Origin of the sequence: Bradyrhizobium sp. BRP56, from assembly GCF_020194035.1 — a bacterium.
In the GTDB taxonomy this organism is placed as follows: domain Bacteria; phylum Pseudomonadota; class Alphaproteobacteria; order Rhizobiales; family Xanthobacteraceae; genus Bradyrhizobium; species Bradyrhizobium australafricanum.
The window spans coordinates 1-57671 of the sequence record NZ_JADYVV010000015.1; the positions used below are offsets into that span (position 1 = coordinate 1).

At 64.3% G+C, this 57671-nt stretch carries 50 protein-coding genes (1 of these 50 running past the window's edge); 20 read left to right on the top strand and 30 right to left on the bottom strand.

What is annotated here, in order from left to right; translation table 11 throughout:
- The first annotated feature begins 323 nt into the window (after positions 1-323).
- The gene (locus tag I6F38_RS13030) at positions 324-1520 is read left to right on the top strand and encodes an acetyl-CoA C-acyltransferase (RefSeq protein WP_038384123.1); all 1197 of its coding nucleotides are present in this window, start codon (positions 324-326) and stop codon (positions 1518-1520) included.
- 220 nt (positions 1521-1740) lie between these two features.
- Positions 1741-3045: an MFS transporter gene (locus I6F38_RS13035; protein ID WP_225160613.1), complete on the top strand. Its 1305-nt coding sequence runs from the start codon at positions 1741-1743 to the stop codon at positions 3043-3045.
- A 27-nt stretch (positions 3046-3072) separates the two neighbouring features.
- Here the strand turns inward: I6F38_RS13035 and I6F38_RS13040 are convergent, their stop codons facing one another.
- The 3 genes from I6F38_RS13040 to I6F38_RS13050 all read right to left on the bottom strand — a co-directional run bounded on the left by I6F38_RS13040 (position 3073) and on the right by I6F38_RS13050 (position 6385).
- Positions 3073-4389 (bottom strand): carbohydrate porin, encoded by a 1317-nt coding sequence (locus tag I6F38_RS13040; RefSeq protein ID WP_225160696.1) that lies wholly within the window; start codon positions 4387-4389, stop codon positions 3073-3075.
- Between the two features lie 48 nt (positions 4390-4437).
- Complete coding sequence (locus I6F38_RS13045; RefSeq protein ID WP_225160614.1) at positions 4438-5457, bottom strand: transporter; 1020 nt, start codon at positions 5455-5457, stop codon at positions 4438-4440.
- A gap of 142 nt (positions 5458-5599) precedes the next feature.
- On the bottom strand, positions 5600-6385 hold the full coding sequence (locus I6F38_RS13050; RefSeq protein WP_225160615.1) for an acetoacetate decarboxylase: 786 nt from the start codon (positions 6383-6385) through the stop codon (positions 5600-5602).
- A 241-nt stretch (positions 6386-6626) separates the two neighbouring features.
- On the opposite strand from I6F38_RS13050, the gene I6F38_RS13055 reads away from it, so the two are divergent.
- Positions 6627-7790, top strand: coding sequence for a patatin-like phospholipase family protein (locus I6F38_RS13055; RefSeq protein ID WP_225160616.1), 1164 nt, complete (start codon positions 6627-6629; stop codon positions 7788-7790).
- 105 nt (positions 7791-7895) lie between these two features.
- Here I6F38_RS13055 and I6F38_RS13060 read toward each other — a convergent pair whose 3' ends face one another.
- A complete protein-coding gene (locus tag I6F38_RS13060) occupies positions 7896-9455 on the bottom strand; it encodes a carboxyl transferase domain-containing protein (protein WP_225160617.1) in 1560 nt (519 codons plus the stop codon).
- Positions 9385-10359, bottom strand: a complete 975-nt coding sequence (locus I6F38_RS13065) for an IclR family transcriptional regulator (RefSeq protein ID WP_225160618.1) — start codon at positions 10357-10359, stop codon at positions 9385-9387. Before I6F38_RS13065 ends, I6F38_RS13060 begins: the two co-directional genes overlap by 71 nt.
- Before the next feature lie 129 nt (positions 10360-10488).
- On the opposite strand from I6F38_RS13065, the gene I6F38_RS13070 reads away from it, so the two are divergent.
- From I6F38_RS13070 to glsA, 4 genes are all read left to right on the top strand, one after another.
- Positions 10489-10710: an acetyl-CoA carboxylase biotin carboxyl carrier protein subunit gene (locus I6F38_RS13070; protein WP_076826552.1), complete on the top strand. Its 222-nt coding sequence runs from the start codon at positions 10489-10491 to the stop codon at positions 10708-10710.
- A gap of 153 nt (positions 10711-10863) precedes the next feature.
- Positions 10864-12027, top strand: a complete 1164-nt coding sequence (locus tag I6F38_RS13075; protein ID WP_050386348.1) for a TAXI family TRAP transporter solute-binding subunit — start codon at positions 10864-10866, stop codon at positions 12025-12027.
- 143 nt (positions 12028-12170) lie between these two features.
- Positions 12171-14234 (top strand): TRAP transporter permease, encoded by a 2064-nt coding sequence (locus I6F38_RS13080; RefSeq protein WP_038384113.1) that lies wholly within the window; start codon positions 12171-12173, stop codon positions 14232-14234.
- Positions 14235-14256: 22 nt separating this feature from the next.
- The gene (gene glsA, locus I6F38_RS13085) at positions 14257-16116 is read left to right on the top strand and encodes a glutaminase A (protein ID WP_225160619.1); all 1860 of its coding nucleotides are present in this window, start codon (positions 14257-14259) and stop codon (positions 16114-16116) included.
- Positions 16117-16305: 189 nt separating this feature from the next.
- Here the strand turns inward: glsA and I6F38_RS13090 are convergent, their stop codons facing one another.
- The 15 genes from I6F38_RS13090 to ugpC form a co-directional block, all read right to left on the bottom strand.
- A complete protein-coding gene (locus tag I6F38_RS13090; RefSeq protein WP_225160620.1) occupies positions 16306-16833 on the bottom strand; it encodes a carboxymuconolactone decarboxylase family protein in 528 nt (175 codons plus the stop codon).
- Positions 16834-17413: 580 nt separating this feature from the next.
- Positions 17414-17773, bottom strand: coding sequence for an OB-fold domain-containing protein (locus tag I6F38_RS13095; RefSeq protein WP_225160621.1), 360 nt, complete (start codon positions 17771-17773; stop codon positions 17414-17416).
- Positions 17770-18906: a thiolase family protein gene (locus tag I6F38_RS13100; RefSeq protein ID WP_225160622.1), complete on the bottom strand. Its 1137-nt coding sequence runs from the start codon at positions 18904-18906 to the stop codon at positions 17770-17772. The genes I6F38_RS13095 and I6F38_RS13100 overlap by 4 nt, the downstream gene beginning before the upstream one ends.
- Before the next feature lie 125 nt (positions 18907-19031).
- Entirely contained in the window at positions 19032-20198 is a 1167-nt protein-coding gene (locus tag I6F38_RS13105; RefSeq protein WP_016847185.1) for an acyl-CoA dehydrogenase family protein, read from the bottom strand.
- Positions 20199-20209: 11 nt separating this feature from the next.
- Complete coding sequence (locus I6F38_RS13110) at positions 20210-21409, bottom strand: CoA transferase (protein WP_225160623.1); 1200 nt, start codon at positions 21407-21409, stop codon at positions 20210-20212.
- Between the two features lie 163 nt (positions 21410-21572).
- Positions 21573-21782 (bottom strand): hypothetical protein, encoded by a 210-nt coding sequence (locus tag I6F38_RS13115; RefSeq protein ID WP_057019739.1) that lies wholly within the window; start codon positions 21780-21782, stop codon positions 21573-21575.
- A 143-nt stretch (positions 21783-21925) separates the two neighbouring features.
- Positions 21926-23464, bottom strand: coding sequence for an AMP-binding protein (locus I6F38_RS13120; RefSeq protein ID WP_225160624.1), 1539 nt, complete (start codon positions 23462-23464; stop codon positions 21926-21928).
- Position 23465: 1 nt separating this feature from the next.
- Entirely contained in the window at positions 23466-24635 is a 1170-nt protein-coding gene (locus I6F38_RS13125) for an acetyl-CoA acetyltransferase (protein WP_028344634.1), read from the bottom strand.
- Between the two features lie 45 nt (positions 24636-24680).
- Positions 24681-25331: a bifunctional 4-hydroxy-2-oxoglutarate aldolase/2-dehydro-3-deoxy-phosphogluconate aldolase gene (gene eda / locus I6F38_RS13130; protein ID WP_225160625.1), complete on the bottom strand. Its 651-nt coding sequence runs from the start codon at positions 25329-25331 to the stop codon at positions 24681-24683.
- Positions 25328-26284, bottom strand: coding sequence for a sugar kinase (locus I6F38_RS13135; protein WP_225160626.1), 957 nt, complete (start codon positions 26282-26284; stop codon positions 25328-25330). Before I6F38_RS13135 ends, eda begins: the two co-directional genes overlap by 4 nt.
- A 129-nt stretch (positions 26285-26413) precedes the next feature.
- Positions 26414-27400 carry a D-erythronate dehydrogenase gene (denD, locus tag I6F38_RS13140; protein ID WP_225160627.1) on the bottom strand — a complete coding sequence of 329 codons (987 nt, stop codon included), beginning with the start codon at positions 27398-27400 and terminating at the stop codon, positions 26414-26416.
- A gap of 52 nt (positions 27401-27452) precedes the next feature.
- Positions 27453-28376 carry a carbohydrate ABC transporter permease gene (locus I6F38_RS13145; RefSeq protein WP_225160628.1) on the bottom strand — a complete coding sequence of 308 codons (924 nt, stop codon included), beginning with the start codon at positions 28374-28376 and terminating at the stop codon, positions 27453-27455.
- Complete coding sequence (locus I6F38_RS13150; RefSeq protein ID WP_225160629.1) at positions 28369-29328, bottom strand: sugar ABC transporter permease; 960 nt, start codon at positions 29326-29328, stop codon at positions 28369-28371. The genes I6F38_RS13145 and I6F38_RS13150 overlap by 8 nt, the downstream gene beginning before the upstream one ends.
- A 110-nt stretch (positions 29329-29438) precedes the next feature.
- Positions 29439-30758 carry an ABC transporter substrate-binding protein gene (locus I6F38_RS13155; RefSeq protein WP_057019733.1) on the bottom strand — a complete coding sequence of 440 codons (1320 nt, stop codon included), beginning with the start codon at positions 30756-30758 and terminating at the stop codon, positions 29439-29441.
- Positions 30759-30834: 76 nt separating this feature from the next.
- The gene (gene ugpC / locus I6F38_RS13160) at positions 30835-31902 is read right to left on the bottom strand and encodes a sn-glycerol-3-phosphate ABC transporter ATP-binding protein UgpC (protein ID WP_028334988.1); all 1068 of its coding nucleotides are present in this window, start codon (positions 31900-31902) and stop codon (positions 30835-30837) included.
- 208 nt (positions 31903-32110) lie between these two features.
- Here ugpC and I6F38_RS13165 point away from each other — a divergent pair, with 208 nt between their 5' ends.
- From I6F38_RS13165 to I6F38_RS13180, 4 genes are all read left to right on the top strand, one after another.
- A complete protein-coding gene (locus tag I6F38_RS13165; RefSeq protein ID WP_225160630.1) occupies positions 32111-33139 on the top strand; it encodes a LacI family DNA-binding transcriptional regulator in 1029 nt (342 codons plus the stop codon).
- Positions 33140-33351: 212 nt separating this feature from the next.
- Entirely contained in the window at positions 33352-35190 is a 1839-nt protein-coding gene (locus tag I6F38_RS13170) for an IlvD/Edd family dehydratase (protein ID WP_225160631.1), read from the top strand.
- 112 nt (positions 35191-35302) lie between these two features.
- The gene (locus I6F38_RS13175; RefSeq protein WP_225160632.1) at positions 35303-36037 is read left to right on the top strand and encodes an SDR family oxidoreductase; all 735 of its coding nucleotides are present in this window, start codon (positions 35303-35305) and stop codon (positions 36035-36037) included.
- 12 nt (positions 36038-36049) lie between these two features.
- Positions 36050-36796, top strand: coding sequence for an SDR family NAD(P)-dependent oxidoreductase (locus tag I6F38_RS13180; protein WP_057019729.1), 747 nt, complete (start codon positions 36050-36052; stop codon positions 36794-36796).
- Here I6F38_RS13180 and I6F38_RS13185 read toward each other — a convergent pair.
- Positions 36793-37665, bottom strand: coding sequence for a LysR substrate-binding domain-containing protein (locus I6F38_RS13185; protein ID WP_225160633.1), 873 nt, complete (start codon positions 37663-37665; stop codon positions 36793-36795). The two genes, I6F38_RS13180 and I6F38_RS13185, sit on opposite strands and share 4 nt — an antisense overlap.
- A gap of 92 nt (positions 37666-37757) precedes the next feature.
- Between I6F38_RS13185 and I6F38_RS13190 the strand changes: the two genes are divergently transcribed.
- The 4 genes from I6F38_RS13190 to I6F38_RS13205 all read left to right on the top strand — a co-directional run bounded on the left by I6F38_RS13190 (position 37758) and on the right by I6F38_RS13205 (position 41368).
- Positions 37758-38660, top strand: a complete 903-nt coding sequence (locus tag I6F38_RS13190; protein ID WP_225160634.1) for a DMT family transporter — start codon at positions 37758-37760, stop codon at positions 38658-38660.
- 84 nt (positions 38661-38744) lie between these two features.
- Positions 38745-39425 carry a site-2 protease family protein gene (locus I6F38_RS13195; protein ID WP_225160635.1) on the top strand — a complete coding sequence of 227 codons (681 nt, stop codon included), beginning with the start codon at positions 38745-38747 and terminating at the stop codon, positions 39423-39425.
- 103 nt (positions 39426-39528) lie between these two features.
- Positions 39529-39936 carry a hypothetical protein gene (locus I6F38_RS13200; protein WP_026192644.1) on the top strand — a complete coding sequence of 136 codons (408 nt, stop codon included), beginning with the start codon at positions 39529-39531 and terminating at the stop codon, positions 39934-39936.
- Between the two features lie 196 nt (positions 39937-40132).
- Positions 40133-41368 carry an ABC transporter substrate-binding protein gene (locus I6F38_RS13205; protein ID WP_225160636.1) on the top strand — a complete coding sequence of 412 codons (1236 nt, stop codon included), beginning with the start codon at positions 40133-40135 and terminating at the stop codon, positions 41366-41368.
- Between the two features lie 140 nt (positions 41369-41508).
- On the opposite strand, the gene I6F38_RS13210 is transcribed toward I6F38_RS13205, so the two are convergent.
- The 7 genes from I6F38_RS13210 to I6F38_RS13240 all read right to left on the bottom strand — a co-directional run bounded on the left by I6F38_RS13210 (position 41509) and on the right by I6F38_RS13240 (position 48198).
- The gene (locus tag I6F38_RS13210) at positions 41509-42303 is read right to left on the bottom strand and encodes a TonB family protein (RefSeq protein ID WP_225160637.1); all 795 of its coding nucleotides are present in this window, start codon (positions 42301-42303) and stop codon (positions 41509-41511) included.
- A gap of 11 nt (positions 42304-42314) precedes the next feature.
- The gene (gene exbD, locus I6F38_RS13215) at positions 42315-42779 is read right to left on the bottom strand and encodes a TonB system transport protein ExbD (RefSeq protein WP_076826519.1); all 465 of its coding nucleotides are present in this window, start codon (positions 42777-42779) and stop codon (positions 42315-42317) included.
- A 3-nt stretch (positions 42780-42782) separates the two neighbouring features.
- Complete coding sequence (gene exbB / locus I6F38_RS13220; RefSeq protein WP_225160638.1) at positions 42783-43829, bottom strand: tonB-system energizer ExbB; 1047 nt, start codon at positions 43827-43829, stop codon at positions 42783-42785.
- 3 nt (positions 43830-43832) lie between these two features.
- Entirely contained in the window at positions 43833-44522 is a 690-nt protein-coding gene (locus I6F38_RS13225; protein WP_225160639.1) for a Fe2+-dependent dioxygenase, read from the bottom strand.
- Between the two features lie 20 nt (positions 44523-44542).
- Positions 44543-47110, bottom strand: coding sequence for a TonB-dependent receptor (locus tag I6F38_RS13230; RefSeq protein WP_225160640.1), 2568 nt, complete (start codon positions 47108-47110; stop codon positions 44543-44545).
- 259 nt (positions 47111-47369) lie between these two features.
- Entirely contained in the window at positions 47370-47609 is a 240-nt protein-coding gene (locus tag I6F38_RS13235) for a hypothetical protein (protein ID WP_028344615.1), read from the bottom strand.
- Between the two features lie 127 nt (positions 47610-47736).
- Positions 47737-48198, bottom strand: coding sequence for a MarR family transcriptional regulator (locus I6F38_RS13240; RefSeq protein ID WP_016841339.1), 462 nt, complete (start codon positions 48196-48198; stop codon positions 47737-47739).
- 182 nt (positions 48199-48380) lie between these two features.
- On the opposite strand from I6F38_RS13240, the gene I6F38_RS13245 reads away from it, so the two are divergent.
- The 3 genes from I6F38_RS13245 (at position 48381) to I6F38_RS13255 (ending at position 53311) form a co-directional block, all read left to right on the top strand.
- Positions 48381-49550, top strand: coding sequence for an efflux RND transporter periplasmic adaptor subunit (locus I6F38_RS13245; protein WP_225160641.1), 1170 nt, complete (start codon positions 48381-48383; stop codon positions 49548-49550).
- On the top strand, positions 49547-52699 hold the full coding sequence (locus tag I6F38_RS13250) for an efflux RND transporter permease subunit (RefSeq protein ID WP_225160642.1): 3153 nt from the start codon (positions 49547-49549) through the stop codon (positions 52697-52699). The genes I6F38_RS13245 and I6F38_RS13250 overlap by 4 nt, the downstream gene beginning before the upstream one ends.
- Before the next feature lie 105 nt (positions 52700-52804).
- Positions 52805-53311 (top strand): invasion associated locus B family protein, encoded by a 507-nt coding sequence (locus I6F38_RS13255; protein WP_225160697.1) that lies wholly within the window; start codon positions 52805-52807, stop codon positions 53309-53311.
- Positions 53312-53333: 22 nt separating this feature from the next.
- Here I6F38_RS13255 and I6F38_RS13260 read toward each other — a convergent pair whose 3' ends face one another.
- Positions 53334-53741, bottom strand: a complete 408-nt coding sequence (locus I6F38_RS13260; protein WP_018271115.1) for a GNAT family N-acetyltransferase — start codon at positions 53739-53741, stop codon at positions 53334-53336.
- Between the two features lie 279 nt (positions 53742-54020).
- Here I6F38_RS13260 and I6F38_RS13265 point away from each other — a divergent pair, with 279 nt between their 5' ends.
- Positions 54021-55427 (top strand): tyrosine-type recombinase/integrase, encoded by a 1407-nt coding sequence (locus I6F38_RS13265; RefSeq protein WP_225160643.1) that lies wholly within the window; start codon positions 54021-54023, stop codon positions 55425-55427.
- 27 nt (positions 55428-55454) lie between these two features.
- Entirely contained in the window at positions 55455-56108 is a 654-nt protein-coding gene (locus I6F38_RS13270; protein ID WP_225160644.1) for a hypothetical protein, read from the top strand.
- A 518-nt stretch (positions 56109-56626) separates the two neighbouring features.
- Here the strand turns inward: I6F38_RS13270 and I6F38_RS13275 are convergent.
- On the bottom strand, positions 56627-57671 hold the 3' portion of the coding sequence (locus I6F38_RS13275; RefSeq protein WP_225160645.1) for a hypothetical protein. It continues 257 nt past the right edge of the window; 1045 of the gene's 1302 nt are visible here — the last part of the coding sequence; the start codon falls outside the window, past its right edge — the gene reads right to left on this strand; it ends in the stop codon at positions 56627-56629.

Sequence of the window (57671 nt, forward strand, 5' to 3'; positions counted from 1 at the left end):
CCCATCGGCCGCCAACAGGCCGCGTGGTTGTTTGGAACTCGCATCGCGCAAACCATCTTGGCCAGCGATCCATTCGATCGCACCCAACAGGCCGGACATATGGATGCAAGCGATCCGATCTCACCAACAGCTCTTGTGCCACGGGGGCCGTCCACATATGGGTCCTGGCTTTCGCCAGGACGACACTGGTGATTGTGGAGTATCCCATCCCCGACTCATGCGAACACGACATTTTGTCATGAGAGCCGCAGTTGCATTTTTTGCATTGCATCATATGATGACAATAATTCAATCAAATCCCCGGCATTGAAGGGACTCCTGCCATGGCAACCAGCACCGATCCCGTCGTCATCCTCTCCGCCGCCCGCACCCCGCTCGGCCGCTTCATGGGCGAGCTCGCGCCGCTGCCGGCGCACAAGCTCGGCTCGCATGTGATCGGGGCGGCGCTCGAACGCGCGAAACTCGCGCCCGAGCGCATCGACGAGGTGTTCATGGGCAACGTGCTGCCCGCCGGTCAGGGGCAGGCCCCTGCCCGCCAAGCCGCGCGCGGCGCCAAACTGCCGGATGCCACCGGCGCCACCACCGTCAACAAGGTCTGCGGCTCCGGCATGAAGGCGACCATGCTGGCCCACGACATCATCAAGGCCGGCTCGGCCGAGATCGTGCTGTCCGGCGGCATGGAGAGCATGAGTAATGCGCCGTATCTGTTGCAGAAGGCGCGCGGCGGCTATCGCGCCGGCCACGACCGCATCATCGATCACATGATGATGGACGGGCTCGAGGACGCCTACGAGACCGGTCGCTCGATGGGCGATTTCGGCGAGGCGACCGCGGAGGCCTATCAATTCACCCGCGCCGACCAGGACGCGTTCGCGATGGAGACGCTGAGCCGTGCCCGCAAGGCGGTCGAGGGCGGCGCCTTCAAGGCCGAGATCGCGCCGATCACGCTCGCCGAGAAGGCCGGCCCGCGCATCGTTGCCAATGACGAGCACCCGCTGAAGGTCGATCCGGCAAAAATCCCCGGCCTGAAGCCGGCATTCCGAGCGGGCGGCACCATCACGCCGGCCGCCTCCTCGGCCAATGCCGACGGCGCCGCAGCGCTGATCCTCAGCCGGCGCTCGCTCGCCGATCGCGATGGACTGCCTGTGCTGGCCGAGATCAAGGGCCACGCCACCCACAGCCAGGAGCCGCAGTGGTTCACGACAGCGCCGATCCCGGCGATCAGAAAACTGCTCGACAAGGTCGGCTGGAGCGTCGGCGATGTCGACCTGTTCGAGATCAACGAGGCGTTTGCGGTGGTCGCGATGGCGGCGCAGCGCGACCTCGGCATTCCCAGGGACCGGCTGAACATCAACGGCGGCGCCTGCGCGCTCGGGCATCCGATCGGCGCCACCGGCGCGCGGCTGATCGTGACGCTGCTGCACGCGCTGGAGGCGCAGAACCTGAAGCGCGGCGTAGCCGCGCTGTGCATCGGCGGCGGCGAAGCCACCGCGATCGCCGTCGAGCGGGTCGCGCACTGATCCGGTATTGCGAGCGAAGCGAAGCAATCCATCTCTTTTCACAAACCGAACGATGGATTGCTTCGTCGCTTCGCTCCCCGCTATGAAAGGCGTCCATGAGGCAGTACGACGGCCTGGCGTCTGAGTCCGAAAACGAGGGAACTATGGCATTTTAGCCATAGCTCCCTCGTGCCATATTGCGCATCACGCAAAGCTTTCACCGCAATCGATCCGGAACACAATGATCTCGAACTGGCTTGCTTCCGCCCTCGCCCGCCGCAACATCCACTACGGCTGGGTGATGGTCGCCGTGACCTTCCTTGCCGCGCTGATCTCCGCCGGCACCGTCGGCGCGCCCGGCGTGTTCATCGTGCCGCTGCAGAAGGAGTTCGGCTGGTCCACCGCCGAGATTTCCTCCGCGCTGTCGATCCGCTTCATCCTGTTCGGGCTGATGGCGCCGTTCGCCGCCGCGCTAATGAACCGCTACGGCCTGCGCAACGTGACGCTGGCGGCGCAGCTGATCGTGGTCTCCGGTCTATTGGCCTCGCTCGCCATGACCCAGGTCTGGCAGCTCATCCTGCTGTGGGGCGTCGTGATCGGGATCGGCACCGGGATGACCGCGCTGGTGCTCGGCGCGACCATCGCGGCGCGCTGGTTCGTGGCGCGGCGCGGCCTCGTGGTCGGCATCCTCACCGCAAGCGTCGCGACGGGGCAACTCGCCTTCCTGCCGCTGCTTGCGACACTGACCGAGCGCTACGGCTGGCGTATCGCGCTTGGGCTGGTCTGCGTCATGCTCGGCGTCGCCGCCTTTGCCGTGCTGATGGTGATGCGCGACCGGCCGAGCGACGTCGGCCTGCGTCCGTTCGGCGACGAAGGCACCGCGCCGCTTCCCGCGCCGCCGCCGGCCAATGCGCCGATCGTGGCCGCCGCGCTCGGCACGCTGCGCGACTCCGCGAAATCCTCGGTGTTCTGGATCCTGTTCGCGACCTTCTTCGTCTGCGGCGCCTCGACCAACGGCCTGGTCCAGGTTCATTTGATCCCGATGTGCCTCGACTACGGCATCCCGCAGGTGCAGGCGGCGAGCCTGCTCGCCGCGATGGGGATCTTCGATTTCTTCGGCACCATCGTCTCGGGCTGGCTGTCGGACCGCTACGACAACCGCTATCTGCTGTTCTGGTATTACGGCCTGCGCGGGCTGTCACTGCTGTTCCTGCCGTTCTCCGACTTCACGTTCCACGGACTGTCGCTGTTCGCGATGTTCTATGGCCTCGACTGGATCGCGACGGTGCCGCCGACGGTGCGCCTCACCGCGCAGCGCTTCGGCGCCGAGCGCGCCAATCTGGTGTTCGGATGGATCTTCGCCGGCCACCAGCTCGGCGCAGGCGCCGCCGCGTTCGGCGCCGGACTGTCGCGCACGATCTATCAGAGCTACCTGCCGGCGTTCTTCATTGCCGGTGCGCTGTGCATCTTTGCCGCGCTGATCGCGCTGGCGATCGCGCGGCCGCAGCCGAAATCGGTGCCGGAGCCGAAGCCGGTCGCGGCCTGAGACCGCTGCCTGCGCGACCTGCGCCGGTCAGTACGACAGGATGGTGCGCATCCCGAACACCACGCTGTCCTTGATCCGATGCGTTTGCGTCGGATCGTTGGGATCGACGGCGCCGCCGCCGGGATGGGCGATGTATTGAAACATCGGCTGCATGGTGAAATTCGGGTTCACCACGTGCTGATAGGTGATCTCGAGGATCGCCTCGTAGTCGCGGATCGGATACGGCGTGCCCGTGAAGATCTGGGTGTCGCGGTCGAGCGCGCGCGCGGCGTCCGAAATCCTGGCATAGATCGCGGCGATGCCGAACCGATCGTCCGGATACGTCTCGCTGAAGCCGGTGAACTGGAAGCCGCCGTCGACATAGGTGCTGATCAGGTTGCGGTCCGACGGGCTGACCGAGGCGCGCATGAAGAACGCGACGCCCTTGTCAGCGTCCGGCCTGGCGCGCGCAAGCAGCTGCTCGTAGACCATGAAGATGCCGTTGTCCCGCCGCAGCCAGCGCGTGTCGCCGGAGCTGTCGGGATCGGCGAGCGACAGCCCGTCGGCCGAGAAGCGCTGGTCGGCAAACGAGCCCATGTGATACCAGGCGCCGCCGGTGACGGTCGCCGGCAGCCGGCTCTCGCCGATCTCGAACTTGTATTTGAGCTGGCCGATCCACCACGGCGGATCGTTGACCCGGAAATTCAGCCCGTGGGCGTTCAATATCTGCGGATCGTCGGTCCCCTGCGGCGGCGAAGCCGAGCCGTCGAACAGTGCCAGATAGGCGGTGATGCGGTCGGACAGATTGGCCTTGAACCGGATGCCGGGCACGGCAAGTGGCGGCGACGGTCCGCCGGCCGGCAGAATGGTGCCGACAATGCCGGGCCAGCCGAGCGCCGAATTGATGAAGATGTCGTCGTACTGGCTGTCGATGAACTCGACGTCCGAGCCCTGCTGGCCGACGCGCACCGAGAGTTTGCCGCCGAGCAGCTTCTGTTCGATCCAGAATTCATAGAGCCGCGTCGCCGGCAGCGACTCGACGCCGGACACCAGGAACAGGTTGCCGACATAGCTCCGCGACAGCCCGTCGCCGTGGATCTGGTACATGTTGGCGTGGAAGGTCGCGCCGGTCCAGCCCATCGCCTTCTCGAGGTCGATGGTGGTGCCGAGATCGAGACGGCCGGTATAGGCCGCGCCGTTGCTGACGCCGCCGGAGACGTTGGAAAACCCCTCACCGATATAGGTCAGGCTGAACTGGTAGCCGGCCTGCTCGAGCGCAGCCCGCGTATCCGCAATCCGGTCGGCGACGAGCTTGTCCTCCGCATGCGCCGGCGCGCCGAGCGCGAGGGCCGCGGCCACCAACATCGCGCCGGAAAGAACTCTGCACATCGGGAATACCGCGGTGCGCTCGCGCTATTTGACGATGCCGAGCCGCCGCATCAGCAGATAAGCCAGCAGCGCCGACCCGATCAGAAGGCCGGCCGCGACCAGGAACCCGCTGTCGACGTCGGTCAACGGCAATCCCTTGGTGTTCATGCCGAAGATGCCGGTGACGAGCGTCGGCGGCAGCAGCATCATGGTGACGACGGACAAGGCATGGAGGTGCTTGTTGCTCTCCTCCTCGAGCTTGAAGCGCAGCTCCTCCTCGAGCAGGCGGCTGCGCTCGTGCAGTTCGACGATGTCGTGGTCGAGACCGTCGAGCCGCTGCGCGAGCTTGCCGGCCTGCAGCCGCAGCGCCGGGCTGAGATTGTCGGTGTTCTTCTGCTCGAGCCGGTGAAACAGCACGCGCAGGCCGGCGAGCTGGCGATGCAGTCGCACGCAGGTGCGGCGCATCCGGCTCAGATTCTTGCGCAGCTCCGATCCGGTATCCTCGGCGAGCACCCGCTCCTCGATCGCGTCGATATCGGTGCCGATCTTGTCCGCCATGCGGTCCATGGTGTCGGCGATCTCGTCGACGATCTTCTCCAGCAGTGCCGCGACGCTGCCGACGCGATGGCCGCCCTCGAGCACGCGGCGCGTCGCATCGGCGGAGCACAGCGCCTGATGGCGGCCGCTGACCAGGAGGCGTTCGGTCATCGCAAAGCGGAGAAAGCCGGTCTCCCGGGTCGCGGCGTCGATATCCCGCACCAGATCGGAAAACACGCCGTAGACGCAATTGTCGACGACGTGGATCTGCTGGAAATTGTCATTCGACAGCAAGAGGTCCCGCGCCAGCTGCGGGATGTGCATGTTGGCAAGCCATGGCCGGGTGCGGACGTCGGTCAGGTTGAAGTGCAGCCACAACCTTCCGTCGTGGCTCGGCTCGATCGGCGCATCGATCGGAAGCGCCTCGGCACGGCCGTCGTGATGCAGGCGGAACGCCCAGACCAGACCGGGGACCGCCTCGCGGGTCAGCAGCGACCCGACCGGAGCGGGAGGTGGATCAGCCAGCATGGCCCGCCCCCAAGGCAATCGATAACGCAACCGCGCGAAATGACATGTTCAAGACCTCGCCCACGCGTAACGCTGAGCAAGCGCGTCCCTTCGACGCAACATAGGAGGACGCGCCTGTTACAGTTTTATGTCAGCGACCGCCCTACTCCGCCGCAAGACCGGTCGGCGCCGCCGCTTCCGTGGCCTCCTTGTTGTAGTCGTGCACGACGCGGCCGAACGGCAGCGTCAGGTCGGCGAGGAAGTGATGCGCACCGACGACACGCTTGACCGGGAAATCGGCGACCGGTGCATTGACATGCGGCACCAAATGCAGCCGGCCGGGTCCGATCCAGGAGCCCTTGACCACGATGTCGGTCAGGTTGATCGCGACCAGCTGGCAGACCTCGAGATGGCCGTCGACGCCGGGGATCATCTTCAGATTAACTTGCGTCTTCGACAGCGTCGCGCGGGTGACGTCGCCATTGCCCGCCATGCTCTCGTGCTTGTAGCCCATCGTGCCCATCGCAACGAGCTGGCCGGCATATTCCAGCGTGCCGGTCAGCGTGTCCTTGACGATCTCGAGCTTGGGATGAGCGTACTTCTTCGGAAAGCCCCAGATCTCGCGGCCGGCCGCGATCGGCGGATCATCGTCGAGATACATCTGGCAGACGAAGTTGACCTCTTCGCCATGCAGACGCGCGGGGATCACGAGGCCGGACTCGGTGTAGCTGCCGAAGCCGGAGCTGTCGGGCATCTTGATCCATTCGTAATGCACGATCGCCTGCTCGATCGGCTCCAGCGGCTCGGGCAGGCCGGCGCGGATCAACTCCGGATCGGTCTCATAGGTGATGACGAGGAATTCGCGATCGATGAAGCGATACGGACCGGCGGGATAGCTCGGACCGGCGGCCGGCATCGACGGAAGCTTGAGCAGATCTTCCCTGCGCATCGCAATAACCCCCTGTTTGAAAAGTTTGCGCGGAAGCTAGCGGCCGAGATTGACAGCGATGTGAGGAATTTCCGTCAGGCGCATGACCGCGGTTGCGCTTGCGTGACCCGCGTCGCGCTGCTGGGGCCAATGCTAACCATGCAGGCAGCCATGCCGGATGCGCCTTGCGCGTCCGCCGCAATTGTCATCACGGCGTCATCGGCGCGCTGAATTCTCGCCGCGAATTTTTGGAGTGTCTGATATGGACGCGCGAACCCCGCATTTCGACGATATCGATCACGCGACGCCGGGCTGGCGTCCGGAAGGCTGCGATCGCGTCGCCCTGGTCCTGCAGGGCTGCGGCGCACTCGGCGCCTATCAGGCCGGCGTCTATCAGGCGCTGCATGAATCCAACATCGAGCCCGACTGGGTGTGCGGCGTCTCGATCGGCGCGATCAACTCGGCGATCATCGCCGGCAATCCGCCCGACAAGCGGCTGGAACGGCTGCACACGTTCTGGGATCGCATCACCAGCCGCAAGATCTGGCACTACACCCCGGACGGCGACATCTTCCGCAAGGCGCGCAATTTCACCAGCTCATTGCTGACGACGACGCTCGGACAACCCGGCTTCTTCACCCCGCACCAGGCTAATCCGTGGTTCAGCCCGGCCGGCGCGCGCACCGCCACCAGCTACTACGACACCACGCCTTTACGTGAATCGCTGCTCGAGCTGGTCGATTTCGACCGCATCAACTCCAAGAAGATGCGCTTTGCGGTCGGCGCCGTGAACGTGCTCTCCGGCAACTTCATCTATTTCGACAATGCCCATGACGAGATCATTCCCGAGCACATCATGGCGAGCGGCGCGCTGCCGCCGGCGCTGCCGATGGTGAAGGTCGGCACCGATCATTTCTGGGACGGCGGCATCGTGTCCAACACGCCGCTGCAGCATCTGCTCGACCAGGAAGACAACATGAATTCGCTGGTGTTCCAGGTCGACCTGTTCTCGGCGCGCGGTGCGCTGCCGCGCGACATCCAGGACGTGATGGCCCGGCACAAGGACATCATGTATTCGTCGCGTACCCGCTACAACACCGACGTCTATCGCAAGACCTACAATCTGCGCACCGCCCTGCACAATGCGCTGGGAAAAATCCCCGACGATCAGCTCTCGGACGAGGAGCGCCAGCTCAAGAAGGCAAACGCCCGGCTGCCGGGCATCACGCTGTTGCAGCTGATCTATCAGCAGAAGGCCTATGAGGGCGACGCCAAGGACCACGAATTTTCCGGCACCTCGATGCGCGAGCACTGGGTGAGCGGGCACGAGGACACCAAGCGCTCGCTGAAGCGGCGCGAATGGATCAAGATGCCCGAGAACGGCATGGGCATCGTGATCCACGACGTGCATCGCGAGGCGGAGTAAATACGTGTCGTCATTGCGAGGAGCGCAGCGACGAAGCAATCCATACCTCAGCACATGGTGATATGGATTGCTTCGCTACGCTCGCAATGACGATTGAGGAGCCGCTTACGGCCGCGTCGACATGTTGCTCGGCGGCCCGGCCTTGCGGATCGGTTCGGCGAGGCGCGCGAACTCGCAGAGCAGCGAGCGCGTCTTGCGCGGATCGATCACCTCCTCGACCCAGAACTTCTCGGCCGAGCGGAACGGCGAGCGCAGCTTGTTGAGGCGGTCCTCGATCTCGCGCAGCTTGGCGGCGGGATCGGCGGCCGCATCGATCTCGGCGCGATAGGCCGCCTCGATGCCGCCCTCCAGCGGCAGCGAGCCCCAATAGGCCGACGGCCACGCATAGCGCATCGAGAAGCGGTTGGCCGGCTGATGCACCACGCCGGCCACGCCGAAGGCGTTGCGGATGATGATGGTGCACCAGGGCACCGTGCTCTGGTTGACCGCCGCCATCGCCCGCACGCCGTGGCGGATGGTCGCCGTCTTCTCCGCCTCAAGCCCGATCATGAAGCCCGGGCAGTCCATCAGGTAGACCACCGGCAGATGGAAGGTCTCGGCGAAGTCGACCCAGCGCACCACCTTCTGGCAGGCGTCCGCGGTCCACGAGCCGCCATAGTGGAAGGGATCGCTGGCGAGCAGCAGCACCGCCCTGCCCTCGATCCGCGCCAATCCGGTGATCACCGGCCGGCCGAAATTGGTGCCGACCTCGAAGAACGAGCCCTTGTCGACGACGGCATCGATGATCGGTCGCATCTTGTAGACCTGCCGGCGGTTGCGCGGCACGGCCTTCAGCAGCGACTCCTCGGCGCGTTCCGGATCGTCGGTGCAGGGAATGGTCGGCGGCAGGTCGTAGACCGACGACGGCAGATAGGACAGGAAACGCCGCGCATAGTCGAACGCCTCCTCTTCGGTCTCGACGGCCTGGTCGATCGCGCCGGCGCGAGTCTGGATGTCGGCGCCGCCGAGCTCCTGCTTGGTCAGATCCTGCCCCAGGCGCTTCACCACCGGCGGGCCGGCGACGAACATCGCGGAGCTCTTGGTCATGACCGAGTAATGCGTGGCGGCAAGCCGCGCGGCACCGAGGCCCGCGACCGAGCCGAGCCCGAGACCGACCACCGGCACGCGGGCCAAATTGGCGGTCGTGTACCAGTACCAGCGCGTGCCGCCGACGCCGCCGGGCAGATTGGCCGCGCCCCTGGTCTCGATCGTCTTCACCGAGCCGCCGCCGCCCGAGCCCTCGATCACGCGAACGATCGGCAGGCGAAAGTCGTGCGCCATCTCCTCCGCCATCAACGGCTTGGCGGAAATCGATGCATCCGCCGAGCCGCCGCGCACGGTGAAGTCGTCGCCGACCACGACGACGGTGCGGCCGTCGACCCTGGCGCGGCCGAACACGCAGTTCGCCGGCGTCAGATGCTTGAGTTCGTTGCTCTCGTCATATTCGGCGATGCCGGAGATGGCACCGACCTCGTGGAAGCTGTTCTGGTCGACGAGCTTGTCGATACGCTCACGAACCGTGAGCCGGCCCTGGTCGCGTTGCCGCTTGACCTTGTCAACGCCTCCCATCTCCCGCGCGAACGCTTCGCGGCGGGCGAGGTCGTCGAGTTCCGGCTTCCAGTTCATTCACTGCTCCCGTCTTGATGATTTTGTTGTTGTTATGGGCGGTCACCGGAAGCGACTTGCGCTCGATCCGATTGCTGAAGATGTCGCCGTCGGCGCCTTCGAGCAGGCTGCCGAGTGCGGCGGCGAGTTCGACCATTTGCGGTGCGACCTCGCGATGCAGCCGCGCCTCGTCATACATCGCCGAGAGCAAGCCGATCGTGGTGACCACATAGGTCTGATACTGCGGCGACCACAGCGGCACCGCGACGCCGTTGATGTGCGGGCTCCACAGGCCGCAGGCGACGACGTAGCCGTGCTCCTGCAAATGGCGGCGGTTGGCCTCGATGCGCGGCGTCAGCATCTTGGCGCTGTCGGGCAACTCGCCTTCCATCTCGGCGATCAGCGCGTCGCCGATCGCGGGATCGAGCGCAGCCGTATAGGCGTGACCGGCCGCGGTGGTCGCCATCGAGATCCGGCTGCCGGTGGCCTCATGCAGGCCGAGCGCGTTGGCCGCGCGGGCGAACTCCAGATAGACCAGGTGAAAGCGGTCAGGGATGACGAAGCCCACCGTGCCGGGCAACTGATCGGCGACATCCTGCAGGCGCAGCCGGATCAGATTGCGCAGCTGCAGCCCCTTCATCATCGTGGTGCTCATCGCGACCGCGCTCGGGCCGATGCGATATTTCTGGTCGCGCGGCAGATAGACGAGCTGTCCCATCCGCGTCAGCGTGTGTGTCAGTCGCGACACCGTCGAACGCGGCAGGCCGCAGCGGTTCGAGATCTCGAGATTGCCGAGCCGGGCCTCGTGCCCCTCGAAGCACCGCAACACATCGAAGGCGCGCGACACCACCTGGATGACATCGCCATCGCCTGTCTCGCTGGCGAGCATTCCCTGCCTGCTAAGCCGTTCCGAGCGCCTTCCCATCTGTTTGGCTCCATTCCGTCCTGCGGAATAAAATTCCACTTGCAGAAGAAGCTACCTCAGGCAATCTGCCGCCACAACAAAAAGCCGTTCGCCGGATGAAATTTCCGCAAGACGGTATCGGAGAGTGGAATGCCAGAGATCAAGGTTGTGACCGAAGTTGCCGGGCGCGTTTGCGCGCTTCCTGTCGAGACCGGCAGCAGCATCGGCAATGGCGACGAGATTGCGTTCGTCGAAGCGATGAAGATGGAAATACCGGTCACGTCGACGACAGCAGGCAAAATCAAGTCGATTCTGGTCAAGATCGACGATGTCATCGCCGAAGGCCAGGCGGTTGCGATCGTCGAGACCTGAGATCCCACCCCTGCCATCCGGCCGCGACAATCTGTCCGGTGATGCAGCGGCCGAAATCGCCGGCTTGCGCCGGAGGTAGCGTTGCCATCGCCGGATCACGATGCAATCATCCCGCCCGGAAAAGTTTCGCACAGCGAAACAAAGGGAGGAATTATGATCCATCGGCTGATGGCGCTCGCGCCTGCCGCTCTTGCCGGCATTTCGATCTTCGCTGCCCTGCCCGCCTCGGCCGAGGACATCAAGCTGCCGCCGACCATGGCAGTGACCGCCTACGACACCGGCACCGCCGGCTTTAACATCGCGGTCGGCGTCGGCAAGATGATGAAGGACAAATACGGCACCGACGTCCGCGTGCTGCCGGCCGGCAACGACGTCGCACGGCTCGCGCCGCTGCGCGCCAAGCGCGCGGTCTCCTCGGCGATGGGATCGGGGACCTATTTCGCGCAGGAAGGCGTGTTCGAGTTCGGCGCCAAGGAATGGGGCCCGCAGCCGCTGCAGCTCATGCTGTCGTCGGTCGACTGCAATTGCGGCGCGCTTGGCGTGGCAGCCGATGCCGGCGTCAAGGAAATGAAGGACCTTCGCGGCAAGCGCGTCGGCTTCGTGGTCGGCTCGCCGGCGCTGAACCAGAACTCGCTCGCGATGCTCGCGTTCGGCGGCCTCACCCAGAAGGACGTCAAGATCGTCGAGTTCGCAAGCTACGGCGCGATGTGGAAAGGCCTGATCAACAACGACACCGACGCCGCCTTCGGCACCACGATCACCGGCCCGGCCAAGGAAGCCGAGACCTCGCCGCGCGGCCTGATGTGGCCGCCGCTGCCCGCCGACGACAAGGAAGGCTGGGCACGGGTGAAAAAGGTCGGCTCGTTCTTCTTCCCGCAAACCGCAACCTGCGGCGCCGGCATCTCGCCGGACAAGCCGATCCAGCTCGGCAATTACCCTTACCCGATCTTCGTCGCCTATGCCGCGCAGCCGGTCGACCAGATCTATGCGATCACCAAGGCGATGATCGTCAACTACGACGCCTACAAGGATTCGGCGCCCGGCGCCGCCGGGCTCGGTGCCGACCGGCAGACCAAGAACTGGGTCGTCCCCGTGCATCCCGGCGCGGTGAAGGCGCTCAAGGAAACCGGCCACTGGAGCGACGAGCAGGAGGCGCATAACAACGCGCTTTACAAACGCCAGGAGGTGCTGGCCGCCGCCTGGACGGATTACGGCAAGTCGAACCCGCCGTCGGACGACAAGGCCTTCCTCGATGGCTGGATGAAGGCGCGCGCGGCCGCGCTTGCGAAAGCCAATATGCCCAATGGCTTTGAGTGAGACCCGCCAACGCGCGATGAGATCGGGTTAATCGTCATCGCGCTTCAGCCCGCCTGAGCATGGTGCTTCCGGAAAACCGCTTCGCACTTTTCCGGATCATGCTCTAGGCTACGGGCAAAACGGACAACATTGGGGGATGCGTAATGCCCGAGAACGCCGCGGCTGCGCCTGCGAAAAGAATCGAGTTTGAAGATCCGCATGCCGGTCTCGACAATCTGCAGGAGGCCGAGGTCACGCGCGTGCGCACCCTGCGCGGGGTGTGGCGCTGGGCGCTGGTGGTCGCAACCGCCGCAACCATCCTGCTCTGCATCAACCAGCAATTCTCGTTGCGCTTCTTCATCGACTACACCCAGCTCAACACCGAATATTTCTATCTCTTGATCGCGCTGATGCTGCCCTTCACGTTCCTGATCTTCCCCGGATCGGAGCGCGCGCCGCTGAACCGCATCCCCTGGTACGATCTCGCGCTTGCCGTGGCGACCTTCGCCGCCTCGATCTGGCTGATGCTGAACGTGCGCAAGGCGGCGCAATATGGCTGGGAGTCCGACGGCGCCCCGAGGAACGTCATCATCGCCGGCCTCGTGATGTGGGTGATGCTGATGGAGGCGCTGCGCCGGACCGGCGGCTGGAGCCTCCTGCTCAGCGTGCTGCCCTTCACCGTCTATCCGCTGTTCGCCGAGGCCAGCTGGCTCGGCCCGTTCCGCGGCTCGCAGCTCACGCTCGACCAGACCACCGCCTATCACGTGCTGTCCGGCGAGAGCCTGCTCGGCATTCCGATCCAGGCCTTCGCCGACACCGTGATCGGCTTTTTGGTGTTCGGCACCGCGCTGATGATGACCGGTGCCGGAAAATTCTTCATCAACCTCGCCTTCGCGCTGTGCGGCACGTTCCGCGGCGGTGCCGCCAAGGTCTGCATCTTCGCGTCCGGCCTGCTCGGCATGATGTCGGGCTCGATCGTCTCCAACGTGCTGACCGCCGGCACGATGACGATCCCGGTCATGAAGAAGAGCGGCTTCCGCGCCTCCTATGCCGGCGCGATCGAGGCCTGCGCCTCCACCGGCGCCGTGCTGGCGCCGCCGGTGATGGGCGCCACCGCGTTCGTGATCGCGCAGTTCCTCAACATCAGCTACGCGGAGGTCGCGGTGGCCGCGATCATTCCTGCGGCGCTCTACTATGTCGGCCTGTTCATGCAGGTCGACTCCTACGCCGCGCGCCACGGGCTGAAGGGCATTCCGCGCGCCGAGCTGCCGCGCGTGATGGATACGATCAAGAACGGCTGGTACTACGTCTTCGTCATCGCGCTATTGATCGTGATGCTGCTGTATTTCAAGCGCGAAAGCCACGCGCCGTTCTACGCCACCGCGCTGCTGCTGGTGCTCAACCAGATCTTCTCCAAGGAGAGCCGCTGGACGCTCGGGACGATCGGAAAATTCCTCGAGGTCAATGGCCGCACCTTCGTCGAGCTGGTCGGCATCCTCGCCGGTTGCGGTCTGCTGATCGGGGCGTTCTCGATGACCGGCGTGGTCTCGAGCCTCGCCAACGATCTTTTGACGCTTGCGGGCGACAACGCGTTCCTGCTGCTCGTGATGTGCGCCTTCACCAGCCTGATCCTCGGCCTCGGGCTGACCACCACCGCCTGCTACATCTTCCTCGCCATCCTGGTCGCGCCCGCGCTGGAGAAGCTCGGGCTGAACCGGATGGCGGTGCACATGTTCATCTTCTATTGGGGCATGCTGTCGTCGATCACGCCGCCGGTGGCGATCGCCTCCTTCGCTGCGGCCGGTATCGCCGGCTCGCCCGCGATGAAGACCGGATGGGAATCGATGTGGGTCGGCAGCATCATCTATTTCATCCCGTTCTTCTTCGTGCTGAACCCGGCGCTGGTGATGCAGGGACCGAGCCCCTATCTCGCCGGCCTCGGCCTGATGGCGCTCGCGGCGTGCGGCACCCTGTTCATCTGCGGCGGCATCCAGGGCTATCAGGCGTTCGTCGGCGACCTTCGCGGCGCCGGTGCCCTGGAATGGCCGCTCCGGGTGCTGCTGGTGATCGGCGGCTTCGTGCTCGCGACGCCCGGCGGCGGCATCAACCCGCTGTCGCAGCTGCAGGTGTCGCTGCTGGGGCTCGCGATCCTCGCCCCGACGGTGCTGATCGCCTTGCTGCTGGTCCGCCGTCAGGCGCTGGTTCCGAACCAGTTGCGCGCGCCTTGATTGCGTTGCACAACAGGAGGCGATGAAACGATCGCCTCCTCCCGTCACCGCCACCACCACGGCCTGGTCCAGCTCCAAGCCGCCGCTGCTGCGGTTTCTGCACACGTGTTACGCAGACTTCCTGCCGGAGGCCGCCGGCACGGTGGCCGACTACATCCCCGAGCTCGGCAAGGCCGACCCTGCCCATTTCGGCATCAGCCTGGCGACGCTCGACGGCCACGTCTACGAGGTCGGCGACACCAGGGTGCCGTTCACCATCCAGTCGATGTCGAAGCCGTTCGTGTTCGCGCTGGCGCTGGACACGCTGGGCGCCGAGCGGGTGGAAAGCGTGATCGGCGTCGAGCCGTCCGGCGACCCCTTCAACTCGATCCGGCTCAATGCCGAGAACCATCCGTTCAATGCGATGGTGAATGCCGGCGCGATCGCCTGCTCCGGTCTGCTCCACGCCGACAAGGGCGACGGCGCGTTCGACTACATCCGCCAGGCGCTCGGCCGCTTCGCCGGCCGAGAGCTCGATGTCGACGAGGCGGTCTACGCCTCCGAGAGCGCCACCGGCGACCGCAACCGGGCGATCGGTTATTTGCTGCGCACCAACAGCGTGATCACCGAGAACGTGCCTGCGGTGCTCGACGTCTATTTCCGGCAATGCTCCATCCTGGTCACCGCGCGCGACACCGCCGTGATGGCGGCAACGCTCGCCAATCGCGGCATCAACCCGCTGACCGAGGAGCAGGTCGTGACGCCCTACGCCATCGCGCGCACGCTGTCGGTGATGACCTCGTCGGGCATGTACGACTACGCCGGCGAATGGATCTACCGCGTCGGCATCCCCGCCAAGAGCGGCGTCGGCGGCGGCATTCTGGCGGCGCTGCCGGCGCGGCTCGGGCTCGGCAGCTATTCGCCAAAACTCGACAAGCACGGCAACAGCGTGCGCGGCATCAAGGTGTGCGAGACGCTGTCGGCGCATTACGACCTGCATATACTGAACCGCAGCGACGACGCCCGCCACAGCATCATTGCCGACTACAATATCGGCAAGAACCCGTCGCGGCGGGTGCGCCGGCCGCAGGAGCAAGAGATCCTGGCAAGGCACTTCCAGGAGGTTCGTGTGATCGAGCTGGTCGGCACCCTGTCGCTCTCCAATGTCGACTATGTCTCGCGCCGCCTCGCCGGCAGCCCGCGGCCCGAATTCGTGATCTTCGATTTGCGCCGCGTCACCGCGACGACCCGTGCCGGCGCAAGGCTGGTGGCCGAAGCGTTCCAGGAGCTCGCCGAGCTCGGCGTCACCGTGATCCTCTCCGGCATCAAGCGGACCTCGCGCGAATGGGCCACGATCAGCGAGTGGACCAGGCGGCTCGGCAATATCAGGGATTTCTATCTGCTCGACACCGCGATCGAGTGGGCCGAGGACCAGATCGTCTACCGCTATGGCGGCTCGATCGACTTCCTCGAGACCACGGAGCTTTCCGAGCAGCCGCTGCTCGCCGGATTGAGCGAAGCCGAGATCGCCGATCTCACCTCGCTTTGCACGGTCCGGACCTACCAGCAGAATGAAAAGGTTATCGCCGCGGGCAGCGAGGCCACCTCGCTGTTCTTCCTCCGCAGCGGCGTGGTCCACGTCACCCTGCCGGACGGCATCCGGCTCGCAACGCTGACTGCCGGCATGGCGTTCGGCGAGATGGCGCTGCTGGAGCCGAAGCGGGTCGCGAACGTGGTCGCCGACATGTCGGCGACCACCTACGAAGTGACGATCGAGGATTTCGAGCGCTTCCGCGAGCGACATCCGCGCGCCGGCGAGCGGATCATGCGCAACCTCGCGCAGATCCTCGCCGATCGGCTGATCGTGGCGAATGCCAAGGTCGATCTGCTGACGTCGGGGTAGGTCTCTCTGTTCTCCCTCTCCCCGCCCTTCGCGGGGAGAGGGTCAGGGTGAGGGGCTGCATCCGCAAAATAACTTCGAGTTAGACTCGCGGAGATTCCCCCTCACCCGGACCGCATTCCGCTTCGCTGCATGCGCTCCGGCCTCTCCCCGCAGGCGGGGCGAGGCGAAGGACTCCGCGACGCGATCCGCTCAGCTCACCACTTCCGTCACCGGCTGCATGTCGATCTCGAACGTCTCGAGAAATTTCGACGTCATGATGTAGAACCCGACCGAGAGTTGCAGCTCGATCAGCGCGGCCGGCGTCAGCTTCACCGCGATCGCCCTGAAGGTCGCGTCGGTCGGCTTCTTCAGCTTGACGATCTCGTCGGTGAAGGCGAGCGCCGCGCGCTGCACCTCGTTGAAGCAGGTCGCGGACTGCCAGTCCTCAAGCGCGGCGTTCTGCTCGTCGGTGACGCCGACATTCTTGCCGATGCGCTTGTGCGCGACGATCTCGTAGGGCGCCTCGCAGAGAATGCCGGTGCGCGTGATCGCAAGCTCGCGGACGACGGGATCGAGCTCGCCCTTGTGGCGGATCGCGCCGCCGAGCCGGCAATACTGCTCAAAGTAACTTGGCGAATGCGCCATCATGCGAAAGATGTTGGCGTTGCGGTTTTTGTCGAGGATCTCGCGGGTCCGCGGGCTTGCCTTTGCGGGATCGAAGTAGTCGATACGGGCCATTTCCTAACCTTGATCTTGCTGTCGTTTTTGTCGGGTTCCGAAACACTAGAGCTTTTTCCGTTCCGATGAAATCGGAACGGAGCTCTAGATCCTTGTTTTGACGCGTTTTCTTCACTCGAACTGGCATCCACTTCGCTCGAAAGCGCTCTGGACGGGCTGCTGTCGCAGGAGCAACACGCGCGAGTCAAATTGCCGCCGCATTCCCAGACAACGCTGTCACAGTCGATATTCGCTGAGTGGGGACTCGTCAAAAGCGAATACTCGACGCGGGGTGTTCCGAGTAAAAAATCCGGCCGTCTTGCGCGCAATTCGCGCAACGATGAGTCACGCCCAAGTCTAGGGGAAACGCATGAAGGAAGCCACCAAGAGGGCGGCCTCGGAAGCGCTTGCGCAAATGCTGGCGGTGACGGCAATGCTCGTCATCGCCAGCTTCATCTTTTATTGGCACTGAGGCATGATCCGGAAAAGTGTGTAGCGGTTTTCCGAAAGATCATGCCCAAACAGGTTATCCGCAAACTATGAGGGGCAAGAGCGAACCTGTTCAGCCTGGTCTTGCGTTCTGACTGGATCGTTCAGCCCCTCATTTCGCCTTTGCGAAATACGGAACCAGCCGTCCCGCGAATTGCGTGAAGCGCGCCGCGACCTTGTCGCCGATGGCAAGGCCGTGGTCGCCATGGGCCATCATGCGAAAGCCCTCGTCGGCATCGACAAGCACGATGTTGTACGGCACATGCGCCCGCGTCTCCGGCGTCGCGGCGCGGCAGACCAGCGAGGTCGCATACACCGTCCCCGCCCCGCTCGCGCGATGCTCGGCAAGATCGGGCGAACCGCAGGCGGCACAGAAGCCGCGGCGGAAATATTGCCGCGCGCCGCAACCGTTGCAGGTCTGGTAGACGATGGCTTCAGTGCCCTTGGTCCAGTCCACGATCGGTCCGCTCATCGCACGCGCTCCAGGAACATGCTGACATGTGACGACAGCACCCCGCCGTCGCCGTGCAGCAGCGCCACCGAGGCGTCGCGCACCTGACGATTTTCGGCGCGGCCGGTCATCTGCAGATGGGTCTCGACCAGATGCGCCATCGCGCCGCCGACGCCGCAATGGCCGTAGCTGAGCAGGCCGCCATGGGTGTTGAGCGGCATCTCGCCATCCTGATTGAAATAGCCGGCACGCACCCGCGCCGCCGCCTCACCGCGCCCGGCAAGGCCGAGATCCTCCAGCAGCATCGCGAGCGTGATCGTGAAGCTGTCATAGACCGCGGCGTAGCGCACGTCCGGGATCGCGACGCCCGACACGTCTTTCGCTTTCGTGATCGAAATCTCGGCGCCGAGCTCACTGAGCGCAGGCGCTGCGGTGACGTGCTGATGGGTGTGCGCCTGGGCGCAGCCGCGGACGCGGACCTGCCGCTCGCCGGTCGGCTCGCGGCTGATCACGCAGGCCGCACCGCCGTCCGACACCGGGCAGCAGTCGAGCAATTTGAGCGGCATCGCCACCGGCTTGGAGGCCATCACGTCGGCAACCGTGATCGGCTCGTGGAATTGCGCGCCGGGATGCGTCAGCGCGTGCTTGCGCATCAGCACCGCGAACTCGGCAAGGTCTTCCTGCGTGAGGCCGTATTCATGCATGTAGCGCGTCGCGACCAGACCGTAATAGGCCGGGATCGTCGGCCCCAGCGTCACCTCGTAATCGGAATGCCCGACCTGGGCCAGCGCCTGGATCGAGGCGTCGCGGCTCTGCCCGGTCAGTCGGTTCTCGCCGCCGACCACCAGCACGTGTTTTGCAACACCGGCGTCGACCAGGTGATGCGCCAGCATGGTCATCGCAAGCCCGGTGGCGCCGCCGACCTGCACGGCGTGCGCGTAAGACGGGCGAATGCCGAAGTGTTCGGCGAAGACCGTGGCCAGCATGATGTGCGGCGAGACCGTGGAGTAGCCGCACAGGATGCCGTCGATGTCGGAGCGCTTCAGCCCGGCATCGGAGATCGCAAGCTCAGCCGCCTTGCTCATCAGGTCTAGCGAGGACAGGCCCTCATGTTTGCCGTAGGACGTGAGGCCGACGCCGGTGACGAAGCTCATGTCAGCGCACCTATCTCAGAGCGTCATTCCGGGGCGATGCGAAGCATCGAACCCGGAATCTCGAGATTCCGGGTCTGGTCCTTCGGACCATCCCGGAATGACAACCTACAATGACTTGCGTCATCTCAATACGACTTCGGAAGGCCGAGCACCTTCTCGCCGATGAAGCTGAGGATCAGCTGCGGACTGATCGGCGCGATGCGCGGGATCAGCGATTCCCGCAGGTAGCGCTCGACGTGATACTCCTTGGCGTAGCCGAAGCCGCCATGGGTCATCACCGCTTGCTCGCAGGCATGGAAGCCGGCTTCCGCCGCGAGATATTTTGCGGAGTTCGCCGCGGGGCCGCAGGGCAGGTTCTGGTCATACTGCCAGCCGGCGCGCAGCACCATCAGCCAAGCGGCCTCCAGTTCCATCCAGCACTTCGCCAGCGGATGCTGGATCGCCTGGTTCATGCCGATCGGACGGTTGAACACGATGCGACCCTTGGCGTATTCCGACGCCCGCTTCAGCGCGATCTGGCCGAGGCCGACGGCTTCGGCCGCGATCAGGATGCGTTCGGGATTCATGCCGTGCAGGATGTATTCGAAGCCGCGGCCCTCCTCGCCGATGCGGTCTTCGACCGGGATCTCGAAATTCTCGAAGAACAGCTCGTTGGAATCGACCGGCTTGCGGCCCATCTTCTCGATCTCGTGCACGGTGACGCGCTTGCGGTCGAAATCGGTGTAGAACAGGCTGAGGCCATGGGTCGGGCTGCGCACCTCCTCCAGCGGTGTGGTGCGCGCGAGCAGCAGGATCTTGTTGGCGACCTGCGCGGTCGAGATCCACACCTTCTGGCCGTTGACGATGTATTTGTCGCCCTGGCGCACCGCACGGGTCTTGAGCTGCGTGGTGTTGAGGCCGGTATTGGGCTCGGTCACCGCGAAGCAGGACTTGTCGCGGCCGTCGATGATCGGCGGCAGCATGCGCTGGCACTGTTCCCTGGTGCCGAACACCACCACCGGATTGAGCCCGAACACGTTCATATGCACCGCGGACGCGCCGGACATGCCGGCGCCGGATTCGGAGATCGTGCGCATCATGATCGCGGCATCGGTGATGCCGAGCCCGGAGCCGCCATACTCCTCGGGGATGCAGATGCCGAGCCAGCCGGCATCGGCCAGCGCGCGGTGGAAGTCGGCCGGATAGCCGCCCTCCTTGTCCTTCTTCAGCCAGTAGGCTTCGTCAAAGCGCGAGCAGATCTTGGCGACGGCATCGCGGATCGATTCCTGGTTGGCGGAGAGTGCGAAATCCATCTGTCGTGCTCCTATGCCTGCACCGCTTTGGCGGCGCCGTCGCGCACCATCGCCGCGATCTCCTCGGTGGAGAAACCTGCCTCCCGCAAGATCTCCGCGCTGTGCTCGCCGAGCCGCGGCGCCAGCCGGCTCGGCTCGACCTTGGTCTCCGACCACCGCGCCGACGGCGTCATGCTGCGGATCCGCCCCTCGGTCGGATGATCGACCACGGGGAAGACGCCGGTCGCGACCATATGCGGGTCCTCCAGCAGGCTCTCGAGATCGTGCATCGGCATCACCGGCACGTCGGCCTTTTCGAGGATCTCGTTCCACTCTGCGGTGGTCTTGGTCTGCAGGATGCGGGCGAGCTCGGCGTAGACGACATCGATATTGGTGGCACGGCCGGCGAAGGTCGCGAATTTCGGATCGCTGCGCAGATCGTCGCGGCCGGTCGCCTTGAAGAAGTTCTCCCACTGCTTGTCGTTGTAGACGATCACGCAGATATAGCCGTCGAGCGTCTTGTACGGCCGCCGGTCCGGCGACAGATGGCGCGCATAGCCGCCCTTGTCGAGCGGCGGATCGTAAGTCAGGCCGCCCATGTGATCGCCCATGACGAAGCCGGCCATGGTCTCGAACATCGGGATGTCGACGCGCTGGCCCTGCCCGGTGCGGTCGCGATGCACGAGGCTCGCGCAGATCGCGCCGACCGCGGTGAGGCCGACGATGCGATCGACCAGCGCATTCGGTACGTAGCGCGGCACGCCGTCCGACGTTTGGGCCATCAGCGCCGGCAGCGCGGTCGCGCCCTGGATCAGATCGTCATAGGCGGGCTTGGCGGCATAAGGTCCCTCCTGGCCGAAGCCGAACACGCCGGCATAGATCAGCCGCGGGTTGACCTTGGAAACGACGTCATAGCCGAGCTGCAGCCGCGCCATCGCCTGCGGGCGCACATTGTAGACCAGCACGTCGGCCTTCGCGATCAGCCGCAGCACCGCCTCGCGCCCCGCCGGCTTCTTCAGATCGAGGCAAACCGAGCGCTTGCTGCGGTTGGTGTTGAGGAACACCGGTCCCATGCCGGGATGCCGCGTTGGGCCGATCTGCCGCGTCACGTCGCCATCGGGCGATTCCACCTTGATGACGTCGGCGCCGTAATCGCCCAGCATCTGCGTGGCGTAGGGTCCCATCAGCACGGTCGTCATGTCGACGACCTTGATACCCTGCAGTGGTCCCATCGTCCTGTTCGCTCCCGGATGTCGTGGTTATGGAGCTAGTAACGGGAGCTATTCCAAGAGATCAAGCTGCGCTGGGCGTATGGGCGTATGCATGGCTGCGGCCGGGCCGCTTCCGTACGGCGGAACGCAGGGTGGGCAAAACCAAGCGGATTCACCGCCGCCCTTATGCCGGCGACTGCCCCGTCATCACCTCGCGCGCCTTCAGGAGCTTTTCCAGTTCCGCATTCTGCTGCTCGAGCCGCTCGGCGATGCGTTCCTCGACTTCGGCGCCGGCTGCGCCCGCGGCCTGCTCGATCAGCTGCCTGATATTGTCCCGGAGGATCGCGATGCGATCGTTCACTTCCGACAGCGACAGAGACGTCTCGATTCCCATGGTCCGTTCTCCCGGTGACAAGCACGGGCAGCTTAGCGCGGCGGGAGGCGGCGGCCTATCCCTTAACCGCTTTAGTGACCCCAATCCCTACTGTGCATGGGGTTGTTTTCGATGTTTTCGATTCAACCCAGCCTCGCCGCGATTTAGGCCATGCCTTTGGCCAGCATCTCCCGCAGCGCGGTCTTCAGCACCTTGCCATAATTGTTCTTCGGCAGTGCACCGAGATAGACATAGCGCTTCGGCCGCTTGAAGCGGGCGATCGAGGCGAGGCAATGCGCGTCGAGCTTGCCGTCGTCGGCGGCGGCGCCGTCGGCCAGCACGACGCAGGCGACGACGATCTCGCCCCATTCCGGATCCGGCACGCCGACGGCCGAGACCTCGCGGACATCGGGATGGGTCAGCAGGGCTTCCTCGACCTCGCGCGGATAGATGTTGGTGCCGCCGGAGATGATCACGTCCTTGGAGCGGTCCGACAGCGTGAGGAAGCCGTCGGCATCGAGCCGGCCGACATCACCGGTGCGCAGCCAGCCGTCCTTCAGCGTCTCGGCATTGGCCTTGGGATTGTTCCAGTAGCCGAGCATCACGGTCGCGCCCTTGACCTCGATCTCGCCGGTCTCCCCGGCAGGCAGCGGGTTGCCGTCCCTGTCGGTGATGCGCACGGTGACGACGCTCTGCGCCAGCCCGACCGAAGCCAGCCGTTCGAGATAGCGCGGATGATCGCTCCGGGCGTGCCAGCCGCGCGACAGCGCCGTGATGGTCATCGGCGACTCGCCCTGGCCATAGATCTGCACGAAGCGCTGGCCCATCGTCGCCATCGCATCGGTGATGTCGGCCGTGTACATCGGACCGCCGCCATAGATGATGGTGCGCAGCCCCTCGCCGTTCTCGCCGCGCTTCTTCGCGGCATCGACCAGGCGGCGCACCATCGTGGGGGCCGCGAACATCACGACATTGTCGAGCTGGCGGCCGAGGTTGAGCACCTCATCCGGATCGAAGCCGCCGGACTCCGGCACGACGTGGCGGCCGCCCATCCGGACATGCGGGAAATTGTAGAGGCCGGCGCCATGCGAGATCGGCGCGGCATAGAGCGAGGCATCGTGCGGCGTCGCCGGATCGACGTCGGCGAGATAGCACAGCGACATCGCGACCAGATTGCCGTGGCTGAGCATCACGCCCTTGGGACGGCCGGTGGTGCCCGATGTGTAGAACAGCCAGGCAAGATCGTTGCTCTCGCGCGGCAGCGGCGCAGGTGGGCCCTCGCCGCTTCGCATCGTCTTGTAAGCGTCGCTGTCGACCGACAGCATGGTCATGCCGGCGGGGCAGTCGTCCTTCGCCTCTTTCAACGCACCGATCGTGTCATCGGAGACGAAGGCGAGCTTGGCACCGCCATTGCCGCAGATCCATGCCGCCTCTCGGCCGTGCAGCTTGGCATTGATCGGGATCGCGGCGGCGCCGATCCACCAGATGCCGTAGAGGCATTCGAGATATTGCGTGCAGTTCGACGCAAACAGCGCGATGCGGTCGCCCGCGGCAACGCCGTGATCGCGCGCCAGCGCCGCCCCGATCGAGGCGGCGCGGCGGGCAAAGGTGGCGTAGTCGGCGTCGAGATCGAAACCGGTCAGCAGCGCCGGCGCGTCGGGACGCGCCCGTGCCGTCGCCGCCAGCCATTCGGCAATGTTCAAGCTACTTCGCCGGCTCGAGGATCGAGACGTAGTTGGCGACCGCGGCGCCGCCCATGTTGAAGATGCCGCCGATCTGCGGGTTCTTGAGCTGCATGCCCTCGGGCGCCTGCCCCGTGAGCTGCATCGCGCTCATCACATGCATGGAGACACCGGTGGCGCCGATCGGATGGCCCTTGGCCTTGAGGCCGCCGGACGGATTGACCGGCAGCTTGCCGTCCTTCTGGGTCCAGCCTTCCATGATCGCGCGCGCCCCCTGTCCCTTCGGCGTCAGGCCCATCGCTTCGTATTCGATCAGCTCGGCGACGGTGAAGCAGTCATGGGTCTCGACAAAGGACAGATCGGAGAGCTGCAGGCCGGCCTTCTGCAGCGCGCGCTGCCAGGCCGTGGTGCAGCCTTCGAACTGCAGGATGTCGCGCTTCGACATCGGCAGGAAATCCTGCGCATGCGCGGTGGCGCGGATGTTCACCGCCTTGCCCATGGTCTTGGCGGTCTCGGCATCGGTCAGCACCAACGCGGCGGCGCCGTCCGAGACCAGCGAGCAGTCGGTGCGCTTCAAGGGTCCGGCGACGAACGGGTTTTTGTCGCTCTCGGCGCGGCAGAACTCGAAGCCGAAATCCTTGCGCATCTGCGCATAGGGATTGGCGACGCCGTTCTTGTGGTTCTTGGCGGCGATCATCGCCAGCGCATCCGACTGGTCGCCGTATTTCTGGAAATAGGCCTGCGCGATCTTACCGAACACGCCGGCGAAGCCGCCGACCGTGTCGCCATCCTCGGGCAGATACGACGCCTTGAGCAGGTTCTTGCCGATCTCCGGGCCCGGCGTCTTCGTCATCTGCTCGACGCCGACCACCAGCACGATCTTCGCGGCGCCGGCTTCGATGGCGCGAATGCCCTGATGCACGGCGGCCGATCCGGTGGCGCAGGCATTCTCGACCCGGGTGGTCGGCTTGAAGCGCAGCGCCGGATTGGCCTGCAGCACCAGCGAGGCCGTAAAATCCTGGGGCGAGAAGCCGGCGTTGAAATGGCCGAGCATGATCTCGTCGACATCGGACGCGGCGATGCCGGCGTCAGCCAGCGCCTCGTTGGCGACCTTGACCACGAGACCCTCAACGGTCTCCGCGTCGAACTTTCCGAATGGCGTGTGCGCCCAACCCACGATGCTGGCGGTCATGGCTGTATCTCCCTGTTCCTGTTCGGAGAGTTATGTAGCGTATCTTCAGGCGGCTTTCAGCGTTTTCATCGCCGTCGCGCACATGGCGGTTATGCCGGCCCAATTGCCGGCGCGGATATCGGCCGCGGGGCACAGCCAGGAACCGCCGACCGCCAGCACATTCGGCTCGGCGAGCCAGGTCGCCGCATTGGCCTCGCTGACCCCACCGGTCGGGCACACCCTGACCTGCGGAAATGGCCCGGCCAGAGCCCGCAGTGCCTTGATACCGCCGGCCTGCTCGGCCGGGAAGAATTTGACGACGTCGAAGCCGTGGGCCAGCGCCTGCATCAGCTCGGAGGCGGTCGCGATCCCCGGCGCGAAGGGCAGCCGGCTGGCGGCTGCCGCCGTCAACAGCTCGGGCGTCGCACCCGGGCTGATGCCGAATTTGGCGCCCAGCGCCTCGGCACGCGCCAAATCGTCACCATTGAGGATCGTGCCGATCCCGACGATCGCCTCCGGCACACCGGCGATGATGGCCCTGGCCGCGTCGACCGCGACCGCCGTCCGCAGCGTCACCTCGAGCGTCCGCACGCCGCCGGCGACCAGCGCCTTCGCCAGCGGCACCGCGTCCTCGAGCCGCTCGATGGTCAGCACCGGGATCACGGTGGCCTGGCGGATCAGCTCGGCGATCCGGTCCTGCTTCGATGTCGTTGTCATTGCGAGGCCTTGCGGGATGGTGGGAGACGAAGCGCCTTCTTCGGCGGCATGGCGTAACGCGGAATGATCGCGCCGGGATAGCACACCACGACCCCGGCCAGCCGATGGCCGGCGCGCGCCGCCTCCTCGGGTTCGGCGCCGCCGAGCCGCGCGGCGAGATAGGCGGCGGCAAAGCTGTCGCCAGCCGCGGTGGTATCGACCACCGGCTTGGTGAGCTGCTCCGCCTTCACCTCGCGCGTTCCGCCGGCCGAGCGCACGATGCAGGCCGGCTCGGCGAGCTTCAGCACCACCTCGGGGCTCGAGATGCCCGCCAGCAGCGCCGTGTTGCTCTCGCCGGGATAAAGCGGCGCCAGATCCTCGGTCGAGGCAAGCACGATATCGGCCGTCTCGAACGCGCTGCTGAAGACCTTCCGCGCGACGTTCAGGTCCGGCCAGCCGCGGGCGCGGAAATTGGTGTCGAACGCAAACCGCGTCCCCAGCAGCCGCGCACGCTTCAGCGCCGCCAGCAATCGCTCCTGCCCATCCTCGCGCAGGATCGAGAGCGTAATCGCCGAGAGATAGACGAGGTCATAAGTCGCGAGTGAATTCAGGATGTCTTCCGTTTCGGGCAAATCCATCAGGTCGCGGGCGGCGGCGCTGTCACGCCAGTGGAAGAAGCGCCGCTCGCCCTTGTCGTCGGTCTGGATCAGATAGAGCCCGGGCAGCTTGCCCGCCGATCGCGCGACATGCTTGGTGCCGATGCCTTCGCTCACCCAGCCCGCGATCATCTCATCGCTCAGCGCATCATCGCCGAGCGCCGTGAAGTAATCGACGTGGACGCCGAGCCGGGACAGATAGACCGCGGTGTTGAGCGTGTCGCCGCCAAAGGAGCGCGAATACAGCCCGCCGAGCTGGCCGCCAGGAGCCTGACGCAGCTCGATCATGCATTCGCCGATGCTGGCAACTCTGGTCATCTCGCGAGCCGCGCTAAAGCGCGATGAAGCCTGGTTGAATCATCATCGCGCTTAGCCCCTTGTCTGAGCATGATCTTCTCGGAAAACCGCTTCGCACCTCTCCGGATCATGCTTTAGCCCGGACGCCGCTCAGGCGGCGAACTTGCCGCCGAGTTCGTCCTCGATATGGATCCGGATGATGTCGTCGAATGTCTTCTCGGCTGTGGTGAAGCCGAGCTTCAGCGCGCGGTCGGTGGCGAAATCGCGCGGCCAGCCCGAGACGATGCTGATGATGGTCGGATCAGGCACCCGCTTGATCCGCGCGGTGACGTTCTTGCCGGCGACGCGCTCCAGCGACGCGATCTGCTCGCCAACGGTGACGGACATCCCGGGCATGCTCAGATTGCGCCGTGGCCCCATCGCATTGAGATCCATCGTGCCGGCGTGAACCAGAAAGCCGACCGCCGATTTCGGCGAGGCGTGCCAGTGCCGGACGTCCTCGGACACCGGCAGCACCGCCTCCTCACCCGCCAGCGGCTCGCGGATGATATTGGAGAAGAAGCCGGACGCCGCCTTGTTCGGCTTACCCGGACGCACGCAGATTGTCGGCAGACGGATCGAGATCCCGTCGAGCAGACCCTTGCGGGTGTAGTCGTTGATCAGGAGCTCGCAGATCGACTTCTGGGTGCCATAGCTCGTCAGCGGCGTATGGAAGAACTCGTCGCCGATCTTCTCGGGGAACGGCGCACCGAACACCGCGATCGAGGACGTGAACACCAGCCTCGGCTTGTAGCCGCCGCCGACGGCACGGACGGCGTCGATCAGATAGCGGGTGCCGTCGAGGTTGATCCGGTAGCCCTTGTCGAACTCGGCCTCGGCCTCGCCCGAGACGATCGCGGCGAGATGGAAGATCACGTCCGGGCGCTCGGCGATCAGAGGTGCCGCGGCGCCGGCATCGGCGAAATCGGATGCGACGACATTGACCGGGATCGAGGCATTCGCGGGCTTGGCCGGCGCGACCACGTCCTGCAGCGTCATCCGGGTGATCTCTTGCTTGCCGAGGCGGCCCTCGCGCAAGAGACGCTCGGTCAGCTTGCGGCCGACCATGCCGGCGGCGCCCAGAATCAGAATGTGCACGACCCTGCTCCTTTTCTTGTCTTGTTCGAATTCAGCTGCGGGCCTTGCGCGCTCATTCCTTCACGGCACCCGTCATCGCCGAGACATAATGCTCTACGAAGAATGCGTAAAGAATAACCAGCGGCAGCGAGCCGCATAGCGCCCCTGCCATCAGGGACCCCCAGCGATAGATGTCACCGTCAACGAATTCGTTGACGATGGCGACCGGCACGGTCTTGTTCGGGGTCGATTGCAGGAACGTCAGCGCATAGATGAATTCGTTCCAGCATAGCGTGAAGCAGAAGATGAAGGCCGAGATCAGGCCGGGGACGGCAAGCGGCAGCACGATCTTGATCAGGATTTGCCAGCGGCTGGCGCCGTCGATCAGTGCGCATTCCTCGAGCTCGAACGGGATGGTCTTGAAATAGCCCATCAACAGCCAGGTCGAGAACGGAATCAGGATCGTCGGATAGGTCAGGATCAGCGCCAGGGGCGAGTCGAACAGGCCGTACTGAAACACGACGGTCGCGAGCGGAATGAACAGGATCGACGGCGGCACCAGATAGGCCAGGAAGATCAGGCCGCCGACGACGTTGGCGCCCTTGTAGCGCAGCCGCACGATCGCATAGGCCGCGAGCACGCTCGCGATGATCGACAGCACGGTGGCGCCCACCGCCACATACATCGTGTTCCAGAGCCAATGCGGATAGTAGCTCTCGAACAGCAGCTTGTGGACGTGCTTGAAGGTCGGATTCCAGGTCCAGAACGGATTGTACTTGTCGAGGTCGAGCAGTTGCTCGTCCGGCTTGATCGCCGTCAGCCCCATCCAGTAGAACGGGAACAGCAGGATGATCACGATGATCGACAGCGGGATGTAGAGCGTCACGATCCGCCGCGGCACCGACTGCAGGTAGCTCATGCCCTCGCTGTTATCGACGCGCGACGACGTCGACAGGATGCTCTTGAGGTCGACCTTGGAGGCGGGAAGATCAGTCATTGCTCTCTCCCTGCTGCCACTTCCTGCGCTGCAGGCCGAACCATGACACCATGATCGCGGCGAGCAGGAACGGGATCATCGCGCTCGAGATCGCGGCGCCCTCGCCCAACTGCCCTGCGATGATCGCGCGCTGATACGACAGCGTCGCCATCAAATGGGTGGCGTTGACCGGACCGCCGCGGGTCATCGCCCAGATCAACTGGAAGTCGGTGAAGGTGAACAGCACAGAGAACGTCATCACGACGGCGATGATCGGCGTCAGCAAGGGATAGGTGATGTAGCGGAACATCTGCCAGCGCGAGGCGCCATCCAGGGTCGCCGCCTCGTACAGCGACGGCTGCACGGTCTGCAGGCCGGCCAGCAGCGTGATCGCGACGAACGGCACGCCGCGCCAGATATTGGCGAAGATCACGCAGATCCGGGCCCAGGTGGTGTCGCCGAGGAAATTGATGTTCTGGGTGATCAGACCGAGATGCTTCAGCGACCAGGAGATGATCGAGAACTGGGAATCGAAGATCCACCAGAACGCCAGCGCCGACAGCACGGTCGGCACGATGAAGGGGATCAGCACCGCGGCGCGCAACAGCGCCTTGAACGGCATGCGCTCGTTGAGCAACAGCGCCAGATAGAGTCCGACCGCGAACTTCACGGCGCTCGCGATGAAGGTGTAGATCAGCGTGTTGAAGACCGACAGCCAGAAGATGGCGTCGTCCCACAGCCATTCATAGTTCTCGGTGCCGATGAAATGACCGACGCGGCCGATGCGGGTGTCGGTGAAGGACAGCCAGATCCCGAGCCCCAGCGGATAGGCCAGGAAGAAGATCAGGAACGCCATCGCCGGCAACATGAACCAGAATCCGAGCCAGTTCTTGTTGTGGCGGAGCTGATCCCATGCGGTCGCTTCGCGGATTTCGGTTTTCGCACGTCGCGGCGCGAGGGCGATGTCAGCCATAGGCGATGTCCCGATTGCTCAACGGATTGAGCATGACTACGCAATATTCCAATGATGGCATTCCAATGATGACGCCGGGCGGCGGCTCTCCGCCGCCCGCGGCCATCACATCAGCGATAGATACGCTTCAGCTGCCGTTCGGCTTCCGCCATCGCGGCCTTGCCGTCCTTGGCACCGGTGCAGTAGTTCGCGAACATGTCGACCACGATGAAGTCGGCGATCGCGGTCGCGGCCTTCTCGCCGGGCGTGCCGATGCCGGAGGCCGGCAGCGCGCGCTTCGAGGCCTGGCCGAACACCGCGTTCTTCGGATCGGCGGTCCACACCGGAGCCGAGTCGTAGGCGTTGAGCGTGTGGGTGAGATAACCCCGCGCGCCCGACAGCCACTTCTCGAAATTCTCCTTCTCCAGCATGAAGGCGATGAACGCCTTTGCCGCGTTCGGATATTTGCAGAAGTTGAAGGCGAGGATCGGAACCGCGAGTTGCAATTCGGTCGGCTTGCCGATCGAGCCGACCGGCCACAATGCGTGGTCGATGTCCTCGGCGAGCTCCTTCTTGCTCGGATCGTCCTTGGCCGCGACGTAGATCGAGATGCCGTTCGAGGTCAGGAACAGCTCGCCGGACAGGAAGGCCTTGTTGTTGGAGGAATCGTTCCAGGACGCGACACCCGGAATGAAGGTCTCCGACAGCGCCTTGGCATACTCCAGCGCCTTCATCGTCTCCGGCGAATTGATGATGACCTTGTCGTCCTTGTCGACGGTCCAGGCGTTGTGGCCCCAGAGGATGTTGTGCACCCAGGCATTGGCGTCGCCGGTGGCGTGGCCGAGCGCGAAGCCGGCCGGCGTATTGTTCTTCTTCAGCGCCTTGCACAGTTCGAGATAGGCCGGGAAATCGGACGGCACCTGCTTGAAGCCGGCCTTCTCGACGGCCGACTTGCGATAGGTCAAATAGCCGCCGATGGTCGCGACGGGAATGCCGAGCCAGTCATTGCCCTGCTTGCAGGTCTTGGCCGCGGCTTCGGTCCAGCCGCCATATTTGTTGCCGAGATAATCGGCAACGTCGTTCATCTTGAGAACCTTGGTCGGGAACAGCTGCGGCAGCGTGTGCAGGCCCCAGGCGAGGTCGAGACCCGAGCCGGTGTTGGCGGCGACCGAAGCCTTCGGCTGCACATCCTCGAAGGACTCGCTGAACACGTTCATCTCGGTGCCGGTTGCCGACTTGAAGGCCGCGACCATGGCGTTGAATGCATCGTCTTCCGCGGGCACGAAGCGCTTCCAGCGCATCACGGTGAGCTTGGCGCCGGGCTCCGCCTTCCAGGGCGCGCTCTGCGCCCAGGCCTTGGCGAAGTCGAACAGCGCCGGCCCGGTGAGCATGCCGGTTGCAGCCAGCGCCGTGCCGCCCTGAAGTAGCGAGCGGCGAGTAAAATCGTGCATCGTCCTTCTCCCTATGATTGTGTTTTTGTTGTTTTTGATCTGGCCTGTTGGTCGGCCATTAAGATCGATCGGTCCGTCAGCTGTTCAGTCGTTTCCCCGTCGAATCGTCGAACAGATGGACCAGCGACGGATCCGGCTTGAGCCGAACCTTGTCGCCCGGGTTGAACAGATGGCGCTCGCGGAACACGGCGACGACCTGCTCGCCGCCGAGCTTGGCGAACACCTGGGTCTCCGAGCCGGTCGGCTCTACCACCACGATCTCGGCCTCGGCGCCGTCATCGGCAATGGTGAAATGCTCGGGCCGCACGCCGTAGACCGCGGGCTGGCCGTCGGAATTGGCCGGCGCCGATTTCAGCGGCAGCTTGACGCCGTTCGGTCCCTCGAAATAGGCGGCGCCGTTCACCTTCACATTGCCCTTGAGGAAATTCATCGCCGGCGAGCCGATGAAGCCGGCCACGAACTGGTTCGCCGGCGTGTCATAGAGCTCGAGCGGCGAGCCCATCTGCTCGACGATGCCGTCGTGCATCACGACGATCTTGTCGGCCATGGTCATGGCCTCGATCTGGTCGTGGGTGACGTAGACGGTCGTGGTCTTCAGCCGCTGGTGCAGCTCCTTGATCTCGGTGCGCATCGCAACACGCAGCTTGGCGTCGAGGTTCGACAGCGGCTCGTCGAACAGGAACACCTGGGGATCGCGCACGATGGCGCGGCCCATCGCGACGCGCTGGCGCTGGCCGCCCGAAAGCTGGCGAGGATAGCGCTCGAGCAGCGGCGTCAGTGCGAGGATTTCCGCGGCGCGCTTGACGCCGGTCGAGATTTCCTCGGGCTTGGCGCCGCGCAGCTTGAGCGAGAAGCCCATGTTGTCGGCGACGGTCATATGCGGATAGAGCGCGTAATTCTGGAACACCATCGCAATGTCGCGCTCTTTGGGCTGGACATTGTTGACGACGCGATCGCCGATCGAGATCGTGCCGGAGGTGATGTTCTCGAGCCCCGCCAGCATGCGCAGCAGGGTCGACTTGCCGCAGCCGGAGGGGCCGACCAGAACGACGAACTCGCCGTCCTCGATCGGGATCGACACGCCGTGCAAGACCTCAAAATTGCCGAACGATTTCCGCACGTCGCGAATCTGGACCGACGACATCCACTTCCCTCCCTCAAGTTCCCGACGACGTACGACGAGTGCCGCCACCGCTCTGTTTTGTGTTCCGGCCGCGCTGGGTGCGCGGCGCTGTTGGACTGGCGTTATTGTCCGCAGTTTATCCGGTTTTGGCAATCGTTCGATTAGCAATCGCTTGGTAGCGCTGTCAATATCAGTTTGTCTGCGACGAACGTCGTGATATGAGCGGCAAATGGCCCGAAAGCGCATCACGCCAGGCAAGATCCGGCTCGCCGAAGTCGCGAAGCTCGCCGGTGTCAGTCCGATTACGGCCTCACGGTTCTTCAGAAATCCGGAAGCACTTTCGGCCGGCAAGCGCGCGCGGGTCGATAGTGCGGCAAAAGAACTCGGTTACGTGCCCAATCTCGCGGCACGCGCGCTTGCGTCGCAGCGCACCGAGGTGATCGGTGTCCTGATCCCGTCGCTGACCAACAACGTGTTCTCCGACGTGCTGCGCGGCATCTACGACGCGCTCGACGGCAGCCGCTACAGCATTCAGCTCGCCAACACGCGCTACAGCATCCTGCAGGAAGAGCGCCTGCTGCGTCTGTTTTTGGCACAGAAGCCCGCCGGGCTGATCATTACCGGCATCAACCAGACCGCCGATTCCCGCCGCATCATGGAGACGGTCGATTGTCCCATCGTCCAGATCATGGAGGTCGGTCCCTCCCCGATCGACATGATGATCGGATTCTCGCATTTTGACGCCGCAAAAGCGGCCATCGCCCACCTGCTGGCGCAGGGCTACCGGCGGATCGGATTCCTCGGCGCACGGATGGATCCGCGGGTGCAGCGCCGGCTCGACGGCTATCGCTCCGCGATGACCGACGCCGGGCTGTTCGATCCACAGCTTATTGTGACAACGGCGATCCCGACCTCGGTCACGCTCGGCGGGACGCTGTTTGCCGACCTGCTCGCCAAGGCGCCCGACATCGACGCCGTGTTCTGCGTCAATGACGACCTTGCGCTCGGCGCGCTGTTCGAATGCAAGCGCCGGCACATGGCGGTGCCGGAGCAGATGGCGATCGTCGGCTTCAACGACCTCGAATTTATGGCGTCGAGCGAGCCGACCTTGAGCAGCGTGCGCACCAATCGCTACGAAATGGGCAGAAACGCTGCCGTGATGGTGATCGAGACGCTGGAAGGGCGCCGGCCCACTGATCCCGTCGTCGATCTCGGCTTCAGTGTCATGGAACGGCAAAGCTCGGCGCGACGCAATTGACGTCGCCCGCTACCTGGCCGTCACAAGGGACCCGAAAAATGATAAAATGATAGCGCAACCAAGACCCTTCAACTAAGGTCCAATCCATCACACGAAACACCTGTGCGTGATCGGTCGGGTTTGTAATGCACGACGATTTGCGCAAGGTAGCAACGACGTTGAACCAGAGCCCTTGAATGGGCCCACCAGAGTTTGCATTGCGGGAGAAACCAATGACAAAACCCCCCACCAACGGGCACGACGCCGCACGCGCGACCAGCAAGGGCAAGGGCCGCAGGCTCCGCTCCCAGGAATGGTTCGACAACCCGCACAATCCGGGCATGACCGCGCTCTATCTCGAGCGCTATCTCAACTACGGCCTGACGCGAGAGGAATTGCAGTCGGGCAAGCCGATCATCGGCATCGCGCAGACCGGCAACGACCTGTCGCCCTGCAATCGGCATCACCTCGAGCTCGCACACCGCGTCCGCGAGGGCATCCGCGCCGCCGGCGGCATCGCCATGGAGTTTCCCACCCATCCGATCCAGGAGACCGGTAAGCGCCCGACCGCGGCGCTCGACCGCAACCTCGCCTATCTCGGCCTGGTCGAGGTGCTGTTCGGCTATCCGCTCGACGGCGTGGTGCTGACCACCGGTTGCGACAAGACCACGCCGGCCTGCATGATGGCGGCGGCGACCGTCAACCTGCCGGCGATCGTGCTGTCGGGCGGCCCGATGCTGAATGGCTGGCACGAGGGCCAGCGCACCGGCTCCGGCACCGTGGTGTGGAAGGCGCGCGAGCGGCTCGCCGCCGGCGAGATCGACTATGAGCAATTCATCGAGATCGTGGCCTCCTCGGCGCCCTCGGTCGGCCATTGCAACACCATGGGCACCGCCTCCACCATGAACTCGCTGGCGGAAGCGCTCGGCTTCTCGCTGCCGGGCTGCGCGGCGATCCCGGCGCCGTATCGCGAGCGCGGCCAGATCGCCTACGAGACGGGCAAACGCATCGTCGACATGGTCTGGGAGGATTTGAAGCCGTCGGACTTCCTGACGCGCGAGGCGTTCGAGAACTGCATCGTGGTCAACTCCGCGATCGGCGGCTCGACCAATGCACCGATCCATATCAATGCGCTGGCGCGCCATGTCGGCGTCGAGCTGTCGATCGACGACTGGCAGAAATACGGCCATGACGTCCCGCTGCTGGTGAACATGCAGCCGGCCGGCTTCTATCTCGGCGAGGAATATCACCGCGCCGGCGGCGTGCCCTCGGTGGTGCGCGAGCTGATCAAGTACAAGCGCATCCACGAAGGCGCCCTCACCGTCAACGGCCGCACCATGGGCGAGAACTGCAAGGAAGCACCTGCGCCCGACGGCGACGTGATCTGGGGCTACGACAAGCCGCTGGTGAAGGACGCCGGCTTTCTGGTCTTGCGCGGCAATCTCTTCGATTCCGCGATCATGAAGACCAGCGTGATCTCGAGGGAATTCCGTGACCGGTACCTGTCCAACCCGAAGGACCTCAATGCATTCGAGGGCCGCGCCATCGTGTTCGAGGGGCCGGAGGATTATCACAACCGCATCGAGGATCCCGCGCTCGACATCGATGAGCACTGCGTCCTGTTCGTCCGCGGCACCGGCCCGATCGGCTATCCCGGCGGCGCCGAGGTGGTGAACATGCAGCCGCCCGCGGCGCTGATCAAACGCGGCATCCTGTCCCTGCCTTGCATCGGCGACGGAAGGCAGTCCGGCACCTCGGGCTCGCCCTCGATCCTCAACGCCTCGCCCGAGGCCGCCGCCGATGGCGGGCTCGCGATCCTGAGGACCGGCGACAAGGTGCGCATCGACCTCAACAAGGGCAGCGCCAACATCATGATCTCGGAGGATGAGCTGCGCACCCGCCGCGCCGAGCTGAAGGCCAAGGGCGGCTTCCCGCATCCGGCCAACCAGACGCCGTGGCAGGAGCTCTACCGCAAGACCGTCGGCCAGCACGCGACCGGCGCCTGCCTCGAGCTCGCGACGCGCTACCACGACATCGCCGGCAAGGTCGGCGTGGCGCGCGACAATCACTAGGACACAAACCGTCATTGCCGGGCTCGACCCGGCAATCCATCGCTCCTCGAAGATGGATGCGCGGGTCAAGCCCGCGCATGACACTGCAAATCGCCAAAGAAGGAAGAAATGCATGTCAGACCGCCTGAAGGGCAAACGCGCATTCGTAACCGCAGCGGCCGTCGGCATCGGCCGCGCCTGCGCGCTGGCCTTTGCCCGCGAGGGCGCGACCGTGTTCGCGACCGATATCGACGAGGGCAAGCTTGCGCTGCTCAAGCAGGAAGGCGTCGCCGAGGTTGCAAAGCTCGACGTGCGCGACACCGCAGCCATCGAGGCAATGGCAAAACGCGTCGGCAAGACCGACATCCTGCTCAATGCCGCGGGCTTCGTGCATCACGGCACAGTGCTGGAGTGCTCGGACGACGACTGGGACTTCTCCTTCGACCTCAACGTCAAGTCGATGCACCGCACCACGCGCGCTTTCCTGCCCGGCATGCTGGCGCAGGGCGGCGGCGCCATCGTCAACATCGCCTCCGCCGCCGGCGCGGTGAAGGCGGCGCCGAACCGCTACGTCTATAGCGCCACCAAGGCCGCGGTCGCGGCACTAACGCGCTCGGTCGCGGCCGATTTCATCACCAAGGGCATCCGCTGCAACTGCATCTGCCCCGGCACCATCGAGACGCCTTCGATGCTTGAGCGTGCGGCGGCTGCCGGCCCGCAGGGACGCGATATGTTCGTTGCGCGTCAGCCGATGGGCCGGCTCGGCACCGCCGAGGAAATCGCTGCGCTCGCCGTCTATCTTGCCAGCGACGAAAGCTCGTTCACGACAGGCGTCGCGCACGTCATCGACGGCGGCTGGACACTCTAATCGGGAGGCAACATGAACAAGATCGATCTGAACGGCCGCTGTGCCGTCGTCACCGGCGGCGCTCAGGGCTTTGGCCGCGCCATCACCGAGCGCTTTGTCGCGTCGGGCGCCAAGGTCGCGATCTGGGATTTCGACCAGCCGCTGGCCGAGAAGACCGCGCGGGCGATCGGCGAGAACGTGATCGCGATCAAGACCGACGTCACCAATCCCGACGCGGTCGACGCCGCGCGCGATCAAACGCTGCGGGCGTTCGGCAAGATCGACATTCTCGTCAACAACGCCGGTATCACCGGAGCCAACAAGCCGGTATGGGAAACCGATCTCGACGACTGGCGCAGGGTGATGCGCATCAATCTCGAGGGTCCCTTCATCTGCTGCAGGGCGATCGTGCCGACTATGATCGGCCAGAAATACGGCCGCATCGTCAACATCGCCTCGATCGCCGGCAAGGAGGGTAATCCGAACGCCGCGCATTATTCGTCGTCGAAGGCGGGCCTGATCGCGCTCACCAAATCGCTCGGCAAGGAGCTCGCGCAGCACGACATCCTGGTCAATGCGGTGACGCCGGCCGCAGCGAAGACCGCGATCTTCGACCAGATGACCCAGCAGCACATCGACTTCATGCTGTCGAAGATCCCGAAGGCCCGCTTCGTGCAGGTCGAAGAACTCGCCTCGATGGTTGCGTGGCTGGCGTCGGAAGACTGCGCCTTCTCCACCGGCGCGGTGTTCGACATCTCCGGCGGCCGCGCGACCTACTAACTCGCTGCTCGCCTCGCCGGCTGCCGCAGCGCCGCGACGAGATGATCGGCCAGGAGTGACGCCGCGTGCGACAGGTTTTGCGCGCGATGCAGCCGTATCTCGGCCCGCGGCAGCCGCGGCATGCCGTCGCGCGCGGTCAGCCGACGCAGCGTCGGCGGAAAGGTCCCCGACTTGACCACGGTCACAGCAAGCCCCTGCGCCGCGATCGCCTCGACCGCGGACAGGCTGTGGCTGACAAAGGCGAGCCGCCACGGCCGGTTCGCCTGGTCGAGCGCCTGCATCGCCCAGCTCCGGAACAGGCAGCCCTGCGGGTAGAGCGCGACCGGCAGCGGATCGAGCTCCTCGACGCGATGCGCAGCGCTCGCGGCCCACACCGCCTGCTCGGTGCGCAGCAACTCGCCCTCGCCGCGTCCCTCGGGGTGCATCGCAATCACGAGGTCATAGGCTTCGCCGAGCCGATCGGTCATTGTCGACGTCAGCCCGGTCTCCATCTCGACATGGATCAGCGGATAGCCGGCGATGAAGTCCTTGAGCAGCGGCGGGACAATCATCGTCCCATAGTCGTCCATCACGCCGAGGCGAACCCGTCCATCCGTGCCATGCTCGCGCACCCGGCCGACCGCCTCCGCGTTGAGGCTCAGGATGCGGCGGGCATAACCGAGCAATCCCTCGCCGGCTGCACTCAGGTCGACACTGGACGTGCTGCGGTGAAACAGTTCGGCCTGCAGCCGCTCTTCCAGCCGCTTCACCTGCATGCTGACGGCGGATTGGGTCCGGTTCAGCGCCGAGGCCGCGCGGGTGAAGGAGCGATGCTCCGCCACCGCGACAAAGGCCTGCAGAAGATCCGGGTCCAGGATGGGCGCACTCATAACGATCTGTGATTTAGTCAATCACATCTATTCCATTCCCTGATTATGTCCCCTTCCCTAGATTGCGCAAGCAAAACCAAGGGGCGAACGGAATGGGCGAGATCTGGGGGGTGTTGGCGGCGGTGGCCTCGAGCGCGCTCGGCGGCACTTCGATCGGGGCGACGCGGTTTCTGGTCGGCGCCATCGACCCGCTGGCGATCGGCGCGTTCCGCTTCGGCATCGGCGTCCTGCTGCTGCTGCCGCTGGCACTGCTGCAACGCCGGAGCTGGCCGACGCGGCACGACTGGCTCGGCGTTGCCGGCCTCGGCCTGCTGTTCTTTGCGGCGTTTCCGGTCCTGTTCAACGCCTCATTGATCTTCACCACCGCAGCGCGCGGCGCGCTTGCGCTGTCGACGCTGCCGCTGCTGACCATGCTGGTCGGCGCGGCGCTGGGCGCCGAAGCGCTCACCGCGCGCAAGACCGCAGGCGTCCTGATCACCATCCTCGGCGTCTCGATGGCGCTGCTCTCCGGCCTCGCCACGGCGCCACCCGGCGCCTGGCGCGGCGACCTCTTGATGATGGCAGCCGCGCTGTGCATGGCGCTCTACAGCATCTGGTCAAAACCCTATATCCGCCGCTCCGGCCCGATCCCCTTCACCACGCTCGCGATGGCCGCCGGGGCGGTGGTGCTCATTGTCGCCTCGCTGCTGCGCGGCAGTTTTGCGCCGGTTGCCGATTTCGGCGCGCCGCAATGGTTCGGCGCGATCTATCTCGGCGCCTTCGGCGCTGCGCTCACCTTCTATCTCTGGGCCTTCGCGCTGGAGCGGACGACGCCGACCCGGGTGGCGATCTCGGTCACCGTCAATCCGATCGCGGCATCGCTGGTCGGCGCAGCCCTGCTCGGCGAGCCGCTGAGCTGGAATCTGGTGGCCGGCATCGTCACCGTTTTCGCCGGCATCTGGATCGCGACCACCCAGCCGCCCCTGGCGCACGCGGTCGCCCCCGACATGCGCTGACCGCGGCAACGCTCGCCAGCAAGGCCTTCAGCGAATCCGTGCTAGCCTGAGGTCCGGTCCCAGCGAACCTGAGGCGGCACGGCATTGAACATCTCCCTCTATGACATCTCCGTCTGGGTATTGCCGGTGGTCATTGCGATCACGTTTCACGAAGCCGCGCACGGCTTCGTCGCGCATCGGCTCGGCGACGACACCGCCTGGCACCTCGGCCGCGTCAGCTTCAACCCGCTGAAGCACATCGATCCGTTTGGCACGCTGATCCTGCCTGCGGTGCTGCTGTTCGCGCATTCGCCGTTCCTGTTCGGCTACGCCAAGCCGGTGCCGGTGAACTTCCGCAAGCTCAATTATCCCAAGCTCGACATGGTGTGGGTGGCGCTGGCCGGCCCGGCCACCAACATCATCCTGGCGATCGCCGCGGCGCTGGCATTCCACGCGCTGCCATTGGTGCCGGCCGATGCCGCAAAATGGACCGCGGACAATCTGAAAAACGCCTTCCTGATCAACATCGTGCTCGCGATCTTCAACATGATGCCGATCCCGCCGCTGGACGGCGGCCGGGTCGCGGTCGGACTGCTGCCAAGGCCGCTGGCGATCCCGCTCGCCCGGCTGGAGCCCTACGGCATGCTGATCCTGATCGGGCTCCTGATCCTGCTGCCGGTGATTGGCCAGCAAGTCGGCCTAAATCTTGATGTTATTTCAACGATACTGCGAACTCTGACCGGCTATGTAATCAACGCCCTTCTCCTCATTACCGGAAACACATAGCCTTGATCTGCGCACGACCCGACCGAAAAACCGGTAGCCATTTTTCCGGGTCGCGCGTTGAGGACGGGAACGCTTCGAGGCCATGGTGATCAAAGCTGCCGATATGCTGATTGCACGACGCGCCGACACCCGCGCGCGGGCCGACTTTGCGACCTGGAAGATGATGGCCAAGCTGAACGGCGCCTCCGCCTTGCCGCCTGAGGCGCAGAATTTTCTGGCCATTTACAACAAGCTGCTGGGACAGATGAGCGAAGCCGACGCCGGCGAGGCGACCATCCAGGAGATGTACCGCACCTACTATGTCGAGATGGGCGGTGCGGGCAAAGCGCCGGAGGTTCCAGCGCGCGCGCGTGAGCCGGTCGCCGACAGCGGCAACGTCACGACGTTCCGCCGCCTGCCGCCCAAGAAGACGAGCACCTCCGACCCGAACGCCAAGCGTTCGATGCCGGTGGCACTGATCTTCGCCTGCCTCGTCGTGGTCTACGTCGCGATCCGGTACTACTGGAAATAGTGCCGTCCCCGCTTCACCCTATCCGCGTCTGATGATCGAACTCCGCACACCGAGGCATCCCGTCGCGCGTTACCGGCTGCGCAATCGCCGTGGCGTGGAATATCGCGCGCGAGCGATCGCGCCGGCGCTCTAGGCGATGCGCCCGATGCCGGGCATAATGCGGAACTCAAAAAAACAAAATCATATTGGAGGGAAGATGAAGCGTTCCATTGCAGCCTCGGTCACGACGGCCTTGGTCATGACCACGAGTCTCGTGTTCTGCGGCGGTGCGTCGGCGCAGACGATGGACAAGGTCGCCAAGGTCGGTGCGCTCGGCGATCAGTCCGGCCTCTATCAGGATATCGGCGGTCCCGGCTCGACCGTGGCGGCGCAGATGGCGATCGAGGATTCCGGGCTGCTGGCGAAGGGCTGGAAGATCGATCTGATCTCGGCCGATCACCAGAACAAGCCCGATGTCGCGGTCAACATCGGCAAGCAGTGGATCGACGTCGAGAAGGTCGACGTGTTCGTCGACCTCGCGGCCTCCAATGTCGGGCTCGCGATTGCCAACCTCTCGAAGGAGAAGAACGTCGTCAACCTGAACTCGGGCTCGGCCTCGTCCGACCTCACGGGCGCGCAGTGTTCGCCGAACACGGTGCACTGGGTCTATGACACCTACATGCTCGCCAACGGCACCGGCAAGGCGCTGGTCAAATCCGGCGGCGACACCTGGTTCTTCCTCACCGCGGACTATGCGTTCGGCCAGGCGCTCGAGCGCGACACCTCGGCGGTGGTCACCGCGAATGGCGGCAAGGTGCTCGGCAGCGTCAAGCATCCGCTCAACAATGCCGACTTCTCGTCCTTCCTGCTGCAGGCGCAAAGCTCGAAGGCCAAGATCGTCGGCCTTGCCAATGCCGGCGGCGACACCACCAACGCGATCAAGCAGGCCGCGGAATTCGGCATCGTCTCGGGCGGCCAGCGGCTCGCCGGCATGCTGCTGTTCATCACCGACATCAACGCGCTCGGCCTCAACGTCGCGCAGGGGCTGAACTTCACCGAGACATTCTATTGGGACATGAACGACCAGACCCGCGCCTTCTCCAAGCGCTTCATGGAGCGCTTCAAGAAGAACCCGCCGACCATGGTGCAGGCCGGCGTCTATTCCTCGCTGATCCACTATTTCAAGGCGCTGGAAGCGCTCGGCGGCAATCCGCATGACGGCCGCGCCGTGGTCGCCAAGATGAAGGAGATGCCGACCGACGATCCCCTGTTCGGCAAGGGCTCGATTCGCGTCGACGGCCGCAAGATCCACCCGGCCTATCTGTTCGAGGTGAAGAAGCCGTCCGAGTCGAAATATCCGTGGGACTATTACAAGCTGGTCGCCACCATCCCCGCGGACGAGGCCTTCCTCCCGCTCGAGAAGAGCGTCTGCCCGCTGGTGAAGAAGAGCTGAGGCAACGTCGTTCCGGGGCTCGTGAAACCGCGAACCCGGAATCGACCAGCGGCGCATTCAATGGAGAAATGGATTCCGGGTTCGCGACGTGTCGCGCCCCGGAATGACGCTGGCGTCTGATCGCAAGCAGCCGCGGCTCGCTACTTCTTCGGCTTGTTGTAATTGACGTCGAGGCTGAAGGAGAACTGATCGTCGGTCAGGTCGGCCGGCGGCGCCGGGACCGGATCGGACCGGTGGACCATCGAGATCGCCGCGTCGTCAAAGGCGGCATCTCCGGACGATTCCAGCACGGCAACCGACAGCACCTTGCCCAGACGATTCAGCACAAGCGCGACCTTCACCTTGGCCTCCTTGGCCTTGCCTTTCTCCGGGAATTTCTTGTGCAGGTCGAGATAGGCGCTGATCTTCTTGCCCCACTTGGCGGTCAGCAGCAGCTTGTCCTTGCCGATGCCTGGGTTGGGTGCCTTGGTGGTGTCCGACTGACGCGCGTCCTCCAGCTTGGTCGGCGCGGCCGCCTCCGAGGCCTGCTGCGCTTCCTGCGCGTTGGTCTCGACCTTGGCGACCTTGGCCTCCTCCTCCTTCTGCTTCTTGGCGGTGTCTTCCGTCACGATGCGATCGGGGTCGTCGGACTCCACCGGCTTTTCCTGAGGCAGGTCGGTGTCCTTCACCTCGGCCTTCTGCTGCGCCATTTCCTGCACAGCCTGCTGCTCGTCAGCCAGCGGTCCGGGCGGTAGGGCCTCCTCGGTCGCATCCGCGGAAGCCAGCTCGACGGCGTACTCCGCGCCGGCAGCGCCGAGCCCCTCGTCGCCGTCGTCGCCGCGCAAATTGGTCAGTGCCAGCGCGGCACCGCCTAGATGCAGCCCGACTGCCGTCACGGCAGCGATCACCCAGAGCCGCTTCGAGGTCCGCAGATCGAGATCGGGGTTGGTGGACATCGCGTTCGCCGTCAGGGTTTGGCAGGATCGGCCTGCGCCGCCGCGGGCGCTCCCGGAACGCCCTCGAGCGCGACCAGCTTCACGTGCGTGTAGCCGCCGGCGCGCAGCAGCTCCATCACGCCCATCAGCTCGCCATAGGGTACCATCCGATCGGCCCGCAGGAACACGTATTTGTCCCGGGTCATGTCGGGCACGGCATCCAGCGAATTGACCAGGTCGACGCGCTTCACCGCGTTCTCCCCGATCGCCAGCGTGAGATCCGGCTTGATGCTGAGATAGGTCGGCTTGTCCGGCTTCTTCTGCGGCGTCGCGCTGGAGGTCGGCAGATCGATCGGAAGATCGACGGTCGAGAGCGGTGCTGCCACCATGAAGATGATCAGCAGCACCAGCATGACGTCGATGAACGGCGTGACGTTGATCTCGTGGGATTCCGCGAAATCGTCGTCGCCATCGTTCTCGGAGATCGAGACTGCCATCGCCTACTCCGCCGCCGCGGCGCGCGCATGCGCGTTACGCGGAACGTCGCCATGGGTACGGTCGAGATCGCGCGACAACAGCCGTCCCGCGGCGCCCGAGGCGCGGTTGACGAGCTCGAGATAGACCTTCGTGACGCGCGAGAAATGGTTGTAGATGATGACCGCGGGGATCGCCGCGACGAGGCCGATCGCGGTCGCGAGCAGCGCTTCCGCAATGCCCGGCGCCACCACGGCAAGGTTGGTCGTCTGCGACTTCGAAATGCCGATGAAGCTGTTCATGATGCCCCAGACGGTGCCGAACAGGCCGACGAAGGGCGACGTCGCGCCGATGGTCGCGAGCAGGCCCATGCCGATGCGGATCTTGCGGGCTTCGGCGCGCACGATCTCGGCGAAGCTCGACGCCGCGCGCTCCTTGATGCCGCTGTCGCTCGATATGCCCGCCGACAGGCGCCCCTCCCGCATCGCAGCTGCGATGAATGACGACAGCACGCTGCCCTTGGCACCGAGCGCGAACTGCGCTTCGGCCAGCGAGCGGGATTCAGCGATCTTGGCCAGCGCGCCACGCAGCTTGCGCTGCGCTACCGTCAGCTCGACCATCTTGGCGATGAACACCGTCCACGTGACGAGCGATGCGAATGCCAGACCGAGCATCACCGCCTTCACGATGATGTCGGCGTTCAAGAACATGTTCCACGGCGACAATTCGTGCAGGCCGGTCGAGGTCGACTTCAGCGACTTGCTGTCGCCGCTCGCGGGCGCAGCCAGGGACGCCTCGTTCGCCGTCGGAGCCGGAGCTGCCGCGGCAGGGGCCGGCGCGGCCTGTGCCTGCGGCGCCGCTTGTGCCGGCTGGGCGGCCACCGGCGCGGCCTGGGCAGCCGCCGCAGGCTGGGCTGCCGCCGGCTGGGCCGCGGGTGCGGGCTGAGGCCGGGTCACGGGAGCAGGCTGCGCGGCAGGCGCCGTTTGCTGCTGCGCCGAAGACGGCGCGGCCAGCATCAGCATCGCCAGCGAGGCGATCATGGCGGATGCAGCGGGGAACTTGAATGTCATCATCAGTTACACTTCAGCCCAGTGACGGATCAGGTTGTGATAAATCCCGGTCAATTTGACCGTTTCGGGGTCATCGCGCCCCAGCCGCTCCACCAGAGCCTGGATCGCGGTATCGAGATCAAAGATCAGACTGCGCGCGTGTGCATCCCGTACCATGCTCTGCAGCCAGAAAAAAGACGCTACCCGCGTCCCCCGCGTGACCGGCGTGACCAGATGCAAACTGGAAGCAGGATAAACTACGAGATCGCCCGCCGGCAGCTTGATTTCATGGGATCCGTAGAGGTCTTCGATGACGAGCTCGCCGCCGTCGTAGTCCTCCGGCTCCGATAAAAACAGCGTGACCGAGAGGTCGGTGCGGATCCTCATGCCCGTCAGCCTGTCGCCGCGCACCGCATTGTCGACGTGCAGGCCGAAATGGTGCCCGTCGCTGGCGGCATAGCGGTTGAACAAGGGTGGAAAGATTCTAAGCGGGATCGCCGCCGAGATGAAGCGCGGGCTCGCCGACAGCGCCGACAGGATCCGGTTGCCGAGCTGCCGCGCGACCTCGCTGTCGGGCGGCAGCTGCTCGTTGCGCTTGACCATCGCGGACGCGGCGCCGGCGGTCGAGCGGCCGTTCTCCCATTCGGCTTGCGCCATGATGCGGCGGAAGTCCGCCACATCAGCCTTGCTCAATACGTTGGGAACACAGACCAGCATCTGTCGCCGCGAAGCCTCCGTCAGTAACGCGCAGAAACAACCAGATACGCGGCGCGTCCCGGCGCTTCGAGCACGAACGGCGCCGCGCTCTGGTACAGCGCGTCGTAGTAGCGCTTGTCGAAGATGTTGTTGACGAACAGCTTCATCGTCCAGTGCTTGTCGATCTTTGCTTCGGCAAAGGCGTCGAAGCGCCAGTAGCTCGGGATCGAGGTGCCCTGGTTGGCCGCGAGCAGCGTGCCGCCATAGACCTTCGAGCGATACACCGCCTGCCCGCCGAGCTCCCACATGTCGGTGAGCTGGTACTTGGTTAGCATGCTGAACGACTGGTGCGCGACGTTGGCGAGTGGCAGTCCGACATTGCTGGAATACAGGATGGTGTTGGCCGGCGGCGCCAGCGACCTCGTCACTGCCGACTGCATCAGCACGAGACCGCCGAACACGCTCCATTTGTCGGTGATCTTGCCGCCGACGCCGAGATCGATGCCGCGGATGCGGTAGGCCGCGCCCGCGGTGATGCAGGAGATATTGCCGGTCGTCCCGGTCGGATAAGAGCAGCCAAGCGCCGCGGCCGCGGTTGCGTTGTTCACGTTCTGCGATTCGCGCGCATTTTCCTTCTCGGTCTGGAACAGCGCCGCCGTCACCAGCAGATGACGATCGAACAATTCCCACTTGGTGCCGACTTCGATCGCCTTGTTCTTTTCCGGCCCGAAGATCTGGGTATTGCCGCCGTTCAGCACGGGAGACAGACCGCCATACGCCGTGCTGGTGCCGTCGAATTCGGCGCCGACCGGGTTGGATGAGGTCGCATAGGCCGCATAGACGCTGCCGTTCGGCAACGGCTTCAACGTGAGGCCGAGGTTGAAGTTCGGCATCCCGAAGTCGGCCGACTGACTGCCGAATGTGGTCCTGCCGCCCGAAGTCAGATAGCCCGACGTGTTGATCTTGTAGTCGTCGTAGCGGATGCCGCCATTGAGGATCACGAAGTCATTGTAGTTCGCGGTATCCATGATGTAGCCGCTGGTGGTGTCGATCCCGATCTTGGTCGGCAGCCCGGACAGCCCCGACGGAATCGGGAACGGAATGTTGGTGTATTGCGGATTGAACACGCTGACGCCGGAGAGCGATCCGCTTCCCGTGAATGCCGATGTGCCGGTCGTTATTTCCGAGCTCAGGCCGAGATATCTGTCGATCGAGGACCGCTCGTTGTCGTATTCGACGCCGGCCGTCGTCGTGTGCTTGAAGCCGAGGCCGTCGACCGACTTGTAGGTCGCCTCGGTCTGGTTGGCGAACACGTCGGTGACCTGGTAGCGGCTTTGCGGATTGGCGCTCAGCGTATACGCCGTGAACGGAGCGCCGGCGGCCAGCGTCGGCGCTTCCGGCAGCGTGCCGATGTAGTTCTGGGTCGAACGCGATTCCCGGATCTTGTTGCTGACCACGAGGTCCGGCGTGATCTGCACCTCGGCATTGATCGTGCCGATGTCCTGCCCGGTCCTGAAGAAGTCGCGGTTGACGAAGCCGTAGAAATTGTTGCGATTGACGCCGAAATCCGGGAACGGCCCGCCGGCCGTGCTCGCGGTGCTCGGCCGGTAGTACGGCACGCCGAAATCCGGGATGCCGGTGAGCTCGGTGTGGATGTAGTTGCCGGTGATCTTCACCGCGTCGACCGGCTTCCACGTGCCGGCGACGAACGCGCCGTTGCGGTCGTCGGTGACATAGCTGCGGCCGGCGACGCCGGCATCCTGGAACAGGCCGCCGGCGCGGATCGCCAGTGTCGGGCTGATCACCTGGTTGACGTCGAGCGTCACGCGCTTGGTGCGATCGGTGCCGAACGTGGTGTCCATGTTGTAGAAGCTGTTCTGCGTCGTCGCCTGCTTGGTGACGATGTTGATCGCGCCGCCGGTGGTGCCGCGGCCTGCAAAGGACGAGCCCGGGCCGCGCAGGATCTCGACCTGCTCGGTGAAGAAGTTCTCGCGGACGCTGACGCCGGAGTCGCGCACGCCGTCGATGAAGATGTCGTTGCGTGCGTCGAAGCCGCGGATGAAAAAGCGGTCGCCGAAGGCATTGCCGCCCTCGCCCGTTCCGAGCGTGACGCCGGCCGTCGACAGGATCGCCGACTTCAGCGATGTGGCGTTCTTGTCTTCGAGCACGTCCTTGGTCAGCACCGTGACCGATTTCGGCGTGTTCAGGATCGGCTCGGGATATTTCCCGGACGACTGCAAACGGTCGCCCTTGTACGGCGCGGCCGGATCCGCATAGGGATCGCGGTCGGCAGGAAGACCGCCGGCGTTGGGAAACGGCACCGGCGTCTGCTGGGCCTGCTGATTGTTGCGGCGCGCGGCGCGGCGCAGCGCGTTGCGGGCGCGGACCTGGTCCGCAGTGGGCTTTGACGTCACGGGCCGCGGGCGAGCGACCGGGGCATCGACGTTCACCGGCGGCAGGTTGGATTGCTGCGCTTCGGCCCCCGAAAACGACGCCACCGCGATCAGGCTCGCGACTGCGGAGACCTTCGTGGCGGAATAATCGGTGTCATCAGCCGAACCGATCGCTGCATCAAAGCGCAGCGATCTCGGCGCCTTCACATTGCTCATATCTTGCTCGCCCCAGAAAAATCAGCTCGTTCGCGAAATGAAGCTGCGACGAACTGTCTCCATCGGTTATCGAGCGTGACCTTTTTTATCAATGCGGCGAGCGCAACAGTCGGCTTGAATCGCCCCAATTCAAAGCGATTCTAATCTACGGTTTGAAATCGTTCCAAACTGTAGTTTTTAAGCGTTCTAATAATCGTTCTAAATCGATGCCGCCCGTCATTGGCTGCCGCGTGCGGGCGCTGTCCATGCGACCACGCGATTACTCGGCGCTTGGCGGCTTCATCAGCGAAAACAGCTCGTCGATCGTCCGCTGCGCGACCTGCCGCACGCGGTCGCTGTTCTCGAGGCCGGCGATGTTGACGCCGTTGACGACCGCTTTGATCTCGTCGCGGAAGTCGGTGAGAAAGCGCAGCGGGTCGCGCTGCTCGTTGGCGACGCGCGCGATCAATCCTGTAACCAGGATCTGGCATGCCATCATGCGCCCGTTCAACTCATCCATCGCAGCCCTCGTCCTCTCGCATCGTCGCTGCGCGATATGGACGACATCCCGCGACGATTCAACCGGCTCGCGCACGCTGCAACGGGTGAATGGATGGAGCGCAGGAATCTGCGTGCGATGAGATGCGCTATTTCGCGGCGATGCGCTCCGCCTCCTCGCCGAGCGCCTTGATGCGATCCTTGACCTCGCGCAGCGTGGCGAGGCCGCTTTCGACATGCTTGTCCGAGACGTCGCGCAACACGTCGCCGGCGATCGCGTCGCGCAAACTGTCGAGATCGTCGACGAGACGGCGCCCGCTCCGGGTCAGGAACAGGCGATTGGCACGGCGATCCCTGGGATCGGGACGCCGTTCGAGCAGGCCATGCTCGACAAGGCGGTCGAGCAGCCGCACCAGCGAGATCGGTTGCAATTCGAGGACGTCGGCGAGATCGACCTGGGAAAGTCCCTCCTGCTCGCGCAGGCGGAAGAGCACGATCCATTGCGCACGCGTGGTGCCTCGCGCCTTGGCGCGATGATCGATATAATTGCGCAGCAGCCGGGAACTCTCGACAAGCTGCGCGATAAACTGGCGTTTGAGATCGAGCGACATAGGGGTCCTCGGTGCGTTTCCCAGGCGAATTGTTTCTGCTCGTTTCTGACCTAAACCTTTCCAAATGTTTAGGATTCTCAAGCCTTGGTGTGTTTACACATTAAGTGCACGCATATTATATCCGCAAGCTCTGTGAACCGTTTCAATCAGCCTTTATTGTTACGTCGAACCCAAGAGTCCGCATGTCAAAGTCACGCACCATCGGTTGGGTTTTAGTGATCGCTGCGGTCGGCGCCGCCAGTTATTTCGGCTGGCAGAAACACACGAGCAACCAGCAGGCGATCGAAGCCGCACAGAAGCGCTCCGCCCAACGCCCGGCCGTTCCGGTCAAGATCTCGCCGGTCGAGAAAGCCGACTTCCCGGTCTATCTCACTGGTCTCGGCACCGTGCAGGCGTTCAACACCGTCCAGGTCCGCACCCGGGTCGACGGTCAGATCACCAGGATCGCTTTCAAGGAAGGCCAGTTCGTCAAGGCAGGGGACACGCTGGTCGAGATCGATCCGCGGCCCTATCAGGCGACGCTCGACCAGGCCAAGGCCAAGAAGGCCCAGGACGAAGCCAATCTGGCCAACGCCAATCTCGACCTGCAGCGCACCACCAGGCTCGGCGAGTTCGCGACGCGCCAGCAGCTCGACACCCAGCGCTCCACGGTGGCCCAGCTGACCGCCCAGATCTCGGCTGACGAGGCCGCCATCTTCAACGCCCAGACCCAGGTGGACTACACCACCGTCAAATCCCCGATCGACGGCATTGTCGGCCTGCGACTGGTCGATATCGGCAACATCGTCAATGCCTCGGCGCAGACCGGCATTGTCACGATCACCCAGATCGAGCCGATCACGGTGATCTTCACCGCGCCGGAAGACCAGCTGCCGGATATCAAGGCGGCGCTGGCCGTGGCCCCGCCCAAGACCATTGCCCTGACCACCGACGGCAAGCGGGTGCTATCCACGGGAACCCTGGCGCTGATCAACAATCAGGTCGACACGTCAAGCGGGACTGTCCGGCTGAAGGCGGTGTTTGATAACAAGGACCACGCGCTGTGGCCGGGCCAGTCGGTCTCGACCCGCCTTCTGGTCAGAACCTTGAAGGATGCCACCGTCGTCCCGGATGACGCGGTGCAGCATGGCACCGATGGCCTCTACGCGTATTCAGTCAATCATGAGAACAAGGCCGAGCTTCGCAAGATCAAGGTCAGCCAGTCGATCGATGGCAAGTCGGTGATCGACGAGGGCCTGTCGCCGGGACAGCAGGTGATCACCGCGGGCCAGTACAAGGTCTCGCCGGGAACCCAGGTGACAACGGCGGTGGCGAGCTCGGATCCGTCCCAGTCGAAGGTTGCGCAGGAATGAGCGTCGGCGCCGGAATTTCCGCACCATTCATTCGTTTCCCCATCGGCACCTCGCTGCTGATGGCGGGCATCCTGTTCGTCGGTCTCGTCGCCTATCCTCTGCTGCCGGTCGCGCCGCTGCCGCAGGTCGACTTCCCCACCATCCAGATCACCGCGACCCTGCCCGGCGCCAGCCCGGAAACGATGGCGACATCGGTCGCCCAGCCGCTGGAACGCCAGTTCGCGCAGATCCCGGGCATCGCGCAGATGACCTCGACGAGCTATCTCGGCACGGCGGCGGTCACCATCCAGTTCGATCTCAATCGTAGCATCGACGGCGCCGCCAACGACGTGCAGGCCGCCATCAACGCGGCCAGCGGCCAGTTGCCGAAAACCCTTCCCTCGCCGCCGACCTACCGCAAGGTCAACCCAGCGGACTCGCCGATCATGCTGCTGTCGGCGACATCGGACACGCTGCCGCTGACGACAGTCAGCGATGCCGTCGACGCCCAGCTGGCACAGCAGATCAGCCAGATCTCGGGCGTTGCGCAGGTCATCATCGGCGGCCAGCAGAAGCCGTCGGTTCGCGTCCAGATCGACCCCGCCAAGCTCGTCGCCAAGGGCCTGTCGCTGGAGGACGTCCGCGCCGCGATCAACATCGCCACCGTCGACAGTCCGAAGGGCAATATCGACGGCGCCACCCGCGCCTATACCATCTACGCCAACGACCAGTTGCTGACGGCGAGCCCGTGGAACGACGTCATCATCGCCTACCGCAATGGCGGGCCGCTGCGGATCCGTGACATCGGGCAGGCCGTCACCGGGCCTGAGGACGCCAAGCAGGCCGCCTGGGCCAACGGCAAGCGCGGCGTATTCCTCGTCATCTTCAAGCAGCCCGGCGCCAACGTCATCGACACCGTCGACAAGATCAAGGCGACGCTGCCCCGGCTGGTCGCCGCGATCCCGCCGGCGATCAAGATCGACGTCATCAGCGACCGCACCACCACGATCCGCGCGGCGGTCGAGGACGTCCAGTTCACCCTGCTGCTGACCATCTTCCTGGTCGTGATGGTGATCTTCGTCTTCCTGCGCAGTTTCTGGGCGACCGTGATCCCGACGGTCACGGTGCCATTGGCGCTGCTCGGCGCCTGCGCGCTGATGTGGGTGTTCGGCTACACGCTCGACAATCTGTCGCTGATGGCGCTGACGATCGCGGTCGGCTTCGTGGTCGACGACGCCATCGTGATGCTGGAGAACATCAGCCGCTACATCGAAGAGGGCGAGAAGCCGATGGCTGCCGCCTTCAAGGGCTCGCAGGAAATCGGCTTCACCATCGTTTCGATCAGCATCTCGCTGGTCGCGGTGCTGATCCCGCTGCTGCTGATGGGCGGCATCATCGGCCGCCTGTTCCGCGAATTCGCGGTCGTGCTGGCGATGACCATCTTCGTCTCGATGTTCGTGTCGCTGACGCTGACCCCGATGATGGCCTCGCGCTTCCTGCGCGCCCACAATGACGAGAAGCACGGTCGGTTCTACCAGCTCAGCGAGCGCGGCTTCGACGCCATGCTGCGCGGCTATCAGAGCGTGCTCGACCTCGCTTTGCGCTGGAAGTTCACGACGTTGATGATCTTCTTCGGGACGCTGGCGCTGTCAGTCTACCTGTTCGTCGTCATCCCGAAGGGCTTCTTCCCGCAGCAGGACGTCGGCCTGATCACCGCGACCTCGGAAGCCAACCAGGACATCTCCTTCGCCGACATGAAGCGGAAGCAGGAGGAGCTCGGCAAGATCGTACAGCAGGATCCCGCGGTGGCGACGGTGGCGATGGCGATCGGCGGCAGCGGCCGCGCCGGCAACAACGGCGCGATGTACATCACGCTGAAGCCGCTGAAGGATCGCGACGCCAACGCGCAGCAGGTCATCGCCCGGCTGCGGCCGAAGCTGGAGAAGGTCGAGGGTGCCCGGCTGTTCATGCAGGCGGCGCAGGACGTCCGCCTCGGCGGCCGCCCGACCCGCACCCAGTTCGAATTCACGCTGCAGGATGCCAACCTCGCCGAATTGAACGAATGGGCGCCGAAGATTCTCGGCAAGATGCAGACGCTGCCGCAGCTGCGCGACGTCGCCACCGACCAGCAGACCAACGGCACCACGCTCGAGCTGAAGATCAACCGCGACACCGCCTCGCGCTATGGCATCCAGCCGCAGCTGATCGACGACACGCTCTATGACGCGTTCGGCCAGCGCCAGGTGACGCAGTACTTCACCCAGCTCAACAGCTACCACGTGATCCTCGAGGTGCTGCCGGAGCTGCAGGGCGCGATCGACACGCTGAACAATATCTACATCAAGTCACCGCTGACCGGCGAACAGGTGCCGATCTCGACATTCGCGACCTGGACCAGCGTGCCGGTACGGCCGCTCTCGATCAGCCACCAGGGCCAGTTCCCGGCGATCACCATCTCGTTCAACCTGGCGCAGGGTGTTGCGCTCGGACAGGCGACTGAAGCGGTGCAGAAGGCGATGGTCGATCTTGGCGCGCCGCCGACCCTGAGCTCGAGCTTCCAGGGCACCGCGCAGGCGTTCCAGCAATCGCTGTCGACCGTGCCGCTGTTGATCCTCGCGGCGCTCGTGGTCGTCTACCTGATCCTCGGCATTCTCTATGAGAGCTACATCCACCCGATCACGATTCTGTCGACGCTGCCGTCGGCCGGCGTCGGCGCGCTCGCGATCCTGATGGCGGCCGGCTTCGACTTCTCGCTGATCGCGCTGATCGGCATCATCCTGTTGATCGGCATCGTGAAGAAGAACGGCATCATGATGGTCGACTTCGCGATCGCGGCCGAGCGCGACCAGCACATGGAGCCGGTGGCGGCGATCCGCCAGGCCGCCCTGCTCCGCTTCCGCCCGATCATGATGACGACGATGGCCGCTTTGCTCGGCGGCGTGCCGCTGATGTTAGGGACCGGCACCGGCTCGGAAATCCGCCAGCCGCTCGGCTACGCCATGGTCGGCGGCCTGATCGTCAGCCAGGCGCTGACGCTGTTCACGACGCCGGTCGTCTATCTCTATCTCGACAAGCTCTCCAACGCGTTTGCCAACTGGGGCCGCTCGCCGCCCGCCGACCGCGACGCTGACGACGGCGAGCATGGATCGGTCAAGGAGGCCGCCGAGTGACTTGACTTTGCCGGCATCCCGGCACATCCGAAAGATGTCCATTTCGGAGCCGGTATCGTGAAGATTGTCGCAAAGTCGCTCTTCGTCCTGCTGACCGCGTTCGGCATGGCCCACTCTGGCCACGCCCAGACGGCCAAGAGCAAGAACGCGCCCGCTCCGGCGGCTGCGCCCGCGGCTCCTCAGGGTGATACAGCAGCCCCCAACAACTCCGGCTGGATCGCACGTTGCACCAGTGCGAGCCGCGACGCTCCGCTCGAATGCGCGATGGAACAGACCGCGGTGCTCACCAAGACCGGGCAGCTCATCGTGCTGGTCAACATCCGCGTTCCCGGCGACACCCGTACGCCGGTGGCGCTGATCCAGCTTCCGCTCGGACTGAACCTGCCTGTTGGCGCCAAGCTGCAGGTCGACGACGGCAAGGCCGTCGACGTGCCGATCCAGACCTGCGAGGCACGCGGCTGCTACATCAACACGCCGATCGCCGCCGATGTCCTGACCCAGCTGAAATCGGGCAAGCAGCTCAAGGTGTCGTTCCAGAATCTCGGCAAGGAAACCATCTCGATCCCGATGCCGCTTGCCGACTTCGCGACGGTCTACGACAAGATCAAATAGCCCCGCGCAGCGTAGCCGTCCGCTATCGCTCCCGCTTGTAGAGGAACGCGTTGTCCGGCTGCGGCATGCCGATGGTCTTGTAGAACCCGATCGAGTCAGGCGCCGACAACAGCAGGCACATCGATTCAGGTCCGGCGAGGCGCCGCGTTTCCGCGATCAGACGCTTGCCGATGCCATGTCCCTGGTATCCGCGATCGACCGCAAGGTCCGACAAATAGCAGCAATAGGCGAAATCGGTCAGCGCGCGCGACACGCCGACCAGCTTGCCCGCCTTCCGCGCCGTCACGATCAGATTCGCATTGGCGATCATGCGCTCCATCCGGTCGGTATCCGCCAGCGGTCGCCGCTCGCCGAGGCCCGACTGCCGCAGCACCTCGATGAACTCATCGACGCCGATCGACGCTTCGCGGGCATAGAGAATTTCGTCCATCAGCTTAAACCTCTGTTGCAACGAGCCGGACCACACGCGCGAGACCATGGTGGATTACGCCGGACCAATCCACCCTCATGCCGTGATGGCACACATACGACTGACCTCCGTCGGCAGCCGCAGCCGGCAATCTCGTCGGGATTTCAGAGGATGATTCACGCCACCGAGGCGGATTGGCTGGGGAACCTGGATACCACCCGCGCCCTTGAAACGGCTTAGATATTTCATATAATTCAGCATAATCAATAGGTCGTTAGGGTACAAGCGTTGGGGGCACCGTTGGGGTCAACATCCGGCCGAGGCGATTACCGATACCTGATCCAGCCGCGAGGAAGCGGCACCACTTGGTATGCCGTGGCGGAGGTTCCAAGAACGCTGCGCGAGGCGCTCGGCAAGAAGCGGTTGCTGCGTTCGCTTAAGACGGAAGACATCCGCCTCGCCCGGATCGCGCGATGGAAAGCCGTAGATGAACTCAAGTCCGAGATCGCCCGGGCGCAAAACCCCTCCGACAGCGGGCGCGAAGGGCTAGCCGAAGAGGCCCTCGCTCTCCGTGAAGAACTTTCCAGGGTCAGCGCGGAACGGCGCGATGACATCCTTTACGCCATTGTAGAGCGAGCCGAACAGATAGACCGTGCGCAAGGCAAACCGGACGAGCGCAGGGATGGTGGTGGTGAAACGGAGGACGCATCAAGCAAGGCTGCGGTTGATTTCGCCAAGCTGGCATCCGGCCGCGCAACGCCCGTTGACCACTACATCGAGAGATGGCTCGCCGCCTCCGATTACAGCGAACGCACCAAGGCCGACGCACGCACCGCTATGGCGCAATTCAAGGCGTGGACCTCTAAGACCGAGCGCAATCTCTTCATAGAAACGGTGACCGACCGCGATGCGTCCGACTTCCGGGATGAGGCCTTTGTGGCTGCCGGGACGCACGTGCACACGGCCAACAAGAAGCTCTCCGCATTGCGGCAGTACTGGCAGTGGTTGGACAAAAGCTTCGGCATTCGACCAAACCCATGGGCCGGCAAGTCGCTGGCCAAGCCGAAGGCACACCGTATTTCGCAGGACGGTCCACAGGGAAACGAGCGGCCCTTCACTGACGATGAGGTGCGGCGGTTACTCGGTGCCGACTCTGACGCAGACCTCTCGGATGTCATGCGCATCGCCGCCCTCTCGGGGATGAGGATCGAGGAGATTGGTCAACTTCGCGTGCGGGATTGTGAGAACGGACTATTTGCGGTGACCAAGGGCAAGACCCCTGCCGCTATTCGCACCATCCCCATCCACACCGCTTTGAAATCCATCGTTGAGCGCAGGACTGCCAAGCGCGATCCCACGGCATATCTCTTCCCTGACTTCGAGGATACGGGCTGGGACGGCAACCGCACGATGGCCCTCTCCAAGCGCTTCGGCTACTTTCGGAAGCGCCTCAAGGTGGACGATAAGCGGCCGGGTGCGCGACGATCCAAAGTCAACTTCCACAGCTTCCGGCGATGGTTCGCTACGAAGGCGGAGGATGCTGGCCAACGGGAGAACGTCGTGGCCGCCGTGATGGGGCACAACAAGAATCTAGGGCTGACGTTCGGCCATTACTCCCGAGCTGAGCTTGTTGAGTTGAAGCGGGAGTGCGTGGAGGCAGTGAAGCTTCCTTCTGGGAAGAGCATGGTGCATGCCGGAGTACCTTGAAGGGGCGCCCGGATTCGGAGACAACCGATGACGACGTTAGGTATACAAATGAGCGCGAAAATTAACCTCAGATCGAACTTCGCGATCCATCACCTTCGCGCTGCGGCTCAGGCGGCCCAAAGCGCTCATGCCGTGGAAAAGGATAACGACACGAGCAAGCATGGCCGGTGGTTCGATGACATGATGATGCATGTCCCCGTCGCAATCGTAATGGCGGCCGCAGCCCTCGAAGCGAACAGCAATGAGATCGTTCAAGACATTCTCGATAGACCAGCCCTTCTATCCGTCGCAGCGTCTCACCTAGAGAGCGTGAAGGCCTTGAAAGATGATCTTTCTGGAAACGCTTTGGACAAGTACCGCAAACTCGCCAACATCCTAAACAAAACGCCCGTTACAGGAGGCGCCGTATGGCAGAATGCCGGGGATCTCCTTCGTTTCCGAAATAGTTTCATCCACTTCAAGCCCGCTTGGGACCACGAGGACGATATTCACAAGGGCAATCTGGTTACGGCGTTGAGGCGGCGGTTGCCTATTAGCCCTATCTACAACGCCAATAACTTCATGTTTCCGTACAGCCTCCTGACCTACGAATGCGCGAATTGGGCTGTTCAGTCGGTTCGGAAATTCGCGGACGAATTTTGCGCTCTTATTGGCGTTGAGGACCGATTTACCAAGGTCTGAACAGGGTGACGAGTATCGACCTCCGCCATCATCACTCAACTTGATGGAACACGTTGCGGCGAATACTCGGCGTGACAGCCTTAAGGTGACCTCTTCGGTCCAGCCTTGAGGCGTCACTCAACGGGGCATAGTCATGCGGTGATGGTGGCCATGCAGGAGGCATTGGGTTGTGCCGCTGAGCCATTCCGTTGGGCTCTTGCTTTCGTGACCCTTGAAGTTGGTCCGGTGTGAGGTGATAGGGCTTCTAGGTCACTTTGAGGCTATAGCTGACATCTACCCGAAGAGACCCGCATAGCTCACCTCAAGATGATGATGGTCGATGAGAGATAGAAGCTTCATCTGTATTCCTAGAGGGACGCCTGAGGGCAATTGCGGAAGCGTAAGAAACTGAGTCGATTTGCCGCACGCCAGAAAGCGCAGCGGGGAGTCCGTGAGTCACCCTTTGCTAAATCCGGACTGGGACATCCGCCAGCCGAACAAACGCACAGATGGACTCCGCTGTGAATCCTGCGGGCCTTCTAGCGCCCATCATCGATTTTCACCGGAATGTCCGCTCCGACGATTCTCTGCGCCTCCTCAAGCATCACCCGCCGCGCAGCCTCGCCGTCCGACCGAGCAACAATCACGCTGTCGTGTAGAGGGAGGGCTCCGATTCCGACGCTGATAAGCTTGAGCATCACGGCAGTCAGGATATCGCTCTCCAGCCGTTGAAGCTCTCCTCCACGCCCGCGTTCAAACCATTCGGCAGCGATGGCGTGATGCCGCGCCTTGATACCCGCCACAACGTTGCTCGGCTTCGTGCCTGCCGGGAAGAGGCTCCGCACCATCGCCCGCTCCGCGCTTGTCTGCCCCGGCCACTGCCTCATGGCACGCTTGGCGGAGATCAGCGCATTGACCATTCGCTTGCGGCCTTCCCTCAATGACGGCCAGTCGCTCGCCTCGTGGTCACCCCCCGTGAAGTCGTATAGATCGCCGGCCGGCGGCTCCAGCCCAGACAATGCGTATGCAAGCCGAAGGAAGAGCTGGCCATAGTCAACGTTGACCACGGGCTCACCGCCAATGGTGAGGTACCTGAAGCGATCCGCCCGGGGCATCGTTTCCCAGTAACCATCATACAGCCGTCCGCCTCGCTCAATGCTGCCCTTGAATGCGCGGCGCACGGTTCGGTGATGAGGGGTGGCGATGTATACCCAGGGCCGGTCCGCAATCTCTACAAGCGGTAGCGCCTCGTTCCCATTGTAGCGGAGAGGCAGTGCTCGAAGGTGATCGTTGATCCTCGCCACCTCGGCGGTCGCAGCTCGGAGCCAGTCCTCGGGAGGCGTTAGTCTGCGTTGGCCGCTCTCATCAAAGTTTATGCCGACAAACGCCCGGTGTTCCTCAAGGTAAAGATCGCCCCAATCTCCCGGAGGCGGAGCGACATTCCAATATGCAGGCGACGGTGTGATGGTGGACGCCCTGCGGACCTTCCCGGATCGATGCCCAAGCGCGAGCCTGAGGAGACCCCGCGCCCTCATCAAGTCTACAGCGCGATTGAAGTGCTTGCCGTACACGGAGGTGTAACCC

What these genes read in the sequence shown, in the direction of transcription:
- I6F38_RS13030 (WP_038384123.1), top strand. Translation starts at nt 324, where the DNA reads ATGGCAACCAGCACCGATCCCGTCGTCATCCTCTCCGCCGCCCGCACC.
- I6F38_RS13035 (WP_225160613.1), top strand. Translation starts at nt 1,741, where the DNA reads ATGATCTCGAACTGGCTTGCTTCCGCCCTCGCCCGCCGCAACATCCAC.
- I6F38_RS13040 (WP_225160696.1), bottom strand. Translation starts at nt 4,389, where the DNA reads ATGTTGGTGGCCGCGGCCCTCGCGCTCGGCGCGCCGGCGCATGCGGAG.
- I6F38_RS13045 (WP_225160614.1), bottom strand. Translation starts at nt 5,457, where the DNA reads ATGCTGGCTGATCCACCTCCCGCTCCGGTCGGGTCGCTGCTGACCCGC.
- I6F38_RS13050 (WP_225160615.1), bottom strand. Translation starts at nt 6,385, where the DNA reads ATGCGCAGGGAAGATCTGCTCAAGCTTCCGTCGATGCCGGCCGCCGGT.
- I6F38_RS13055 (WP_225160616.1), top strand. Translation starts at nt 6,627, where the DNA reads ATGGACGCGCGAACCCCGCATTTCGACGATATCGATCACGCGACGCCG.
- I6F38_RS13060 (WP_225160617.1), bottom strand. Translation starts at nt 9,455, where the DNA reads ATGAACTGGAAGCCGGAACTCGACGACCTCGCCCGCCGCGAAGCGTTC.
- I6F38_RS13065 (WP_225160618.1), bottom strand. Translation starts at nt 10,359, where the DNA reads ATGGGAAGGCGCTCGGAACGGCTTAGCAGGCAGGGAATGCTCGCCAGC.
- I6F38_RS13070 (WP_076826552.1), top strand. Translation starts at nt 10,489, where the DNA reads ATGCCAGAGATCAAGGTTGTGACCGAAGTTGCCGGGCGCGTTTGCGCG.
- I6F38_RS13075 (WP_050386348.1), top strand. Translation starts at nt 10,864, where the DNA reads ATGATCCATCGGCTGATGGCGCTCGCGCCTGCCGCTCTTGCCGGCATT.
- I6F38_RS13080 (WP_038384113.1), top strand. Translation starts at nt 12,171, where the DNA reads ATGCCCGAGAACGCCGCGGCTGCGCCTGCGAAAAGAATCGAGTTTGAA.
- glsA (WP_225160619.1), top strand. Translation starts at nt 14,257, where the DNA reads ATGAAACGATCGCCTCCTCCCGTCACCGCCACCACCACGGCCTGGTCC.
- I6F38_RS13090 (WP_225160620.1), bottom strand. Translation starts at nt 16,833, where the DNA reads ATGGCCCGTATCGACTACTTCGATCCCGCAAAGGCAAGCCCGCGGACC.
- I6F38_RS13095 (WP_225160621.1), bottom strand. Translation starts at nt 17,773, where the DNA reads ATGAGCGGACCGATCGTGGACTGGACCAAGGGCACTGAAGCCATCGTC.
- I6F38_RS13100 (WP_225160622.1), bottom strand. Translation starts at nt 18,906, where the DNA reads ATGAGCTTCGTCACCGGCGTCGGCCTCACGTCCTACGGCAAACATGAG.
- I6F38_RS13105 (WP_016847185.1), bottom strand. Translation starts at nt 20,198, where the DNA reads ATGGATTTCGCACTCTCCGCCAACCAGGAATCGATCCGCGATGCCGTC.
- I6F38_RS13110 (WP_225160623.1), bottom strand. Translation starts at nt 21,409, where the DNA reads ATGGGACCACTGCAGGGTATCAAGGTCGTCGACATGACGACCGTGCTG.
- I6F38_RS13115 (WP_057019739.1), bottom strand. Translation starts at nt 21,782, where the DNA reads ATGGGAATCGAGACGTCTCTGTCGCTGTCGGAAGTGAACGATCGCATC.
- I6F38_RS13125 (WP_028344634.1), bottom strand. Translation starts at nt 24,635, where the DNA reads ATGACCGCCAGCATCGTGGGTTGGGCGCACACGCCATTCGGAAAGTTC.
- eda (WP_225160625.1), bottom strand. Translation starts at nt 25,331, where the DNA reads ATGACAACGACATCGAAGCAGGACCGGATCGCCGAGCTGATCCGCCAG.
- I6F38_RS13135 (WP_225160626.1), bottom strand. Translation starts at nt 26,284, where the DNA reads ATGACCAGAGTTGCCAGCATCGGCGAATGCATGATCGAGCTGCGTCAG.
- I6F38_RS13145 (WP_225160628.1), bottom strand. Translation starts at nt 28,376, where the DNA reads ATGACTGATCTTCCCGCCTCCAAGGTCGACCTCAAGAGCATCCTGTCG.
- I6F38_RS13150 (WP_225160629.1), bottom strand. Translation starts at nt 29,328, where the DNA reads ATGGCTGACATCGCCCTCGCGCCGCGACGTGCGAAAACCGAAATCCGC.
- I6F38_RS13155 (WP_057019733.1), bottom strand. Translation starts at nt 30,758, where the DNA reads ATGCACGATTTTACTCGCCGCTCGCTACTTCAGGGCGGCACGGCGCTG.
- ugpC (WP_028334988.1), bottom strand. Translation starts at nt 31,902, where the DNA reads ATGTCGTCGGTCCAGATTCGCGACGTGCGGAAATCGTTCGGCAATTTT.
- I6F38_RS13165 (WP_225160630.1), top strand. Translation starts at nt 32,111, where the DNA reads ATGGCCCGAAAGCGCATCACGCCAGGCAAGATCCGGCTCGCCGAAGTC.
- I6F38_RS13170 (WP_225160631.1), top strand. Translation starts at nt 33,352, where the DNA reads ATGACAAAACCCCCCACCAACGGGCACGACGCCGCACGCGCGACCAGC.
- I6F38_RS13175 (WP_225160632.1), top strand. Translation starts at nt 35,303, where the DNA reads ATGTCAGACCGCCTGAAGGGCAAACGCGCATTCGTAACCGCAGCGGCC.
- I6F38_RS13180 (WP_057019729.1), top strand. Translation starts at nt 36,050, where the DNA reads ATGAACAAGATCGATCTGAACGGCCGCTGTGCCGTCGTCACCGGCGGC.
- I6F38_RS13185 (WP_225160633.1), bottom strand. Translation starts at nt 37,665, where the DNA reads ATGAGTGCGCCCATCCTGGACCCGGATCTTCTGCAGGCCTTTGTCGCG.
- I6F38_RS13190 (WP_225160634.1), top strand. Translation starts at nt 37,758, where the DNA reads ATGGGCGAGATCTGGGGGGTGTTGGCGGCGGTGGCCTCGAGCGCGCTC.
- I6F38_RS13200 (WP_026192644.1), top strand. Translation starts at nt 39,529, where the DNA reads ATGCTGATTGCACGACGCGCCGACACCCGCGCGCGGGCCGACTTTGCG.
- I6F38_RS13205 (WP_225160636.1), top strand. Translation starts at nt 40,133, where the DNA reads ATGAAGCGTTCCATTGCAGCCTCGGTCACGACGGCCTTGGTCATGACC.
- I6F38_RS13210 (WP_225160637.1), bottom strand. Translation starts at nt 42,303, where the DNA reads ATGTCCACCAACCCCGATCTCGATCTGCGGACCTCGAAGCGGCTCTGG.
- exbD (WP_076826519.1), bottom strand. Translation starts at nt 42,779, where the DNA reads ATGGCAGTCTCGATCTCCGAGAACGATGGCGACGACGATTTCGCGGAA.
- exbB (WP_225160638.1), bottom strand. Translation starts at nt 43,829, where the DNA reads ATGATGACATTCAAGTTCCCCGCTGCATCCGCCATGATCGCCTCGCTG.
- I6F38_RS13225 (WP_225160639.1), bottom strand. Translation starts at nt 44,522, where the DNA reads ATGCTGGTCTGTGTTCCCAACGTATTGAGCAAGGCTGATGTGGCGGAC.
- I6F38_RS13230 (WP_225160640.1), bottom strand. Translation starts at nt 47,110, where the DNA reads ATGAGCAATGTGAAGGCGCCGAGATCGCTGCGCTTTGATGCAGCGATC.
- I6F38_RS13235 (WP_028344615.1), bottom strand. Translation starts at nt 47,609, where the DNA reads ATGGATGAGTTGAACGGGCGCATGATGGCATGCCAGATCCTGGTTACA.
- I6F38_RS13240 (WP_016841339.1), bottom strand. Translation starts at nt 48,198, where the DNA reads ATGTCGCTCGATCTCAAACGCCAGTTTATCGCGCAGCTTGTCGAGAGT.
- I6F38_RS13245 (WP_225160641.1), top strand. Translation starts at nt 48,381, where the DNA reads ATGTCAAAGTCACGCACCATCGGTTGGGTTTTAGTGATCGCTGCGGTC.
- I6F38_RS13250 (WP_225160642.1), top strand. Translation starts at nt 49,547, where the DNA reads ATGAGCGTCGGCGCCGGAATTTCCGCACCATTCATTCGTTTCCCCATC.
- I6F38_RS13255 (WP_225160697.1), top strand. Translation starts at nt 52,805, where the DNA reads ATGGCCCACTCTGGCCACGCCCAGACGGCCAAGAGCAAGAACGCGCCC.
- I6F38_RS13260 (WP_018271115.1), bottom strand. Translation starts at nt 53,741, where the DNA reads ATGGACGAAATTCTCTATGCCCGCGAAGCGTCGATCGGCGTCGATGAG.
- I6F38_RS13270 (WP_225160644.1), top strand. Translation starts at nt 55,455, where the DNA reads ATGACGACGTTAGGTATACAAATGAGCGCGAAAATTAACCTCAGATCG.